The organism is Fluctibacter corallii, from assembly GCF_025751585.1.
Lineage (GTDB): Bacteria > Pseudomonadota > Gammaproteobacteria > Enterobacterales > Alteromonadaceae > Fluctibacter_A > Fluctibacter_A corallii.
The window spans coordinates 1-57,671 of the sequence record NZ_JAOWKX010000009.1; the positions used below are offsets into that span (position 1 = coordinate 1).

The window sequence follows — 57,671 nt, forward strand, 5'->3', positions numbered from 1 at the left end:
TTTAACGGTTCATTCAGACGAGAGTTCTTGGATGTATATCTGTTTGAGAGCATCACTCAAGTCAGAGAGATGTCTTGGTTCTGGCGGCTGGATTACAACGAAGAAAGAACGCATGAAAGCTTAGGTAAACTACCACCGGCAGCTTACCGAGCTAAACTGGAAAACTCTAATTTAGAACTGTGTCATTAATGGGGAAGTGGACAGTAGCTTTCTAGTAAAACTTACGTTTACAGAATGCACTGCGCTACTCTGGATGCTGCTCATTGTAATGTGAAGCAAAGTAGGGCCGATATTGGCAAATACTCATGGAGAGCAGTTGGTGAGTGAATGGTATGGAAGAGAACTATCTAGGAGGGGTATAATCCAGAGTAATACCAAATGTTATATCTCATTTTTAGGGGGCGTAAAAAGGCTAGAACACTTGTATTTTTTAGTTAAGGGACGTGGCAAGTTCAAAGGCTTTAGAATCACAAAATGTTTGGTAAGCCATGATGTAATGCGTTTTAGTAGAACGTTTTTCGCAGCTATGCTATCGCTAGTAACCTTATAGATACGCAAATTTGTTTCTCAATAAACTGATCTTACATCTTAGAAAACCTAGATTTAAGTACAGTTACAAAATGATCAATTCTTTATATTATCAATGGGCTCAATGACGAGCTAAAACTACAAGGAATTTAACAATGAAAACTTTATCTTTCGATGATATCGCGAATATAAATGGTGGTAATTTACCTATGAGTATCGCCTCCGGATTAACCACTGCGTATCTTTATGATGTAGTTGGCGGACAAGAAGGAATCAATAATTACTTCAGTAATTCGTAGTATTCAGCAAGAAGTTCGGTGAATTACCACTGGAGAAGGCTTTAAAGGGCTTTTTAAGTCTAATTTGACTGATAGCTTTTACACTACTTGGGTCTCTGAAATAGTATTAATCGTAAGGAAGCGTAATATGAATCGCTATGCATTCATCGCATTAATTATTTTTTGGCCATTGGCTATTCATTTGGACTCTATTGTTGATGAATTCCGTAGTGTAGGCGTGGATGATGGGCTTCCTTTAATTCTCCTAGGCTCTGCGCCCAGCTTTATTTGCTGTTTACTGGTACCCGTTCCGGGAAAATTTATATACGACAATTTTAATAATACCATCCTTACCTATCTTGCCAGTCAGATTTTGTATGAACTGGGTCAAATATGGTGGCAGGGTGTGTTTGACTATAAAGATATTGTCGCTGCGATATTCGGAGCACTAGTCTGTAGATTAGTTTTTAACAATGTTTATATCAATAAGTTATTAAAAGGTGTTACACCTAACTCTCAGGCATCGCACGCCTAGGATCGGGCAGTTCTCGGATATTAGATTTAACTACTCTATGAGAGACCTTTGCAGCCTAGGGCATTTCTGTAGGTATACTGCCTAAATGTTTTATCTGTTCCTCCTCTCTATGCTACGTATAATCGGTTTTGCAACTTTTTATTCAAAATTGCCCTAAAAGGTAGCGGGTAAAAAACATAGTGTAGTAATAAAAGCTGTCAATAAAATTTACATACGCTTTATAATTAAATATAAGCCATTGAAAAGAAATAGAAATATATTTGGTATGCGTTTTGCTAATATCGTCTCTTGTTAATTAAAGGAGTAAAACTATGTGGTTTAGAAAAGGGTTCTTGCTTGCATCATTGATATTGCTGGTTACCAAAGCGGATGCATCACTGATACATTCATCAGCATCATTGGGTGTAAGTGGTGATACAGGTATTTCAATAGGTGCTGATCAGTATATTGGCTCACGTTTCACATTAGATGATGATTATGCAATATCTTCAATCGGTGCGCATTTATCGACATCTGGTTCGTTTGGCGCTGTTTGGGTAGCTTTAGTAGAGCTTTCCTCACAGACAATCAATGCGTTGCCCTCGTTTTCTCCCCAGGATATTGAATCTCATGCTTTGGCATTTGGTTTACTTGATACCAATGGTGTGGCAGTAGACAGTAGAGCTAACGTAGATGTATCTCTCGGAGCAGGCCACTATGCAGTAATCGTAGGCGGGTCTAATCCAGGTTCACAAGGCGTGTTTGGCGCAACTAATTCAGGCAATTTGGTAGCAAGCGGTACTGATTTTATGGGCCGTTATCATGATAGTGGTCAGATTCTTTCGCCTGATGCTAGTTTTTTTACCGCACCTTCTGAATGGAATGGAACGCAATGGAGCGTATCTGATGTTTGGCGAGATGATGGAGGAAGCTTAGCGGCGTCTGCACCTCGTTTTGTCGTTGAAGGTGTTAAGATTGCTGCTGTTTCAGAGCCATCCATGTTGGTATTGATGTTGTTAACATTAGGTATGCTATTAAGAGCCAGAAAAGCACAGTCTTAATTCGATATCTAATGGAAGTGCCTTGGCTTTGTGTTGAGGTGCTTCATTAAATGCGTTAAATCAGTGAGTTTACCTGCGATGATGTGGGTTACTCCGCTGTCTCCTCTTTCTAGTATCCCACTGACTTTGATAATCTTTGATTTTAAGAAACTTTTCTTTTGTGCTCGTGCAGTGGCTTTCCAGACAACAACGTTAATATTTCCCGTCCCATCGTCTAATGTCATGAACGTGACACCTGCAGCTGTACCGGGTGCTTGACGTCCTATAACAACGCCAATTACTACTACAACCGATTTGTGCCTGATTGTGTGAAGCTGATCTGCACGGGTAAAATGGGGAAGTGTATTATTTCTCTCCAATAGAGTGATAGGGTGTGATGTAAGCGATAACCCTGTGCTTGCATAATCTTCAATTAAGTTATCTTCTTGGCTAGGAGACAATAAGAAAGTCGAAGGCTGAGGCATATTTTGGAATAGAGGGAGTTCAGTTTCATTTTCCATCAACTGCCAACGGCTTTGAAATCGATTTTTGGCAATGTGTTGAAATGCGTTGGCACTGGCTAAGGCTTCTAATTGGTCGTGCTTTATTTTTAATTGTTTAAGTTGAGTAAGGCTTGTAAAACCTGTTATAGGGCGAGCCTCAATAATTTGTTTGGCTGAATGTTCTGATAGCCCTTTAACAATACGCATACCAAGGCGGATGGCGGTCTTATTGTCGTCAAACTCTAATGTATGATCATAGGCCGAATGATTTATACATACCGGCTTAACGTTAATGTTATGTCTTTTCGCGTCGTCTATAAGTTGTGCAGGTGCATAAAATCCCATGGGCCAACTGTTGAGTAAGCCTACGTAAAATGCTTCTGGGTAATAATGCTTTAACCAAGACGATACGTAAGCGAGCACGGCAAAAGAAGCCGAATGAGACTCGGGAAAGCCATATTCACCAAAACCGCAAATTTGATGAAAGATACGTTCTGCATATTCTTTCTCGTACCCGCGCTCTAACATGCCGCTGATCAATTTATGCTGAAACTGCATAAGCTGGCCATCTTTTTTCCAGCTTGCCATTGCACGGCGAAGTTGGTCGGCCTCTCCTCCTGAGAAGCCAGCAGCGACCATCGCTAGCTGAATAACCTGTTCCTGAAAAATAGGTACACCCATAGTTCTACTTAGTACGCCCTTTACTTCGTTTGAAGGATAGGTAACAGGTTCTTTTTTATCACGCCTGCGTAGGAAAGGGTGCACCATATCACCTTGAATGGGCCCTGGTCTGACAATCGCAATTTGTATCACCAAGTCATAATAACATGCGGGCTTTAGCCTCGGCAGCATGCTCATCTGGGCGCGAGATTCTATTTGAAATACTCCTACAGTATCGGCACGTTGAATCATCCGATAGACGTTGGGATCATCTCCCATGCGCGTAATATCGGCGATGGTCAGTGTGCGTTGATAATGTTTCTCTAATAGCGCGAAGGTTTTACGGATTGCGGTTAGCATGCCCAGCGCGAGCACATCAACTTTAAGTAACCCCAGTGTTTCTAAATCATCTTTGTCCCACTGAATAACCGTACGCGCCTCCATTGCGGCATTTTCTATCGGTACCAGATGATAAAGCGGCCCCGCTGAGATGACAAAACCACCCACGTGTTGTGATAAATGTCTGGGGAATCCCATTAACATGTGTACTAAACTCACGAATTGCTCACCCATTTGAGAGCGGGGGTCGAGCCCTAGCTCGGCAATTTGGGCTTGCCAGTTGAGCCCTTTGTCACGGCGGTTCACATTTTTGATATAAAAATCTAGCTGGGTCTCATTGATTCCTAATGCTTTACCGACTTCTCTCACGGCACTCTTAAAGCGATAAGAAGAAACCGTGGCGGCCAGTGCGGTTCGCTCTCTACCATACTTTCGATAAATGTATTGAATCACTTCTTCGCGGCGTTCATGCTCAAAATCTACGTCAATATCGGGGGGCTCGTTACGTTCTTTAGAAATAAAACGCTCGAACAATACGTTGATCTGTGTGGGGTCGACTGAGGTAATGTATAAGCAGTAACAGACGACCGAGTTTGCTGCTGAACCGCGTCCCTGATAGAGAATCTTTTGGGCTTGTGCGAATTGAACAATGTCATGAATCGTTAGAAAAAAATATTCATACTTTTGTTCTGCAATAAGAGCGAGTTCTTTTTCAATGATTGCCTGAATCGACTCAGGCACACCATTTGGAAAGCGGTGCGCTGCCCCGGCTACTACCAGATTACGAAGGTGTTGCTGCGGTGTCAGATGGTTAGGAACCAGTTCAGCAGGGTATTCGTATTGTAGTTCGCTCAAGCTAAAGCGACATTGGCTAGCAATATGTATACTGTTCTCTAACCACTCAGCTTTGTATAAATGCACGAGCTTTGAGAGCGGACGCAAATATCGCTCATGATTGCTGAGCTTGTTGTTACCGAGTTTCGCCACAGTAGTACGTGCTTTAATGGCACTCACAACATGCTGCAAAGGCAGACGATCAGGCGTATGCATTACTACACCGCCACATGCGGTAATGGGGATATGGTGGTGGGCGCTCAGGTACTCTAAATGAGTGATATAAGCCGCTTCATCATTAATAAGGTGGCGCTGGCAGCCAATCCAAAGGCGTTGTTCTGCGTGTTTTTTGAGCCAAGTGGCCCAGATGTCATCTTGTTGCTTTTGCCCACTGGGTAACCACAATATGATGCAATGACGGCATGTTCTCAAATCCCACTCATCCAGTTGGTATTCGCCTTTTGACGCGCGCCTTCTGGCGTTGGTTATTATGCGACAAAGTTCGCCGTACCCTTCACGATTTGGGCAAAGCAAAACCACACGCAAAAGGTTATTGAGCGTAAAGACGCTGCCAACAATAAGCTGTATGGGAAGCTGTTGCTCTTTTATTGCTCTGTAAGCTCTCACCACGCCTGCTACTGAACACTCATCAGTTATTGCTATGGCAGAATACTGTAAAAATGCAGCTTGTTGCACCAGTTCTTGTGGATGAGAAGCACCTTCGAGAAAGGAAAAATTACTCTGGCAATAGAGCTCTGCATAACCTGTCATTATTTAACTAAATAAACCGTGAACGAACCAGTGTTGCTGTGTGGTGCGATAAAGCCATAGCCACTGTCCTTTATGATTGCGTCCAATGAAGTAGTCTCTACATATGGGATTTCCATCCCACCAACCACTGTGTATACGTTCTGGTCCGTATACCACTTCTACTTTTTCTGTTAAGGGGCGAGCTTGGGGAAGCAGCATCAAGGGACGCTGTCGGTTAAAAGTAGCATTAACGGAGGCTTCTGCGAGGGGAGCACCATACTGAGATGCGTATTCAGGGCGAGCATCATCCGCAATGCACGGACTGACCAATGCCTGCTCTCCTAGTTTCGCTTGTAATAAGCCAATTAGCTGTAATGGAGATAGGCTGCTTTGCGTCCCTTCAAACATGTCGGTTTTATCTGGCTGAGCTGATACGATTTTGCCTGTGTTAATGGTAAGTCCTGATATGGGGGCAGTGAGTTCGGTGTTTTCGAGTTTCAGTTGAACTAACGATGTCCATACATGTGCTTTGTACTCTGCTTGTGCGGAAGCAATACGTATGGTGAGTGGGAGGCTATCACGTTGATGTAATATGATTTCAATGTTGTCAGTCACACTGTCTCGAGCCTTCAGGAATTGGCTCATATCAGCCAGTATACGATTTATCGGAGGCATGAGTTTGTCTGTGCTTTCTATTTCGTAAAGTAACTCCAGATATTGGGAGAAATGCTCTGGAGGTCGGAAAAATTCGCTATGATGCAATAATTCCCCATTTACTCTGCCTAGATAGGTTACCAATTCAATATCGAATCGTTTGGCCAGATCTTTGAGAGAAACAGACAACAGTGCTCCCAATGTTTTGATACCGACTCGACCAAGCTTTTGTTTGATTTTCGGTTCTAGCTCGGTGCTATCAATATGGCAGTTATTTAGTGCTTGCTTGATCTGTGTGGTCTGGTCGGTAACACAATTCCACTGATTTCGAGCGAGCAGCCTCGCAGACAGAGGGGAGACGCCTGTGGCGTAACTATATTGATATAATGCAGGCTGTATTGCTTGACGTATTGTTTGCCAATAGGGTGCCAATCCGCCATAAAGCTCAAGCATATTATGAATGCGAAGTAGCAGGCCATTTGGCGGATATATGCAAATATCCGATGTGACTTTGTAGAGAATATTGGCAAGATAATACAACTGCTTTTCTTCAGTTTCAGCGTGATAAGGCACAACCATTAACTCACTAGATAAAGAAGATGCCGTTGCTAACCCCATACCTAATTGTATGCCTACGGTGCTAGCTTGTTTATTGATTTGTACAATTTGTGACTGTGCGGGATGATATATTGCAATCGGCTGTGAGCTAGTGTCGCCGCTGTAAATGCTGTCTAACTGTAATGCAGGAAAGTGCAAATATAACCACAAAGTGCGCATATATCACCCTGCTTGCCTGCGTGTAAATGGTACAACATTATGCTGAGTTTTTTGGGTTAGGTAAGACCAACGATGACGCATGTGAACCTGTATACCTTTTGTTGGGTATCCTCCTTTACGTTTAGTAATATCGACCTGTATTCCTTGTTCGTCCGGATGGAGTTGCAACGCAATCGGGACTGGCAGTGATAGTCGACTTGCACTGGGTGAGCGAAGTAAAATATGCAATGAACGACCTTGTTCGGCCGCTAGCAACAAGCGCTTAACGTGATGAATTTCTAAATTATCATGCCAAAGTAAAACGGTATGGCAACAGCCACTTTTTAGACATTGCTCAGCACTCCATAAGGCATCAATTGGCTCTTTGGGCTGGATGATTAATATCTGTGACAGGCAAAAACCGAACTCAAGCAGAGCCTCGCTGCCAATGTGCATAGGAGGGGCTATGAGTACAAAGAGTCGCCCTTGTTGTGTCTGACGCTCTTGCAGGGCTGGGAAAATAAGGCGCAGCTCGCCGATCCCTATTGGTGTAATCATATCGACTAAACCATGTTGTGGAAGCCCTTCATGTAAGTGCTGATCTAACTCTGGAAAGCCTGTTGTGTTCCCATTTTCTGATAGCAACCCTGTTAATGGCGGTGCGCTGGTCATAGTTTGTGCGCTTGCCTGCCAGACAAGGTGTTTATTTTTAAGATGCTCAATCACTGAATTCATAATTTTAACTGTATATCTATACAGTTATTTGATCAAGGTAAAATCTATCGTGTGTATGGATGTAACAGATAATTAAGACAATTTTATTTTTACTTACCTGCAATGTGTGTATCGACATATAATCAAATTAAACAAACCATGACGGGAACAATCATGCAGTATTGGTTATTTAAAACTGAGCCAGATGCTTTCAGTATTGAAGACTTAGCAAGCAAACCTAACCAAACCGAACATTGGGATGGAATTCGTAACTACCAAGCCCGTAATTTTTTACGAGATGAGGTAAAAGTGGGAGATAAAGTATTTATTTACCATTCAAGTTGCAAAGATGTGGGAATCGCAGGTGTTGCTGAAGTGGTAAAAGCTGGGTATGTGGATCACACACAGTTTGATCCTGACAGTAAATATTTCGACCCCAAGTCATCGCCAGACAAGCCGCGCTGGTACATGGTGGATGTAAAACATCAACATACGTTTAAACGCGTACTTAGTTTGAAAACCATTAAGCAGATGGGCGACATTCAAGATATTGGTTTAGTGAAAAAAGGGCACCGATTATCTATTATGCCTGTAACGGAAAAAGAGTGGCATAGCTTGTACGAAGCTGCAAAGTAGGAGCGTGAACTAGCTTGCTTCTGATGTTGAGGTGTTGGCGTCATTGGGGTGGCTAACCCGTTGAGAACACAACAAGTGGCATGCTGAAATGAAGCCACCGACGGTGTTCTTAGTCCAGCCCATTCTAACATCAGAAGGCTGTTTTGATATGAAGGTTTTAAATGCATCCATGTCATACTGGCTGTCTGAAATAGCCCGTTTAACCGCTTCTTCTACGGTATCTTGATTTTCTATACAACGTAGAACAATTTGTTCAACGCGACTTAGCAATACGTACAACAAATCATACTCTTCCTGATTAATTAGAGCATGCTTACGTTTAGCTTCTAGCTTTGCCAGATAATTATTTTGCAGCTGCCCAGATAGCATAGCCAGAGCATTCAGTGAATATTTGCTTTGTGAGTCAACTGTTCTTAAGGCATGTTTTAATTGATTGAGTTCACGTTGATAAGTCTGGCTGCGCAGCACAAAATAAATCAACGCCAATACTAAAAAACCTATAATACTAAAAGTAACCACTCAAACACTCCTAGTGAAAAAGATGAGGCAAAAATACCTGTTGCCTCATCCGAATTCAACTCGACTATTTAGATTGTTCCGTTGCAATAAATAACCTGATATTTTCCTTCAATGTAGAAAGTGGTACGGAACCGTGTGCTAAGACCGCATCATGAAAGCGCCTTACATCAAACTTTTCGCCTAACTGTGTTTCTGCCATTTTTCTAAGTTTACGAATCTCAAGCTCGCCAATTTTGTAGGAGAGTGCTTGAGCGGGCCAAGAAATGTAGCGATCAATCTCTGAAATGACATTTAGCTCCGACAACGCAGTATTTTCCAGCATGTAATCAATTGCTTGCTGTCGTGACCAGCCTTTAATATGCATGCCCGTGTCTACGACTAAACGGCAAGCACGCCACATATCATAGCTCAGACGACCAAACTCATCATAAGGATTTGCATAGATGCCGACTTCTTTGCCCAGATATTCCGAATACAGTCCCCAACCTTCACCAAATGCAGAAATATAAGTAAAGCGACGTACAGGAGGAAGATCTTCCATTTCTCGCGCTAATGCATTTTGTAAGTGATGGCCTGGAACCGCCTCATGCAACGTTAAAGCCGGAATGGCATATAACGGGCGTTTATCTAGCGCGTAGGTATTAACCCAATAGTATCCTGGTTCCCCTTCTCTGGATGGACCTAAATACCGCCCCGTTGTGTACTTAGGCGCAATACTATCAGGCACGGCTTCGACGCCGTAGGGTGTACGGGGAAGAACGTTAAACAGTTTTGGTAGCTTTGCATCCATTAATTTAGAAAAGTAGGATGCGTGCTTAATGAGCTCTAAAGGGGTTTTTGCATAAAATTGGGGATCAGTACGTAAGAAGGCAATAAACTCATTAATGGAACCATCAAATTGCACTTCATCTAGCACTGCTTGCATTTCGCTGCGTATACGTGCGACTTCTTTAAGACCAATGTGATGTATTTCCTCTGCACTTAGAGTGGTAGTAGTAAAGTAGCGCGCGCGATTTTCGTAGTATGCCAACCCATTTTCCCAGCTAGTGGTTGATATTTCTTTTTTAGCGTTAGGGATATAGGTTTGCTGTAAGAACTGATGAAAACGTCTATATGCAGTAAATATGTCGTTTTCAATGACTTCCAGGGCTTGCTTCTTTAGCGCATCTGCTTGTGCCTGACCGACCACCTTCTCTATATCTGTAAAGGGCGTATAAAATACACTTTCTGATGGTTTACCTGAAAAAAAAGATGCTACGCTGTCATCTAACCCGGTAAGCGTAACCTTGGGTTGTACCATGCCGACTTTCATTCCTTCGGTAAGCCAGTGAATTTGCTGATCCATAAACTCTGGGAAAGCCGATAAGCGTGTTAGGTAGTTTTGGTAATCTTGAACATTGTTAAATGGCGCTTTTGACGGCAAACGTGCAAATTTACTGTGAAACCCCGACTCTGACGTAAACGGCAGATAGTGCTTTTTAAATTGGTATTTATCGACATGGTTTTGCAGCCTCAACGTTTGCACACTCAAGGTGATTTGCTCATTGCGGCTGAGCTTCTTTGTCTCTACCTTTGCCAAAGCATCCAAATATCGTTGGTACTGCTGGTGGGTTTTGGCTAAGCCTTCTGGTGATAAATCTTTAAGTTTATCGTTATGAACATGAACCCCTTTCGATGTTGCTAAAATCGGGTCTGCCTGCATTTCAAACTGCCATATCTCATCAATGAGTTTAGCAAACTCAGAAGAGGGTGTTGCATTGATTGGTATGGCAACCAGTGACAAAAAAATCATGAGCAGGCGCTTCATAAACGAACCTTATTATAGTTGTTGTTAGAGTGATATCAGGTTACGCATTATTGTTTGTAATGCCAACTGATGACAGCGTTTATCATTTACTTCTTTGGGGTATAAATGGGGCTAGGGAATGCAGTGACTTTGTCTGATAGTTCAGAAATTTTTGCCGTTCCCTGCTTCTTAACTTCGTCTATGCGAAGCACATTATGCATAGGAATATATGTTCTTGTAACATCTGCAAACTCAGATTTCAGTTTTTCATGGCTAGGATCAACGACAAGATTGGTGTGGGTATCCCATACAAAATCACCAATTTCGACAAACCCAAACATGGCTCCTTGGCTTACCTCTCGCACATAGAGCTCATAGCGCTCACCATTACTGACGAACTGAATGCGAAAAAGGGGATTATTGTTTGTCATCTCTGCTACCTGTTAAACCCAAGGGATGGCGATTTTAGCGACAAATTTCATTCTAGCCAAGTTTCCGTATGTGTTAGGTCGGTGAAGGCTCGAGTAGACGTGTCGGGTAAGTGTATTTATTTAAGCGGACCTAATAGCGCTTGAGTGGCTAAATGCAATTCGTCGGTATTCCCTGCAAGAATGCCATTAACTGCGAAGCCTTGTACATAGCTGGTTAGCTGGAGCGCTGTGGCTTCGATATTAACATTTGTGCGAATTTGTCCCAAGCTTTGAGCTTTTTCAAGACAGCCAATGAAAGCTATTTGTAATCGGTCTATATAATGGCGTCCGATGTCGCGAATTTTTTCATCGTCAAAGCCCAATTCAGTAATGCAATTAATGAGTAAGCAGCCTTCTCCCTGAACTAAAGCGACATAGTCATTAAAGAATGTTTCAATGGCGTCTAGCCCGCCATGGGATTCTAGATGCGCAACGATGCCATTAAGAACATGTGTTTGGTAATGCTCTAGGACTAAATATAAAAAGTTCTGTTTGCTGCCAAATTCAAGATAGAATCCTCGTCTATTGAAGTCGGTTCTGGCAATAATCTCATCCATGATAGCGCCATGGTAACCGTGTTCTAAAAAAACACTGATGGCCTGACTGAGAACTTCTTCAATATCATAAAGGGCTTTGCGAGGCATAATAATTCCAAGAACATCTGTTCTTAACAGAGTAGACGAACGGATTTTTCTGTCAAGCACATATCGTCTTTGAACATATAACAATAAACTGGGACTAAAAATGAAAGTAAAGCACGCCTTTTCTGCTGCCATGGCAGTGATGCTAATGGCAGGGTGTCAGAACACCAGTACGACAGAAAAACAACACTCAACAGCCGCCTCTACAGCAAAGGTTGATGCAAAGCGTATCAAAGCGCATCTACGCTTTTTGTCGGATGATTTGCTAGAAGGGCGCGATACGGGGTCAAAAGGACACCAAATTGCGTCTCTCTATATAGCAACTGAATTTGAAAAATATGGATTAGAGCCTGCCGGTGACAATGGCACCTATTTTCAAGATGTTACTTTTAGAAAGGCAACGCTTGATCAAGAATCGCCTCATTTTACATTAAAAGATGCAAAGGGCGAGCGCACCTTTTCTTATCCAAGTGAATTTTTGATGTCTGCCTCTTTGGTCAGAGAAACCTCTGCCGTGAATGGCGAATTGGTTTTTGTGGGGTATGGCATTGTTGCGCCAGAGTTGAATCATGATGATTACACTGATATTGATGTTGAAGGTAAAATTGTGGTTCTTCTGTCAGGGAAGCCGAAATCGTTTCCAAGTGAAGAAGGTGCGCATTTTGCGTCTACCTCTTTAAAGCATGCCTACGCTGCCCAACGGGGTGCCATTGGCGTGATAGCTATATCTACGCCTATTGCGGAAAAAGTTGCGCCGTATCAAAACTTACTAAACTACATTCACACGCCAGCGTTGAGTTGGGTAGATAAGCAAGGACAGCCAGCCAATACTCAGCCGTCTCTTCAAGCGCGTGCCTATTTAAGTGTTCCTGCCGCTCAACGTCTATTCGCGACGGCTGACGTATCTTTAGATGATATTTATGCACAACTTGAAGAAGACAAAGTGCCAGCGTCTTTCCCTATGAATGTATCTGTTAGCCTGAGCCAGTCGAGCAAACATGAAAATATTCAAAGCCCGAATGTGGCCGCCGTATTACTCGGGAGCGATGCGACATTGAAAAATGAATATGTACTTTATTCTGCACATTCTGATCATATAGGAATCGCGAAAACAGTAAAAAAAGACCGAATTAATAATGGTGCGATGGACAATGCGTCTGGCACAGCAATTATGCTAGAAACTGCGAGAATGTTTGCAAATCAACGCCAACGTCCAAAGCGCTCAGTTCTTTTTGTTGCGGTAACAGGAGAAGAAAAGGGCTTATTGGGATCAGATTACTATGCCCAAAACGCAACGGTGCCTATTGAAAATATTGTCGCTAATGTCAATCTGGATATGCCCATTTTAACCTATGAATTTGCTGATGTTATTGCATTTGGTGCTAATCATAGCGATATGCAAGCATCTGTTGCCAAGGCGGCGAAAAATGTAGGTATTTCACTGAGCCCGGATCCGTGGCCAGAACAAGCATTGTTCACACGCTCTGATCATTACAGCTTTGTAAAACAGGGGGTGCCTGCGGTGTTCTTGGTTCCTGGACTTCAGTCGGCGGACCCTGATATTGATGGAAGCAAACAGTTTGGTAAGTTTCTATCTACCCATTACCACAAGCCGTCAGATGACTTTAATCAGCCATTTAATTGGGAAGCCGCAATTAAATTTACGGAAGTCAATTTTCAAATTGGACAAACACTGGCTGATCAAGCCGCGCGTCCAGCTTGGAATGAAGGTGACTTCTTTGGCATTACATTTGGTAAGTAACCCATTATAAAACGCAACGTATCGAGTGAATTACTTATCAAACTCAAATAGGTAATGATGCCAGCAACCTGAAAAATAGATAAATTCTCTGGTTGCTGGCGTACTTTAGCCCGAGCAGCAAGAAATATTAGTCAAAAAAGCGATGTTTGATTAGATGCCACTGATCGGTGAAATTTTCTGTAGGGCGTTTAGTAAATTCACTGCGAATAAACTGATTGATGCGGCCGTCTGCATAACAAATTAACAGATTGGCAATCTGACCCTCATCAGCCGGTAGCGTTTTGCCTTCTCGCAACTTGCGTTCGCGTAGAATCTGCTTAAGCTGGGTTTCTAAACGTTCAAAGAGCTGGGCTATGCGACTACGTAATCTATCTTGCTCTCCCATTAATGCATCACCATTTAGTATGCGAGTGATACCTGGATTTTTTTCAGCAAAGCCAAGGATTAGGTGCAAAATAAGCTGGCAACGGGTAGCCGTGTCTTTTTCCTCATTAATAATTTTATTAATGCGGGAAAACAGTGTTTCTTCAATAAACTCAATCAACCCTTCAAACATACGGGCTTTGCTTGGAAAGTGACGATAAAGAGCCGCTTCTGATACACCCACTTGGGCTGCAAGCTTTGCTGTTGTAATCCGTTGGCCCGGATTGGTTTCTAGCATGCTGGCGAGAGATTGAAGAATCTGCGCTCTACGATTTGTTCTTTTAGCTGCGGGCATCTTAGCGGTTTTCTCCTTGTTGCAGGCGTGGCACAGGACAACATGCCCTGATGCAAAAATGAACCTACTGATTAATTACTTTTATACTTCTTAGTAATCAGTTCGATAAGACTGAATGCAAGTTGTTCTTTATCGGCGATTGCTAAATGTTCTTCACCGTTATTCCAAAAAACGGATAACGCATTTTTATCGCTATCGAATCCAATATCCTTATTCGACACATCGTTGGCTGCAATCATATTCAATCTTTTCGCTTTGAGCTTTTTGAGCGCATAATCACGAACGTTCTGTGTCTCAGCAGCAAAACCAACAGTGAATGGAGCATGATCGAGTTTAGCAACATCTGCCAAAATATCAGGGTTTTTTGTAAAAGTAAGCGTTAACTCATTATTGTCTTTCTTAATTTTTTGCTCACCAACGTTTACAGGTCTGTAATCCGCAACGGCCGCACAACCAATAAAAATATCACAGTCGGATACATGTGACATAACGGCTTTATGCATGTCGCTGGCACTTGATACATCTACTCGATTTACATCAGTTGGTGTTTGAAGTGACACCGGACCACTGACCAACGTAACGTTCGCACCAGCCTGAGAAGCCGCCTTTGCAATGGCATAACCCATTTTACCTGAACTATGGTTGCTTAAAAACCGTACAGGGTCGATCGCTTCTCTCGTTGGTCCTGCAGTAATTAACACATTAACACCTGCAAGCCCATCTTCAATTTTATTGTTAGGTATCAAAGAAGATACGATTTCTTCGGGTTCAAGCATGCGGCCTAAGCCTACATCGCCACAGGCTTGCTCGCCTGATCCCGGCCCAATTAGTTTAACACCTCGTTGAGACAAAATATGAAGGTTGTCTTGCGTTGCTTGCGCTGCCCACATTTGCTGATTCATTGCTGGCGCAACAAATATAGATGAGGGGGTGGCTAAGCACAAAGTAGTCAGTAAGTCGTCAGCAAGGCCGTGAGCTAACTTAGCCATGACATTCGCAGTAGCAGGAGCAATGAGCACGGTATCGCACCATTTTGCTAGCTCAATATGGCCCATAGCAGCTTCAGCAGCAGGATCGAGTAGGCTAGTGGATACAGGGTTGCCAGAAACCGCTTGTAATGATAGTTCACTGACAAAGGCTTTTGCTGAATCGGTGAGAACGACGCGAACCGTTGCACCTTGTGCCTTGAGCTTTCTGACTAAATCCGGGGTTTTGTAGGCTGCTATGCCTCCCGTGACGCCTAAAAGAATGTTTCGATTCTGTAAGTGCATAAATCTGTACCGACAAACCAAAAACTGGCCTACCGCTTCTCGCTTAAGATACGTAATATTAGCGTAGTTTACACGGGGTTAGATTGGCAGGGAAGCATGAAACTAACAGAGTGGCCTTCTTCTACTCGTCCACGAGAGAGATTGTTAGCCTTAGGACAAGAAAAGTTATCTGATACTGAACTGTTGGCGATTGTGCTTAGCAGCGGGAATACAAACGCCAATGTGTTTGAAGTAGCGCAGGGTGTGCTATCTGAATTTGGCTCTTTGTATAACTTTGTAAGTGCTTGCCAACATGATTTTTTACGAGCATCAGGGGTCGGCATTGCAACCTATACGAAAGTGCAGGCATTCAAAGAGATTATCAAGCGCAGCTATCAAGAAAAATTAGCAACACAATCTGCGTTTGAAAGTGCATCAGATACACGCTTATTTTTAATGTCTCAATTACGGGAAGAAACCAATGAAGTTTTTGCAGTCTTATATTTGAGTAGCCAACATCATTTAATTACCTTCAAAAAATTGTTTTACGGTACGATAACTAGTGCGAGTGTACATCCTCGTGTGATTGTTCAGGAAGGTTTAGCGTGTAATGCCGCTGCCGTAATTTTAGCCCACAATCACCCCTCGGGAGTGCCAGAACCGAGTCAGGCTGACCGGCGCATAACCCATCAAATTAAACAGGCACTTTCACTTGTTGATATTAATTTGTTAGATCATTTTGTGATCGGAGCTGGATGCAGTGTATCATTCGCTGAACGCGGTATTTTATAGTGTTTCAGCGGGATTTTAGAAAAATAAGAGATCCTTACAGATCAATCAATTGCTAATTCTTTGTGCAATATTTCTTGAATACACATTAAATATACTGTATAAAGTGCGCCCTCTTATTAATGGCGAATTCTAATCTGATCATTGCTTGATCGATTAGAGCTGAATTTTATAGTTGTTTTGGAGACAAATACGATGTCCAGAGTATGTCAAGTAACTGGCAAGCGTCCTGCGGTAGGTAACAACCGTTCACACGCGAAGAATGCGACTCGCCGTCGCTTTTTGCCAAACCTTCACTCTCACCGTTTCTGGGTAGAGAGCGAAAACCGTTTCGTTAAGCTACGTCTATCTGCAAAAGGTATGCGTATTATCGATAAAAAAGGTATCGATGCAGTCTTGTCTGACATGCGTGCCCGTGGCGAGAAAATCTAAGGAATTTTACAATGCGTGATAAAATCAAATTAGTTTCGACTGCTGGTACTGGTTACTACTACACCACTGACAAAAATAAGCGTAATATGCCTGGCAAAATGGAGATCAAAAAGTTTGATCCTAAAGTGCGCAAGCATGTTATGTTCAAGGAAGCCAAAATCAAGTAAAAGCTGCTTGTTTTTGTCTCCAGAAAAACCCGGTTTTATCGCCGGGTTTTTTGCGTTGTTTAAAATCATTATTTGAGTATGATGACGTCCGGTTTTACTGTCATCCTTACGTTTAAATTTCTTATCTTGAGTTAACATTAGAGTCATTTTAACCTATGTCATCGCTTTAAGTTTACAGACAAAGGCTTTGACGTTGGTATATGTTTCGATCACGAATCAAGGAGTGACTAAAAGATGTTAAGGCTGTCGCAAAAAGCATGGAATAATGTGCTTATTATTTCAATGCTACTAATGATTGTGCTGTTTAGCTCAACACATAATATTTTGTTGAACAACGCAGACAAACGGCCCGATGTCATGCAGTTACTTCCCGAAGATGCCGTTATTATGTCGCTGCAAATTGGCGCTCACAAGATAGAGCGAATTGGGCAGGGATGGCGCATGTTTCCCTCTGTCGGCTATTCAGAGTCTACCTTGGCACAGTACATTTCTCACTGGCAAACCCTAATGGTGAGATCATCATCGGACGAGCGTGTTTCCTCTCCCTATGTGGTGGTTATATGGTTAGCTGGAGAAGCCAAAGGCCGTGTGTTCAAGCTCTTTAAAAAAGGAGAGCAAACCTACTTATCTAGCCAAGGTCATTACTACGTCGCAAACAATAAACTCTTTTCGCAACTAATTCCTGAGGAACTTCAATAATATGCCAGAGCTTCCAGAGGTTGAGGTGAGCCGTTTAGGCATCAGCCCACATATTATCGGTCAAACCATTGATAAAGTTGTTGTGCGTCAGCCAAAGCTACGCTGGATGGTGCCTAGTGAAATCCAACAGGCCGCAAAACAAGTCATAGTGGATGTACGCAGACGAGCCAAATACCTTATTTTAACCACGGCGAAAGGCGATATTATTCTTCACTTAGGTATGTCGGGAAAGCTGCGAGTAGTACCTATTAACTCGGAAGTACAAAAGCACGATCATGTTGAAATTCAATTGACCAATGGGCAGTGTCTTCGTATGAATGATGCTCGTCGTTTTGGTGCGTGTTTGTGGCGTGGTGAGGGCGAACCCGAGCATACGTTGTTGCAAAATTTGGGGCCAGAGCCGTTGACAGAGCACTTCGATGGAGAGCGTTTATACACTCTGTCTCGGGGTAAATCGCAAGCAGTGAAAACCTTTATCATGGACAACCATGTGGTTGTTGGCGTTGGAAATATTTATGCGAATGAATCGTTATTTATGGCTGGTATCGATCCTCGTCGTGGGGCAGGTAAAGTGAGTCAGCAACGTTATGTGCAGTTGGCTGAGCATATTAAGCAGGTATTGGCAAAGGCCATAGAACAGGGCGGAACGACCCTTAAGGATTTTGTGCAGGTAGACGGTAGCCCAGGTTATTTTGCACAACAACTTCTTGTGTATGGGCGAGCAGGTAAAGCGTGTTCGCATTGTGGGACGACGATAAAATCAGTGGTGATAGGGCAGCGAAATACTTTTTACTGCCCAAGCTGTCAGAAATAAACTACGGGTGAAGCTTCTCGAACAGTGCCTTATGCACTTTTGGGTGACAAAACTCTTTTACATTACCGCGGTGAAGAGCTACTTCTTTTACCAAGGTTGATGAAATGAACGAGTTTTCTTCTGCGGGTGTAAGAAAAACACTCTCCAACTTAGGGTTTAGGCGACGATTCATATTCGCTAATTGAAATTCGTATTCAAAGTCGGATACAGCGCGTAAGCCTCGAATAAGAATGGATGCTTGCTGAGCATCGGCAAAATCTGCTAGTAATCCAGTAAAGCCAACTACGCTGACGTTTTCCAGATCTTTCGTCACCTCGGTAATTAAATCCACACGTTCATCTAAGCTGAAAAGTGGCTTTTTACTTGGGTTAGAGGCAACCGCTACTACCACATCCGTGAACATATTGGCTGCACGCTCAATCAGGTCTGCATGACCATTGGTGATGGGGTCAAAGGTTCCCGGATAAATTGCTTTTGTATACATAACTACTTTTACTCGACAAATTCTCTCTAGCTTATCCTAACTAACGGTATTTTTTAACCGTTCTCATCTACAGTTTGCTTAATAGTGGCGTGCACGCCATCACGACATCTCTAGCTGAAATTTCATCTACGCGACGCTCGGCTCGCAAGATACATTGTGCCCGAAGCGGCGTCCATGCCGCAGCCGATTCTCGCATTAATACTACTTGCTGTTTGTCCATAGATGCAGCAATGTGCATGATGGCGGTTTCAACCGTAATCACTAGGTCACATGCTTCGAGCATAGCAGGCAATTCGAAAAAATCATTCACGGCAGAAAAGGCTATTGCCTTGATTGATGAATTTGCTAATGCGCGTTGTAGCTGACTATGTGTGTTGTCTAAGGCATTGGGCGGAACATTTAAAACAAATACTGTGTTAGGCTGCTTGGCCTCAATGCCCTTCATTACTTCTACGACTTGATCCCAAGTATAATCACGCTTTTCAGTCGTTGAGAGATGGTTGATAAATACTTTTTTAAGAGCAGTATATCGCTCTGGCCCAATATGCGTGAACCTATTAGCAATAGAGGTTTCTATTGCCTCTTTTTTGCTCTCTGGTACGCTTAACCTTAAACCGTATAAGTCTTCTTTTTCCAGCATTAATGTGCCGAATATAGACTCAAACCGACTTCGGTAAATAGCCGAAATATGTTTATTGTGGTCGTCATTAAGATCCAGTATGGCGTTAATCTTCTTAAATTGATGCCAGTGCAGTAATTGCGAAACCCATGATGATGGGCGAGTAGCAACGGTAAATGCATCTTGACCAATGTTTTGCACAATTTCTGCGTATTTATTTGTGCGTGTTGTTGCGATACAGACAACAATGTCATAATCGCACTGTTTTGCTTGTTGGATTAATTGTTCCCGCTCTTCACTACTCGCTACAATAGGGTATATCTCTTCTACAAAAGGGACAGATTCAAGCCATTGTGTTAGCGCAGAATTTCGACCTCCAGCCCAAGCTTTGGGGCGATCTCGGCAATCATCTATCCACACGTCTATATGTAATGACGGATACTTCTTTTTTAGAGCACGTAAATACATGCCTTGAAATACGAAGTCGCCTAACGCCAAATGCGTCATGTATAGCATGCGTTTGGCATTCAACAGTGTGGTATTCGGTATGAGCATACTAAGTCGATGTTATCTGAGTGCTTACCAGCGGTAAAACCCTGTTAAACGTGTATAAGATTCACCAAATGTGTCTTTTCCTGACGTCAGAGTTGCCCCCCAGAATCCATATCGGTTGGCGAAGCTATATCTGATATCGGCTTCTACACTACGTTCGTATTCAGCACGATTACTACCGTCATTGTTGACCGTGCGTAAAGTGACATCGACGAGTTGATCTTGCGTAAATTGCCACATGACGTTCATGCTATGGGCTGTGGCAGGTATTGCATCTGAGGATAATCGACGAGAGCCCCCCCAATGCCCCATAATGGTGCCGTCATTCGTGTACCCAGCAGGATACAAATGATGAACATACCAGCGATCTGCCCAATGAGTGACTTCGTATCGCATTGAAATATTGTCAGAGAGAATAGGTAGATAGATGCCCAACGCTTTAGAATCGTTGCCAAGCTTAAAGTTGCTTTCGTCTACCGTATCTTCGCCAGCATATTCGGCGTAGATGGAGACTGGCATGCCAAGGTCAAAATTAAATTGTGTTGTGACAGAGGCTTGCTGATTCCCAAATTCGAAATTTGGATCATCGTTGTTTGCATCACCCACGTTATCTTTCCCTGCCGGATCAAATAGCGCTTCAAATACATCGCCTACGTCTACACTGCGTTTTCCGCCTCCAAACTGCAATGTACGATTAAGCCCGATTGTCCAGAAGTCAAAAGGAGAAAAACTCAAGTGAAGACCTGCATGACGTGGACGTCCAGGAAAGGTTTCATCCCCTAATACAATTTGTTCTACTTCTTCCAATTGAGAGTAAAACATCTCAAAACGGATATCCCAAGCGGTATACGGCGTTGCGTTACTGATTGTAATCGACTCTGACGGCGCAGCATGGGTGCTGACTAACATTGCGCTGTCTTTGAATGGTGAAAACCAGTGCTCTCGGTATCCTAGCTCCATTTGAATGTATTGGTTTCCCACTGCGACATGCGTATTGTGATGAGTGAGGTTGTTAACGTCATCATAAATAAAGCCTCCTGATGCATACATGTAAGGCCCAAGATAGGTAATAGCGCCTAGCTCAATTTGATAGTTTGAGTGTAAAGGGATGCCTCGGCCATTGACCGAAGTGGCTACTTCGCCGTCACCAGAGCTGCCAGATAGCTTTATTGCACCATGAGTCAAGCCGGTTTGTTTATAGCGATCAAGATACTTACTCAACGTTGTATAAAGAACAGGATGACTTTGTTTTATCAGATCTAATCGTTCTAATAAGTCTACGGTTTTGTACGGTTTTGTTAATGGCGTAGCTGGAGTAAGTGCCATTACTCTATCAATCTGAAGCTCAACTTCTGGTGATAATGCGATGGGGAGATATGGCGAAATACCCTTACTGAATACTGGAGAGCTAATTGCGACTAAAAATAATCCGATCACGCTTTTCACAGTGAATAATGTCCTTTCTATTATGTATTGAAAAAAACAGTCTACACCTACAAAGTAGGAGGGGAAAAACGCTATTGTCACACAAAACCTTGTGCTATTTCTCTATTATTGCTCACCTCTTGCAAAAAATATGGCAAACTATTGTGCGTTACATTTCTCAGCCCAAGTTAGTTAAAGCAATCGGTTTAACTCAACTCACGCTGTTAAATCTAGCATAACGTAAAGCTATTATTTGACGTTCGGAATGTAGATTCTGATTACATAAGAAAGGTTATGTCGAGAAGAAAAATATCGTGTTTTGTTATCACACATAATGAAGCTGACAGAATTGAAGCCTGTTTGAAGTCGGTCGCTGGCTGGGTTGATGAGCTTATCGTTTTAGATTCGGGATCAACCGATGGCACAAGAGAGCTGGCGTTAAAATATACTCCAAATGTGGTTGAAACGGATTGGCCAGGCTTTGGCCCTCAGCGTAACCGTGCATTGTCTATGTGCACTCATGATTGGGTGTTGTCATTGGATGCAGATGAAGTGGTTACACCGGCACTTAGAGACGAAGTCGATCAGGTACTAGCTGAGCCTGATCTCAACGCGACGTTTATTAAGTTTCCGTGGCATACCTATTTATTTGGAAAGCCATTGAAGCATGGCCGATATTCAACGCCACAGGGAAAGCTGTTTTTCAAACAGGGTGCGCAATTTAAAGACCGAAGCGTGCACGAAACCCTTCTATTACCTGAGTATCACATTCGTGTGCTTAAAGCCCCTTTATTACATTATAGCTGGCGCGATTATCAACACGTGATGGAAAAACACCTCAAGTATGGTGTACTCGGAGCGGGTGAAAAAGCCAAAAAAGGCAAACGTACCTCTATTCCCTACGCGGTTTTAAGAGCGTTCACTGACTTTATTCAGCAATATTTCATTCGATTAGGATTTTTAGACGGTCAGCGAGGTTTGTTGATGGCGATGATATTGAGTCAATATGCATTTCATAAATATGCCGCGTTGTGGACGTTGAATGTAGAAAACCAAGAAAATAAAACAAAATAGAGAGTTATGCATGGCTGAACAAAATGCCGCTATTTTTTCATCACTTAATGACTATTTTGATCATGTATACGTGTTAACGCTAACACATGCGACAGATCGCCAAGAGAACGTAAAAAAGGAATTAGCGGGTTTAAATTGGTCATTTTTTTACGGAACGGATAAAAAGACACTAGATATGCAGACGCTAGAACGCGACGGCATATACGACGACGCTGAGCACAAATCCACAAAACGTACTCATCGTTCGATGAATTTGGGCGAAGTTGCGTGTTCTTTGTCCCATAAGCGTATGTATCAAGATATGCTAGACAACGGCTACAAGCGGGTACTGATTATGGAAGACGATGTATTACCCGTTCCAGAACAGCTTGCTCGCTTTAATGAGATCGTGAAACAGCTTCCCAATGACTGGGAACTGCTGATGTTAGGTTACTATGGTCATAAGTTGGCCAAGCCTTTCTATAAGGCTCAGGTAAGTTTGTATACATTATTCCATCATTTAAGTTTGTTTAATTGGGGAAATGTCAGCAAAAACTGGATAGATAACATTATCATGGACGACTATTCAGAAGATTTGTTCGAGATAGGTAAAGTGCTCGGAACGCATGCTTACGCTATCACTGATGAGGCTGCGAAGAAGTTTATTGATTATCAAACACCTGTAAAACTTCAGGCTGACCGAATCTTTAATTATTATAAATCTGAAAGGCCGTTAAAGGGGTTCGCAGTTAAGCGCCCTGTTTTTACATTGTCAGAATTAAGTAAAGTGTCTTACATTCAATGATTGAGCGCCCTCTCATTTAAGGGGGTGTGAATTGTAACCATTGATAAGGTTGTTCCAATCCTCTTCCTCAAAGAAGTAGTGTTCGCAGCGTTGCGACTCTTTTCTCAAAGAGCGCAATAAGCGGGAGAGGTTGGCTTGCTTCCATTTTTCACCGTGTTTAAAGCCGCATTTATCAAAGTCGATAAGGAAGATGCGCCCTTGGTCATTCATCATAATATTGTGAATGTTTAAGTCGTGATGGTATACCTGACAATCGTGAAACTGGCGTATAGTTCGACCAATTTTTTCCCACTCAGAGGGTGTCAGTGCCGACTGCAAAAGTAGATTATGTACATCTTTTGCGCTGGCTAACCGCTCGGTAATGATATCACTTTGATAATAAAAGCCATGTTTAACCACACGTGCCGCGACTGGTACTGGCGCGGGCAAATTCAACTCATTTAATTGCAGTAATAAGCTTAATTCACGCCAAGCGCGTGTTCTAGACAGTCCCAAATACCAGAATTGGTCGTTGAGCAGTTTGCCGGGCAATCCGCCTCGTTTATAACGACGCAAAACGAGATCGGTGTCATTCACGTGAAAAAAGTATGTAGTGCCTCTACCGCCAGCAGAGCCAGTAAGTAACGCGTTTTGCGCTAAATACGCCGAGTCAAACCATTCAATAGGAAAGTATGGGAAGCGAGCGGCATCAAACCAAATCACTTCATTTTTATTTTCGGTTGAAATTCGTTTTTGCATAGTCAGTCTTGACGCTTAAAATCCGATTGCCGTGAGAGTGCGTTGAATCGCCCCCGTGTTTTCCTGAATCACGCGAGCGCTCGCTTGTCCTGCGGTTTGTCTTGCTCTGGTATCGTGTAACCAATTGTCACATTGAGCAATCAAAGATGGAAGATCTTTGCATATGATTAATCCGCCATTGTCTTCCAACGTTTGGCAAATTTCGGGGTTATTGTATGTGTGGGGGCCCATTATCGCAGGAACACCATAAATCGATGCCTCAAGCGCATTGTGACCACCTCGATTAGCAATGCTTCCACCAATGAAAGCGATATCAGCGATACCATAAAGCTGCGCTAACACACCCATTTCATCTACTAGGACAATATCAGATTGATGGATATTTGCCTCACTGCTTCGACAACAGGTTAATCCGCTACGTTGACAAAGCGCCCACACTTTATCGAATCGCTGCGGATGACGAGGCACCAAGATAAGCCGAATAGCATGCTCTTTTTTCAATGCTAAGAGTGTATCAAGAAGATATTGCTCTTCTGGGGCGTGAGTACTGCCACCGATGATGATAAGTCGGTTGTCAGAATTAAAGCGGGCTTTTACTTTCTCTATGTCGCTGGTGGATAGCGGTGCGTGCAAATCAAATTTAATATTGTTAGTTAAGGTTAACTTATCTTTGGGCAAACCAAGTGCTAGATAATTGTCAAAGTCTCTTCTACCTTGTGCGCACACGCAACTGATCTTATGTAACATGGGCGTAAATAATGCGCTGATTTTTGCATAGTTTCGGCGAGATTTGTCTGTCATTCTTGCGTTAACAACGGTAACTGGAATGGCGCGTTTCCAGCATGCATGAGTGAGGTTTGGCCACAACTCCACTTCTGTGATTAACACCTGTTCAGGCTGCACTTTATTCAATAAGTTCTGCATTAAAAACGGCAAGTCAAAAGGCAAATACACGTGCTGAACTTTATCGCCAAAAATTTGTGCGACGCGGTCTGCGCCTGTTGGCGTTGTGGTAGAAATCGTGATGGGTTTGTCTGGCATTGTAGACCAAATTGATTTTACGATTTTACTGGCTGCAACCACTTCGCCGACTGAAACGCAATGAAGATAAATCCCCCCAGTGTGTGTTAACTGAGGCAAAAAACCAAATCGTTCTTTCTTGCGGTAATCAAAATTGGTGGGCTTAACGAGGGACTTGATCAGCCATATGCAAAGTGCAACTGGCAGAATGAACATCCACAAGCTGGAATAAGCAAATCTGGCAAGTTCTTCATTTATGCTTGGGCGATACGGGCTCGACATAGGGTTTATAGCTATTTTTCGTTGGACGAGAAGACTTTTGAATGCGTGCAATAGTCTTCTAATATGACATTTACCGTATTGTACATGTAAATCTATTATAGAAAGTCTTAAATATTGTCATTGTGTATGTTTTACGGGTAGTTATGTCGGAAAATCAAGCAATTAATTAGGCTTGGCTTGTAATCTGTGAGCATTTATATTGAAATTGCCAACCTGTCTTCTCTATAGGCTGAATGCTTGTGGTTCCTTCATCTCTTTGTATATTGCGCCTTTCTGCCATTGGGGACGTGTGCCATGCCGTTTCGATGGTGAGCCGCATTCGAGCGCAATCTCCCAATACCACCATTACCTGGATTATCGGTAAAATTGAATATCAACTGGTTCAACATATACCAGACATTGAATTCATTGTGTTTGATAAATCCAAAGGCAAAGCCGCCTATAAAGCACTTGAAGAAGAACTTAAAGGCAGGCAATTTGATGTTTTGCTAGCAATGCAGGTCGCCTTTCGCGCTAACTTAGTGGCAGCGAGGATTTCCGCGAAAAAGAAAATTGGTTACGACTGGGCTCGTAGTAAAGAGTTGCATTGGTTGTTCACCAATGCGCGCATAAAAGCACAAACCCACGCGCATGTGCTGGATAGTTTTATGGCATTTGCTGATGCCGCGAATATTCCCGCGCAAACTCACCTTGAATGGCAGATACCGATTAGTCAGGAAGTGGAACAGTGGGTAGCAGAAAAAACTGAAGGATTTGGCAGGTATGCCGTTATAAACCCTGCAGCGAGTAAGCAAGAAAGAAATTGGCTACCAGAGCGTTATGCGAAGATTGCTGAATACTTGAGTTCTAAGGGGCTTACTCCCATATTGTGTGGCGGGCCCTCTGCGGTAGATAAACAATTAGGCGAAAAAATCATTAGCCAAACCACCTGCATTTCAGGTAATTTTATTGGTCAAACCACGTTGTTACATATGCTTGCAATGTTGAGAAAAGCTGAATTGGTTATTGCACCAGATACTGGTCCAGCGCATATGGCAACGATGGTAGGAACGCCGGTTATTGGCTTGTATGCCCATAGTAACCCTCGTCGAACCGGTCCTTACTTAAGTCAAAATTATGTCGTGAATGCATATGATGACTTGGTGGTAGAAAAGTATGGAAAGCAATGGTCAGAATTGCCTTGGGGTACCAGAGTGAAAGGGGAAAACTTGATGCAGCGCATAACCATAGAACAAGTACGAGCTAGAATTGATCAAGTGGTAAACGAATGCGATATCGCATCTGAGTGCAAGTAGTTGATTACTAGCTATAATTTGGTCAGAGATGTGCCCCTTTTCATGCATAGATGTAAGCTGGAGAAAGCGATTGGATAGTTTTGGGTATTTAAGGTGTTTGTTCATTGCCTTGGTACTGTTTGCCGTTCCTGCCGTAGAGGCAAGAAATGACAACTTACAGGTGGTGGTCATTACCAATGCATCAGTCAGTTCTCACGCGTTGAGTACAAGTCAACTTAGGCGAGTTTTTTCAATGCGCCAGCTTACGTGGCCAGATGGTCAGTCGATGCGGGTGTTTGTCCTCAACAATAAGCATGAAGCCCATGAAGCGTTCTGTGTCGGAACCCTAAATATGTTTCCATATCAACTGGAAAGAATGTGGAATAAGCTAATTTACTCTGGATTAGGAGAAGCGCCCACTGAGGTGGCTTCACTCGATGAAATGCTAGAAAAAGTGATGACAACGCCAGGAGCAATTGGATACGTGCCTTCATCCATTGTACCTTCGGAAAATATTCAAATTATTCGATTGGAGGAAGGGTAGCCATGTTAGAGAATCGATTACCTTATTTCTTCATTGTAGCAAGTTCCCTGTTGCACGCGTATGTTCAAGCTGAAGAGGTAGAAGTACACGGATTTATTGCCCAAGGATTAATTCAAGCACCCCACAGCAATTATGTTGATGACGAAGGGGATTTGTCGTTTGATTTGACCGAAGCTGGCGTGAATGCTTCGTATCGTTTGACGCCATCTTTGCGTGTTGCGGGGCAGGCTGTTTATTTGAACGCAGGCAATCGATATGCAGAAGGCGCAAGAATTGATTATCTCTTTGCCGATTGGACGGCAATCAACACATTAGATACCCAGCTAAACGTACATGTTGGCCGATATAAAAACTATCATTGGTATTACTCATCCATTCAAGATGTGCCTCATGCTCGTCCTTCAATCATTCTTGCACAATCAGCATATATTGATGCATTCAGGGATGTTGCCCTTGGAAGTGATGGTGTCGGTTTGATATGGCAAAAAGCCACGGATAATGGCGAATGGGAAGTGGACTGGAGCTATGGCACAGCAAATATAAGCCGCGAGCAAATGCAAAATCTGCTCAGTGATATCGCGCAAGGGGAACTCAATCAGGATTTCGTGCACCAGTTTTCTGTGAAGTACCGAGATGTTATGAGTAACTGGCAAGTGGGTTTTAGCTTGCTTGATTCAGATTTTACCTATGACGCCACACCTGATGAGATCCTTTATTCAGGCGATGCAGTGTCTCAGCGTATTATGGTATATGGCGTGTACAACTGGAAAAACCTAGAAATTGTGTCTGAGCTGATGCGCGAACGCGCGATATACAATGGCATCTTGTCACCTGACTTTTTTAACCAGTCGGTGGCAGAAGGCGGTTACGTTCAGGCCAAATATCATTTTTCAGCAGATCTGTCGATTACGGCACGATTAGACTTATACGACCGCGACAAAGAAGATCGTGATGGCACGCGATTGTCTCAAATGTCTGGTGGTACGATTCCGAGTTACTTTGGGTATATGGATCAGGCGATGCTAGGCGTAAGCTACGACTTCGCCGAGAATTGGCGTGTACAAGCGGAAGTGCATCGAGTGAAGGGAGCGGGGCGTTTAGCGCCATTATTAGCCCCAGATCCGATTGCGAACGATCGAAAGTATTGGAACATCTTTGCATTGCATGTCATGCATTGGTTTTAAAGAGAGCAGTAATCGCTCTCTTAACGCCATATAGGACAAGTAAAGGGTTAAAAACCGTATAATTTTATCATTCCCCCTCACTTTGTTAAAAATCAACTAAAGTTAAAGCAATAAGCAGACGTCACGTTTAATGCGGCCTGCTTGATAAACTCTATAACGTAATTCTGGCTTTATCTTTTTTGTTGAACACCTAAAACATTGAGAAACGTTATGTGCAGTTGACTTTACACCGATGGGGTCCTGTATTGATTATACATTCTATTAAAAAAAGGGTGTTACAAGCACTATCGATTTGGCTTGTACTGTGCTGCTTTTCGTTACCGGTATTTGCGGAAGAGGTCTTGGTTTACACCCACCCAAAAGTTGATGGAAGCAAACTGACTAAAGGTCAATTGAGAAATATCTTCACAATGCGTCAAAGCGTGTGGCCCAACGGCGAGCAAATTCGTGTATTTGTGCTTAAAAGTGACAACACACTACACCAACAGTTTTGCAAAGAAATATTGGGAATGTTCCCGTATCAACTAGAGAGAATCTGGAACAGGTTAACCTATTCTGGTGTGGGAGAGTTGCCCAATATTGTTGAAACAGAAGAAGAAATGCTAATCAAAGTGACGACATCTCCAGGCGCGATTGGGTATATCTCTAAGTCACGTTCTGAAGCACCTTCATCCGAATCTGAGGTGGCTAGGTTATGAAATACCACGCTTTAGTTGTAATTTTTATACTAAGTTATTGTTGTAAAACCGCTTTTGCTGCCGATAATTGGAATATACATGGTTTTGTGGCGCAAGGAATTATTCAGGCGGAAGGGAGTAACTTTGTCAACGATGAAGGTGATACTTCGTTAGAACTGACTGAAGTTGGCTTGAACGCAACATACAGGATAAACAATAAATTGCGTATTGCAGGGCAAGCAGTTTACTTGAATGGTGGTAACCGATTTGCCAATGGCCCTCGGATTGATCATTTGTTTTTAGATTGGCAGATGTATAACACCTTAGATTCCCATGTGAACCTGTATTTAGGGAAAATAAAAAACTATCACCGTTTGCACTCGGCCACCCGTGATGTGCCCCATACGCGACCGTCAATCATTCTGGCGCAATCGTTGTATATAGACGTATTTAGAGATGTAAATATAGGATCTGATGGCGCACTATTTAAAGGCTTAACCACGAACCGCTTTGGTGAATGGGAGTTTAACTGGAATTATGGTGTGGCTTCGATTAGCAGCGATCAGACGAAGTTATTTTTTGCTGACGGCGCATCGGGAGAACTTGATTTAGCCAGAGAGCACCAAGGCAGTATTTATTGGCGGCCTTCAGAGTCTAATTGGCAGTTTGGATCAAGTTTTGTGAATGCAACCTTTGAGTATGAACAAGGTGAAAACGATCCGTTTGCAGACGGACAGGCGCAAACTAAAGGACATTATTTTAATGCCCGTTATTTTGGTGAGTATTATACGATAACTGCCGAGTACATTAGGCTTCGCTCCATTGTTAATGGATTAATCGCGCCGAATGTCTATTCAGATACCACGGGCGAAGGTGCGTATTTGGAAGGGCAATTTTACTTTACACCGACATTGTCGGGACTCATCCGAGTTGATATTTATGATCGAAACGTTGAAGATCGTTCGGGCGAGCGCTTAGCTGCGCAGGGAATACCCGCATATTTTGGTTATATGGATCAGCTCACACTGGGGTTGAGTTGGAATATCGCGCCCAAATGGCGTTTACAAGGGGAAGTACACAGAGTGAAAGGGACTGGAAGATTGGCACCCATTATTGTGCCTGATATAGCCAACAACAACCAAGAGTATTGGAACATTTGGGCATTACAGCTCATGTATTGGTTTTAACCTATGCTGCGATTTATTAGCCTACCAAATAAAATACTTATTCTACTGCTGTTGATGTCGGTAGCGCTTACATCGGCTGTGTCGTGGTTGTGGATCAGTAAAACCAATCAAGACTATATTCTTAAACAGAATGAAATCAGGCAGCAAAGCCAGCAACAGTATCAGCAACTTAACAATCTGTTTAGAGCGAGACTAGAATCTTGGATTGAGTTATTGGTGCAAATGCATCCTGACGGCGAGGATAAGATTGCGTTAATGAGTCAGACTTTGTCTGAAAAGCTCGAATTTTTGCGTCTTAATTGGCAAATCGAAAATGTCTGGTTAACAGATACAGACGGAAATAATGCGTTTTCTACCACAGAGTCTCCAGCCGATTATATTCTTGCACTGCAACAGCGTGCCATAGAAGAGCAGCGCTCCATTGAAAGCGTTGTGTGCGATAGCAAGTGTAAGCAAGTGTTATCTGTGCCCATTTTGGGTGCCAACGGGGAATTAGCCACCGTGTCGCTAAGCATAAGCCTGTTGGAAACCATGGCGTTCTTAAATCAGTCTACTGGTGCGTTGGTCGCGCAAGTAATCGCGCAGGATACTGATAGTCAACAATATATCCGAGATCTCACATTACGCGGTCAGGTGGCAAGAAAAACAGAAGATACGGTCGAAGCGTTAATTGCACAGTTTCCTATACACAGCAAAGTGAATGATGTGGTCGAAAATGGCATTCAAGTTCGAGCGAATGAGCGTGATTATCTGGTGAATTTAATTGATATGACGCCAACTGATGACAGCAGCTTTATTTTGTTAGCACATGACATCACGCCCATGACTATGGCGCATCAGGAGTACCAGAAAACCGTTATGTACACCATGGTAGGAATTATCCTGATCATGGCGAGTGTTTTTTATCTGTTGCTGAATAACATTCGTAAGCGTTTACTGAATTTATCTGATCAGCTTCCGCTACTTGCCCAGCGTGACTACGAAACATTCAGACAAATAGATGCCTATCGCGCTCGTTGGGTTAAAGATGAATTGGATACACTTCAAGGTACAGTCATTGAGGTGGCTAATCAGCTGGAAAGACTGGATACCAAAGTACAAGAAAAAACCCATGAACTAGAAAAAATCGCCATGTACGACACGCTAACGTCGCTACCCAATCGGAATATGCTGACATTCCAGCTTGCTAAAGCGATTGAATCATTAGGGCGTGATGATGGCTTCGTTGTGATTTTGTTCTTTGATTTAGATGATTTCAAAAAAGTTAACGATAGTTACGGCCACGGGGTGGGTGACGCGCTCTTAATTGAAGCATCAAATCGATTAAAAGACGTCGTTAGAACCACAGATATTGCCTGTCGTTTTGGTGGCGATGAATTTGTTGTGTTACTCAATCATGTAAAGAAGCTAGATGGTGCACTTATGGTGGCTGACAAGTTGTTGGAAACCATCAGGGAACCAATAAATATTGATAATCTGCGCTTTTATGTGTCTACCAGTATCGGTATTGCCGTTACAGATTCGAACGAAATGAAAACGGAAGATTTAATTCGCCATGCTGATATTGCCATGTATCAGGCAAAAACAGCGGGCGGAAACTGCTTCCGGTTGTACGATTCAGAAATGTCACAACGTGCGTTAGACAAAGTAGAGTTAGAATCTGAAGCGCGAGATGCATTATTGGACAATCAATTTTTCTATGCACTTCAGCCGCAAATAGACATTCAAACTAACAAGCTCATCGGTTTTGAAGCATTAATTCGCTGGAATCATCCTGAACGTGGTTTTGTCTCTCCTGGGCAATTTATTCCTGTGCTGGAAAATACGGCATTTATGCTTTCGCTTGGCTATTGGTGTATCGATCATGCCTTTGAGTTATTGCAAGAATTTCATCGTCGAGGTTATAAAGACCTGAAAATAGCCGTTAATCTTTCAGGCGCGCAATTCCTTGATCCTGAGTTAGTACCGCTGCTTGAGTCCAGACTCAAAACCACGGGCATTCCGGCGCATCTTATTGAGTTGGAATTGACTGAACGAACGCTGGTTTCCGACATTGAAAATGCCACCCTGATCATGCAGCGATTGATTGATTTAGGGTACATTATTTCAATTGATGATTTTGGTACTGGCTACTCATCACTAAGTTACTTGAAACGCATGCCGGCGCATATCATCAAAATCGACCGAGTCTTTATTGACGGTATGATGAAAAGTAATGCCGATAAACAAATTGTTGCGTCAACGATATCTATGGTGCGTAACTTAGGTATGAAAGTAGTGGCTGAGGGGATTGAAGAACCTGAACAACTTGACGTGTTACATAGCCTTCAGTGTGATTGGGGGCAAGGATATTACATCGCTAGACCCATTTCAGAATACCAATTGTTTGCTGCAATGAGTGAACATTATAAAGACGGAAAGTGGCATATAGAGCCGCTAAACTCAATCAACCAACCTCATGCAATGTAAAGACTGTAACTTCGATGTTACAGTCTTTAAGTGCCCCAACCAGTTAAGAAAATCTTTTCTGTGCTTACCTTCTGCGTCGAAACCTTTTAAAATGCCTAACATCAAAATGATGCCCTATCGAGGAAACCATGACGCAAGCGTTTATTCAGCATTTACAGCAAGAGATTGAGCAGGTAAAAAAAGACGGTTTGTATAAATCAGAACGTGTCATCACGTCACAGCAACAAGCCGACATTGAAGTCGCGGGTGGCGAACACGTACTAAACTTCTGTGCCAATAATTACCTTGGTCTTGCCAACCATCCCGACTTAATTGATGCTGCAAAAAAGGGGTTAGACAGTCACGGTTTCGGCATGGCGTCGGTGCGTTTTATTTGTGGCACGCAAGACATTCACAAGGCGCTTGAAGCAAAAATCAGTGATTATCTGGGGACGGAAGATACTATTTTGTATCCGTCATGCTTTGATGCTAATGGTGGACTGTTCGAAACGTTGCTAACCAGCGAAGATGCAGTGATCTCTGATGCGCTCAACCATGCCAGTATTATTGACGGCGTTAGGCTGTGTAAAGCGAAGCGCTATCGCTATGCGAACAATGATATGCAGGCATTAGAAGAACAACTTAAACAGGCCGATGCTGATGGTGCTAGATTCAAGCTTATCGCCACAGACGGTGTATTTTCTATGGATGGCATCATTGCAGACATTAAGGCGATTTGTGATCTAGCTGACAAATACAACGCGATGGTGATGGTAGACGATTGTCATGCTACTGGGTTCGTAGGCGATAGCGGCAGAGGAAGCCATGAATATAACGATGCCATGGGCCGTGTTGATATTATCACCGGTACGCTGGGCAAGGCTCTAGGCGGTGCGTCTGGTGGGTATACGTCAGGGAAAAAAGAAGTGGTGGAATGGCTGCGTCAGCGTTCTCGCCCGTATTTGTTTTCTAATTCTGTTGCGCCGGCAATCGTTTCTGCCTCATTAAAAGTATTCGAGATGCTAAAAGATGGCGACGAGCTCAGAGAAAAGCTTCGCCGCAACAGCGAACATTTCCGCTCTCGCATGGCCTCCGCTGGGTTTACCCTTGCAGGTAAAGATCATGCCATTATTCCTGTGATGCTGGGTGATGCGAAGCTTGCCAGTGATATGGCAGACAAATTATTAGCTAAAGGGATTTACGTGATCGGCTTTTCATATCCTGTAGTACCTAAAGGGCAAGCGCGTATCCGCACGCAAATGTCGGCTGCTCATAGCCTCGAACAGGTTGACCGTGCAATCGATGCCTTCATTGAGGTAGGTAAAGAGTTAGGGGTAATTTAATGAAAGCCTTATCGAAATTACATCCAGAAAAAGGTATCTGGATGACCGAGGTAGATAAACCGGAAGTCGGTCACAATGATTTGTTGATTCAGATTCGTAAAACCGCGATCTGTGGTACCGATATGCATATTTACAACTGGGATGACTGGTCGCAGGCAACCATTCCTGTTCCTATGGTAGTCGGGCATGAGTATGTGGGTACTGTGGTTGATATGGGACAGGAAGTCCGTGGTTTTGCTGTAGGCGATAGGGTGTCTGGTGAAGGGCATATTACCTGCGGTCATTGCCGAAATTGCCGAGCTGGACGCCGACACTTATGTCGAAATACATCGGGCGTAGGCGTTAACCGTGAAGGGGCGTTCGCGGAGTATCTGGTGATTCCTGCATTTAATGCATTTAAAATTCCCGATAACATTCCTGATGAACTGGCATCTATATTTGATCCATTTGGAAACGCAGTTCATACGGCACTTTCCTTCGACTTAGTTGGCGAAGACGTGTTGATCACTGGCGCTGGCCCGATTGGAATAATGGCGGCAGCGGTCGCGCGCCATGTGGGTGCTCGACACGTCGTGATTACCGATATCAATGAATACCGTCTTGATTTGGCGAAAAAAATGGGGGCCACCCGTGCAGTTAACGTGAGTAAAGAAAACCTTCGCGATGTGATGACCGAGTTAGGTATGACAGAGGGTTTTGACGTGGGTTTGGAAATGTCAGGTGTGCCCTCGGCGCTGCACGATATGCTGGCGCGTATGAACCACGGCGGCAAGATTGCTATGCTGGGTATTCCACCCAAAGATGTGGCGATAGATTGGAATCAGGTGATTTTTAAAGGGTTGGTCATTAAAGGAATTTATGGCCGTGAAATGTTCGAAACTTGGTATAAAATGGCGAGCCTGATTCAAGGTGGGTTAGATTTGTCGCCAATTATTACCCATCAATTTGGTATCGATGACTTCCAAAAAGGGTTCGATGCAATGGCATCGGGAAGTTCGGGCAAAGTTATTTTAAATTGGGACTAATATGGAGCAGTTTCAGCATATTTCTCCAGAAAACGCGTTTAGTATGTTGTCTGAAGGCAACGCAGCCATTGTTGATATTCGTGATGAACAATCATTTCAGCAAGGTCGGATAAAAGATGCGTTTCATTTAACGAATGGCTCTTTGCAGCAATTTACTGATGCTAATGAGTTCGACACGCCTGTTATTGTTTGTTGCTATCATGGGATCAGCAGCCAACAGGCGGCGCAATTTCTTATTCATCAGGGTTTTGAAGCGGTCTACAGTTTAGACGGCGGCTTTGAGCAATGGCGCAAGCTGTACCCGTTTATCTCAGGTGAAGATAACACTTAAATGGCAGAGCCGACCACCGTTGTTGCATTTGATCAAGAGCAGCCAGCCAGGCTGCTGGTTGATTATCTCAATAGTAAACGTATTCACGCGGTCTACGTGGCGTCTTCAGAGCCACATCGTCATGGCGTGGCGCTTTTTGATTCGGCGCAAATAGATGAGGCTAAACCCCTTATAGAGGGATTTATCACCAACCCTTATCATCAGAAATATCAATCTGCAGCGTGGAAACATGGCACGCAATTCACCGGAAATGGTGAAACGGCATTCAATATTAATGGAATGAAAGCGCCCTTCAGAGGCGCGCCCGTCGTGACGGCAATATTTGCATTATGCTCACTCATATTTGCGCTATATTCGATAGGCTTTGCTATGCCTGTCAGGTATTACCTGTTTATTCAACCTTTTCCAATTTTGCTCGACACGCAACAGTGGTGGCGGACGATTACGCCAGCCTTAGTGCATCTTTCAGCATTACATTTTGTCTTTAATATGGGCTGGTGGGTTTACTTAGGCAGTCAGGTTGAACGCAAGCTGGGCAGTGTGTTTTTGTTTGCATTGTTCGGTGTTAGTGCTATTTCCTCTAATATCTCGCAGTTAATGGTATCAGGTCCTTATTTTGGCGGATTGTCAGGCGTGGTATATGCGTTGATGGGGTTTGTTTGGTGGATTGGGTGGCTAAAGCCTAACTGGAACATGCAGCTGTCAAAACCCCTTGTGGGCTTTATGTTGCTATGGTTGATTTTAGGCTATGCAGATGTGCTTTGGGTAAATATGGCAAACACCGCACATTTAATCGGATTAATTTCAGGATGTGCACTTGCTTGGTTGGTGAGTAAAATCAGCGACCTGAATGCTCCCAATAACACATAATGAGCGCTCAATATTCACAAGGAGGCAATGAATACCTCCTTACAGTTGATTAGCCTTGATACAAATACTTGGTAAAAATAACGTCTTTAATCAGCTCCGAACCCGTTTCTTTTTTCATTAATTCGCGCAAACGTTCAAGAATAGTGCGCCTAATGTCTTCTCGTCCTGTCAGAGATTTGATTCTTTCTTCTGGTTGTCGACCAAAAATTTCTATGGTGGTAGAGCGAAGCAGGGGAGCATGGTGTTCTGCAACCTCTATGTATTCAACATCTTCGAGCATTAACTCAACGGTGACCCTTACGTACCCTAAACTACGCGCACTTGGCCCCAAGTAATTCGTCACGATGTCTGGCTCAAGCCCAAAGTAGGCGAAATTATTTTGTGCTTGTGCGGTTGTGCTGGTAAATGTGCTAGCTAACGTTAACAAAACACAAAATAAATATGGTCGCATCGTTTTTCTCTTCTATACAATCTGGCTATGTGAAAAAGTTTAGCAATAAACCTTGCTCAGCCTAAACATTTTATTGGGCGATGTGTTACTCACATGAGCGATAAATTGCTGTCTGCGCTTTAGTCTCTGAATGTGACTTGATATTATAATGCGATTGAAAAATAAAAGATAATTATCATTGAACACCCACATTGCATTTCCGGTTAACTTACCTGCATCTTGGCATCAGCCTAGCGCATTAAACGTGCCGGATCCCTGTTTGAAAGACTGGTTGTTAAATTCTGGATCGTTGACAGAGCGACTGCAAGCACACAGTAGACGCTTTGCATTGCGGGTAATCGGTCAACAAGCGTCACCACTTTCTGAAGAAGAGGTTGCGCACATGGCGTTGGCTAAGGCATCGGTACCGTCGCTGAATACGTTAGAGTCAAAGGCATGGCAGGTACGCGAAGTGGTGCTTTATGGTGATGATTCCCCTTGGGTTTTTGCTCGTTCAATTTTGCCAGAAGGATTATGTGAAACGGCATTATCTGGTTTAGGGGAGAAACCACTTGGCCAGTTAATTTTTAATAATAATGCTTACCAGCGTTCATCGTTTGAGATTTCACAATTGCCCGCGTCGCACCCGCTACTTACATCATTGGGATTATCATCTTCTTATCCGCTTTGGGCGCGGCGTTCACGCTTTTTCCTGAATTCATTTTCGATGTCGGTTGCTGAGGTGTTTCTTCCTGGTGCACCAGCATATAAGTATATGGAGCCGGTAACATAAGATGACAAAAACCAAATTAACGGGGTATGTTCAACTTGCCAGATTAGATAAACCCATTGGCATCTACCTGCTCCTGTGGCCCACCTATTGGGCACTATTTATTGCAGCACAAGGATGGCCAAGCGCTCATATCTTTATTGTATTCACTTTGGGTGTTGTGCTGACGCGCTCGGCAGGGTGCGTTATCAATGATTATGCAGATAGAAAGGTAGACGGCAGCGTTGAACGCACTGCGCAACGCCCACTTGTGACTGGCGTCGTGTCGGAAAAAGAAGCGATTGGTTTCTTTTGTTTGCTGATGCTAATTGCGTTTGGACTTGTGTTAACACTAGATGTAAAAACGGTTTTACTTTCGTTTGTAGCCCTTGCGTTAGCGTTTACTTATCCTTTTATGAAGCGCTTCACGTATTTGCCTCAATTTGTGTTAGGCGCTGCATTTAGCTGGGGGATACCAATGGCATTTATGGCGACTCAAGGTCATATACCATGGTATGCATGGCTTTTATACGTAGCTAATTTGCTTTGGACGGTGGCTTACGACACACAATATGCAATGGTTGATCGAAATGATGATGTTAAGATTGGTGTTAAATCTACCGCGATTTTGTTTGGCAAATATGACCTGATTATTATCGCCTTTTTGCAAGTGAGCACGCTATGTTGCTTGGCGCTTGTTGGCCAACAGCTGGCTTTGTCATGGCCATATCAGCTTGCAATTATTTCCGCCTCCATCATGTTTGCTTATCATCAGATGTTAATTAAAAATAGAGAGCGGCAGGCGTGTTTTAAAGCCTTTTTACATAACCATTACGTTGGGTTGGTTATCGCAGTGGGCTTGCTGGCCCACTACATGCTTTAGGCCTTCCGCTAGCTTTTTTTCGTTACTTCGCTTTCTAAGGCCGACACGCGAGCTTCCAAGGCTTCTAGCTTCTCGCGTGTACGAATCAGTACCTGACTCTGGACATCAAACTCCTCTCGGCTGACAAAATCGAGTTTACTTAATTGATGTTGAAGGATTTGCTTAATTTTACCTTCTGCTTCTTCTGCCATTGAGCGCACGCCTGGCGGCACAGCTTGTGAAATCTGTTTGGCGATATCTTCCAGTTTCTTAGGGTCCAACATGGTACTTTCCCGTTATCCAGCTTAATTGGGTTTATCTTTCATCTTTGAATATTGTGGCGTTTGTGCACGTGTTAGGCAAGGCATCAAGGCACCTTTTCGTGTAACCTGAAGATGTGATGATAAACGCGTGTTTAAAATTAACGTACATTTATTAATGTATGTACCACTTATGAGGCTTTCAAGGTAAAGCCTTAAAATGGTTAGCGATAGCTTTCAATCGTGATTTTTTTTACAATCCGCCCCCCAATTGAAGAGGTGGTGTTCAATGAAACTCAATCCCGGACAAAGTGAAGCCGTGAGCTACATATCTGGACCTTGTCTGGTATTGGCTGGTGCGGGCAGCGGAAAAACACGCGTAATCACGAACAAAATTGCTTACCTTGTTAGGGAGTGCGACATTCCCGCTCGTTATATTGCAGCGGTTACCTTCACCAATAAAGCTGCCAGAGAAATGAAAGAGCGGGTGGGGCAAACACTAGGCAGAAAAGAAGCAAGAGGGTTGAAAGTCTCTACCTTTCATACCTTGGGGCTAACCATTATCAAGTCTGAGGTCAAAAACCTCGGAATAAAAGCCGGCTTTTCACTATTTGATGATAAAGATTCACTGGCGCTACTAAAAGATTTGACGCAAGACGAGCTCGACGGTGACAAAGAGCAACTGGCACTGCTGCAAACTTGTATCTCCAATTGGAAAAACGATCTAATTCTACCCGAGCAGTTGCAGAAAATTGCGCTTTCTCCGGGAGAAGTCGACTTTGCCCGCTTCTATCAACGTTATCAGGAACATATGCGTGCTTACAACGCGCTTGATTTTGATGACTTGATTTTGATGCCCACGCTCTTACTAAAAAACAATCAGGAAGTACGCACTAAGTGGCAGAATAAGATCCGGTATTTGTTAGTCGATGAGTACCAAGATACAAACACTAGCCAATATGAATTGGTTCGATTGCTAGTTGGTGAACGTGCAAGGTTTACCGTAGTAGGTGACGATGATCAGTCTATTTACTCGTGGCGGGGCGCAAAACCCCAAAACTTGGTGTTGCTGAAAGAGCACTTTCCCCGACTGCGGGTTATTAAGCTCGAACAGAACTACCGCTCATCGGGGCGGATTCTGCATTGCGCCAATATTCTCATTCAAAATAACCCACACGTATTCGAAAAAAAGCTTTTTTCTGAACTTGCTTATGGTGAGCCTCTACGCATCATTTTTGCAAAAAATGAAGAACACGAAGCTGAACGCGTGGTGGCAGAGTTGATTGCCCATAAGTTTATGAACGGCACGCAGTTTAAAGACTATGCCATCTTATACCGAGGTAACCACCAATCTCGCGTGTTTGAAAAGGTGCTCATGAACAACCGCATTCCATACAAAATTAGTGGCGGAATGTCGTTCTTTGGCCGTGCAGAGGTAAAAGATGTCATGGCCTACTTGCGCTTACTTGTAAACCAAGATGATGACAACGCACTTCTTCGTATTATTAATACCCCCAGCCGAGGTATCGGCCGTGCCACACTTGAGAAGCTCGGCAACTTTGCCAATGTGTTGAACAGTTCAATGTTCGAAGCCGCTTGCCATCCACGCTTGCAAGACGTACTAAGCGGCAAAGCCTTGGTGGCAGTAGAGCAGTTTAGTCGCTGGGTTGTAGAATTGTCTGATCGAGCAGTGCGTGGCGATGGCGTTGCAACGTTGCGTGAGATGATCAAAGCCATGGGCTACGAGGAGTGGTTGTACGAAACAAGCACCAGCCCTAAAGCCGCAGAGATGGCGATGGCAAATATCAGTACGCTATTTGGTTGGGTAACGGGCATGCTGGAAGGCAATGACCTCGAACCACCGATGACATTACAGGAAGTGGTAAACCGTTTAATTTTGCGAGACATGATGGAGCGAGGTGAAGATGAAGACGATAGTGATCAAGTGCAACTAATGACGCTGCATGCATCAAAAGGACTCGAGTTCCCTTACGTATTTATGGTAGGCATGGAAGAGGGGTTGCTACCACATCAAAGCAGTATTGATGAAGACAATATCGAAGAAGAGCGGCGTCTAGGTTATGTGGGAATTACCCGTGCTCAACGAGAACTGTTTTTTACGTTGGCCAAAGAGCGTCGTCAATTCGGTGAGTTAATCCATCCTGAACCAAGCCGATTTTTATATGAACTGCCACAAGACGATGTGATGTGGGAGCACAAAAAGGCTAAACAAAGTGCAGAAGAGCGCCAGCAAAAAGGCCAAACCAGTATTGCTAATCTTCGAAATATGTTATCAGGCGGTAAGTGATTGTAGACCGGGAGATTCTTCGAGTTTTTGTGAGCGCTGTAAGTAATTTCCTTGGCCTAACTCGCAGCCAATCGCCGTTAATGCTTGATATTGCTCTTCTGTTTCAATACCTTCAGCAATCAGCTTGAAGTTTAGGTGCTCAGAAATCACTAACACGGATTGAATCAGCTTTAAATTGCGTTGAGAGCGCGGGATAGACTTCACAAAACGGTGGTCGACTTTTACGTAATCAAACGGGTAAGAGTATAAATAGCTGAGCGAGGCTAAACCACTACCAAAATTATCGAGCACTAAGGTCACGCCAGCACGTTTTAGTTTGCGTATTGCAGGCAGCATAAACTGAGAACGGCGATTAAGATCGGTCTCGTCAAATTCAAACACCAACTTACTAGGATCGATATTCGCCCCACTGATGTATTCAATGAGCTGTGACACCAACTTGCTCTGCATTAAGTGATTAATCGACAGGTTAATGGCTACGCGATAATCTTTCTCAGGCCCGTCCATTGTTTGCCAATTGGCTAAAATATTACAGGCTTGTTCAAGCATGTAATTGTCAATTTCGATGGTTAAGCCACTGTGTTCAGCCACTTGCCAGAATTGTTCTCGCTTGATCTTGCCAAGCTTGGGATGTTCCCAGCGAATAAAGCACTCTTGATATAGCACATCGCGCGAATCCATACCTAGAGCAGGTTGTAGGTAACACTCAAATTTAGAGGATTTGAGGGTGCGTCTGAATTCGTTTTCTAACTCCAATTCCTCTAACAGTTTTTCTCGCATACTCTTATCGAATGTGACATAGCGACCACGTCCCAGGGCTTTGGCTTGGTACATAGCTGCATCGGCATCACGAATTAATTCGTCTGCTGACTGGTAACCTGTTTCGATATTGGCAATACCTATGCTGGCACCCGAATACATCTCTTTACCATCTAATATAAATGGTGCGGCGATTGAGTTAATTACGCGACTTGCGACTTCTTCTACGTCTCCAAATGCGTCAAAGCTGTCGAGTAAAATGACAAATTCATCGCCCCCTAACCGAGCGAGCAAATCGTGAGCCCGTATGCATTTGGCGATGCGGTTAGCCACCTCGATAAGAAACTGGTCGCCAGCGTGATGCCCAAGTGTGTCGTTAATGAGTTTGAACCGGTCTAAATCAATAAAAAGTACTGAGTAATTGTGGTCGACATAACGCTTTTTGCTGGCTATGGCTAACTCAAGGCGGCTATTAAACATGACGCGATTTGGTAAGCCTGTTAGCGAGTCGTGGTGGGCGTCGTGAATGAGCTTAAGCTCCATTTCTTTGCGCTCTTCAATCTGCTTTTTAAGATACAGATTGGTTTTGTGGAGTTCATCAGTACGCTCTCTGACTTTTTCAGATAGCTGAATATTGTAGCGCTGAATGGCTTCAGACGAACGCTTACGTTCCATCGCGGTAGCGATATGGTGGCTCACGAACCGAAGAAGTTCTAAGTCTTTTAAGGTATAAGTGGCGTTCTCGCCATAAGTTTGAACTGCGATAACCCCTGAAATCTCACCATCAACAATCAGCGGCGAGCCCAACCAAGAATTCGCCTGTCGTAACATGTTATCGGCAGTGTGCTGATCTAACTCGCCTTCTAGGCATAATTGATTGACTTTACTGGTATCAATCAGTTCTGCCCGACCTGTGCGTAATACATACTCAGTTAAGCCTTGCCCCATTGGGCGAGATTGAATGTTGGTATTGATTTCATCGCTGTAATATGGAAATTCCAGCATGCTGTTTTTTTCATCGAGCGTGGCGATGTAACAGTTCGGCGCACTCAATAATCTGGCCAAGATATCGTGCAAGTATTTGTAAAACTGACACATATCTCCTTCAACAGACGCAGCCAGTTCTGAAATATCGAATAGCGCTTGTTGCAACGACTCAATCTTCTGTCTTTCTAAGATCTCATCTTGAAGCTCTTCATTAATGGTACGCAATTGTTTAGTGCGTTCACGTATAGTTTGTTCGGTTAATTCACGGCTCTTCACCCGGTCTACGGTGTTGACAATGTGCTGTGATACAAACAGTAAAATTTCAAGATCATCTTGGCTGTAACGCACGGCATCGTCATAACTTTGCACAACCATTGCGCCGATTACATTGTTACCGCGTTTAAGCGGTACACCAATCAAATCAACGGGTAGCTGCCCTAATAGCGAAATGCCTTTGTCTTGCAATATTTGTTGTGTGTTTTCTTTGGTGAGGAAAAGGTGTTCACCTGAATTAAGAATGTAGGCCGTGATACCTTTTGAGATTTCTTCGCTACTTAATTCTTTGACGATAGGTTCATCGTACTGATCGATAAGATAAACGAAATCGACGGTGTGTTCATCATGGTTTAAATATGCCACGTAGAAATTTTCTGCATTCATAAACTCACCCACAATGTGGTGAATGGCAGGATATAGGCGTGACAACTCACTCACTGAGCCAGCGAGTTCCGAGATCTCAAAAAGCGCTTTCTGGGTTAACTCAGAGCGCTTGTTCTTTTCCTTAAGCTCTTCCAGTTGACTGAAAAGGTCGTGAATCTCGTCAATTGAAAGTTGCTCAGCTTCTTTACGTGTTGGCATTATTATTAGATAAACAAACTGTCGTGGATACGAAAACTAACCGAACAAAAATACACCATCCAGATCAGAAAGGCCACCGAATTGGTGGCCTTTCTATGCATTTTTAAACGAAGTTTTGAATTTTCGTCGAATTAAATGCCTTCAATCATGTATTCGATTGCTGCTTTGATGTCATCATCAGAACAGTCTCCACATGTGCCGCGTGGTGGCATTGCGTTGAAACCATTAATCGCATTACTCAGCACGGTCTCGAAGCCTTTTTCTAGTCGCGGTGCCCAATCACCTGCATTTTGCAGTTTGGGTGCGCCCAAAACGCCTACGCCGTGGCAAGCAACACACGATGCGTTATAGATATCCTGTCCAGAACGTGGACCCGCAGCCGCAGCAGAAGCGGCTTCAGCACCTGCCACATGAACAGATCCTACAGCTTGGATTCTCTTTTTGATCGCATCTTCTGACATATCTTGTGCCTGAACTGCACTGGCAAAGAATAAGCCTACCAATAAACCAATCAACACTTTCATTTTCACAATATTCTCCAGACGAGTACGACGTGTTTGTTTAATCTGTTATCTGCTGAATTATAACGACTTCTCTAGCCCTAACAACTGTTTAATGCGGATAACACAATAAAACTCCGTCTTTAGTACGGTTTGGTGACTTGATTAGATCGCCTGCTATGGTAGCGAGGTAAGCGAAACATAAGATGCGAAAGATAAGCTGTTGCGGTAAACAGAGTACAAATGTAAATGGACGAACAATATTAAAAAATGGCCCGCCCTAGAGGATTCGAACCTCTGGCCTCGTCCTCCGGAGGGACGCGCTCTATCCAGCTGAGCTAAGGGCGGATTTCGGTTGGCAATTCTAAAGCAATTTCGTCACTTTTCCAGTGTTATTTATGTGTGTCTGTCACCAACTAGGTGAATGGAAAAGGCTTGCTGGTACTCAGTGTTTGATTTAGTGTGTGAGTGGTTGCTTATTTTTTGATGCCTTAAAATATATGGTATATATTGAAAGTAAACGCATACATTATGAAAAACTGTCGCAGAAAAACTCGACACTGGTGATAATTTCATCGTATGATAGGCCTCGTTGCACTTGAGTGGACACACCTGCGAGCATAGTCAGTAATAAATTGGCGAGTTCTGTCTCGTTTTGATATGTGTAGTGTTTTATATGTTTCGAAAAGAAAATTGCTAACTCTGTATATTTAGCTAACTTAACGTCATTAATGCTTTGTTCAGAAAGCATTTTTTCAGAAGTAAGTAGCAAGCAACCATGGCTGTTGTTCTCATTGATATAGAATTCAATAGAGCTTTCTAGACAGTATCTTAGGTAATCGCTTAGTAAGGCTGCTTTGTTGCAATTAACTGAAATATATTGTGTGTACTTTTTGAAGTAATTTTCCAAGCAAAGTGCATATAGATTCGATTTGTTTTTGTAGCTAGCGTAAATGCTTGTAGGCGGAACATTTAAAGCATCACATAGCATTGATATGGTGACGTTTTTGTAGCCGAGTTCTACGAATAACGAAGTGGCGACATCCAGTCCGTAGTCGAGTGTAAATGACCTAGGTCTACCACGTTTATTGATTTTTATATCAGACATTACATTAATGAGTGCAAACGAATTAATGTAATATTAGTTACAAAATAAATCATTGTAAAATAAAGAAAAATAATTTTAGGATTTTTAAATAGTAATAAGTAGAAAAAGGCCTGCTTTTACTTATTATTTTTTGTAGCGTTAGTTATATTAATTATACTTCTGTCTACTTCTTGCAGAAGAGAAGCCGATTTAAATTTGTCACGCACTGTAATAGTGTCTGCCTTTTCTTTGATCTAATTCTTTAGGGCAACCACCTGTTTTTCACTGTATTTTGGGGACAAAAGTTCGACGCTTTTTAGCGCACTTTTAAACCAACTATTCTCTTTACTTCGACGTCCGATTTGCCGTTTAGGAAACTCGCTTTTCATCAAGTTATCTTGCTTTTCTAGCCTTGCTAAAACGGATGCATATTTAGCCTGTTTAATTACGACTATTGCCTTCTTTTACACGCTTTTGGTGAGGTCGGATCGGCGTGGGGAGGGGAAAGGTATGATAAGAACATTCCCTTGGTTACGGTTGTGTATCAGCTGGAGGGGGCTTGTAAAAACCAGTAAAACATTCCGGCGCGATGGCCGGAATCATAGGTTTTGTATCGGCTGCGACCTTAATTAGCTCGCTGGCGTACTTCGTTTATACAACGCCAATGCGGCATCGTTTTGATGTGATTGCTCTTTTATTTGAGCAAGTAGCGCGATATCCTCGCGGTCTTCGCTTAATGCAATGGCTTTTGCTAACGCTTTTTCGGCTAAAATGAAATCATGGCTATGAAAGGCGAGATGCCCGAGTGCAGAATATAATTGAGGATTGTTACCCTCTACTTTTATCCACTTCTCTAATTGTTTAATGCTCGCCGTAGGTGAAGCTAGTTGTAGCTGCTTAAAGAGGGGTAAAAACTGAGATACGTCATCTTGCTTAGCAGTAAAAGCAAGCAGTTTCGCCTCTGCATCATGATGCATACCTTGCTCTATTAGCTGTTGCACGTATGCAACTTGCTGTGCGGGATCTTTTCGAGTTTTACGCGGCAGTGCTTCCCATGTCTGGTTAAGTTGAATTGCGCCTTCTTTACTGGCCACCTCGCTGAGTCTACCCTTAAGTGCCGCCTGTTTGTAATATGCGTAGTGCTCTGCCAGTGGTTTCTTCCATTTGTTTAAGGCGTCTTCCAACGTGTCCCACTTGCCTAAATTAAGGAGTGCGTTGGCATGCAACTGGATAATTGCGGGCTGCGATGTTGTCTGCTTATTCCGATTTGGGATATCTAGAAGAATGCGATTAGGCGTGCCTATTTGTAAATAAAGGGTATAAAGGCTTTCAAGTGCGCGAAGGCTTGTATAACTATGTGTGGTTGCTTCCTCAAATGCAGTTTCTGCCTCCTGATTTTGCCCGTTGAGTTGATATGCGTGACCCAATGCAAGTAGTTGTAAACCATTGAGATCTGCACCACGAACCTTCTCTAACAACGCAATTGCCTCTTTAGGATGGGCGTTCATCAGAGCGCCAACGCCCTGTGCTAAGGCTTTTTGGCGGTTAACGTGGCCGAGATTAGCAAGCCATTTCTGTGTATTAAATAGTACATTCCAAATCACCTTAACGAGACGATACGTCACCCACACAGCCAGTACTAGACCCAATAAAGTCAAAAAGGCACCAAATATCGACAATTGCAGCGTACCGTTTTCCATTACAATCAGAATATAACCATCGTAAGTATCTAGACGAGGGCCATATACCAGACCCATAGAGATGGTCGCAAACAGTATGGCTAGGACAAACAGTCGTTTCATAGAGCCTGCCCCTTATTGCTAAACGCATTTGAAACACGCGTTTCGAGAAGATCTTGCAACGGTTGAGAAGATGCAAAGGCATCCGGATAAGACTTTTCAACGTTAGTATCAAGGAGGTTTTGCAAGCTATTTGTAAACTGAACAACCAGAGTATGTTCAGTATCATAATGATTGATGATCAATGCCAATCCACGCTGTAAAGACTGGTAATAAAGCGCATTTTCCTGTTGCTGTACGGCCAGTTGTGCTTGCTGGAGCGCAAGTTTTAGCTGTTGGCGAATAAACCACTGCTGGTCTTCTGATAACAATGGTTTGATAGGTGCGGTTCTGGGCTGATAATTAATTAAATTTTTAACGAAAAAGTTCCACTGGCGCAATAAATTCGCCCGCCAATCACCGGCGTCTTCAGAAATCGTTGCGCCCGCTTCAGTACTCGGTAAATTTGGCAGAGCGATAGGTAACGCGTCCACTAGTTTCGTCAGGCCTGATACGGCAAGTGCGACTGACGTAACAGACACAGGATTAACTTGATTGAGGCGTTGAATATCCTCCGCAATCAAACGACGAATAGGGATCAGGCTGGGATCTGCAGTATCTTGCAAACGACTGTCGGCAGATTGAAGCATTAACAATGCGGTGCGAATATCGCCTTCGAGCCATACTTTTCGCCCTGCCATTCTGACCAGATAATCTGCTTCTGCAATCAGCCAGTCTGACGGACGTCGGCCTGAAACTTCGTTCAACTTTGCGGCCTGAATATTCACAAGGTGTTCTAAATCGGCAATTTGTGCTTGGGCGGCTGATAATGCATCCTTCATATTGCTTGTCTGTTCAGCCAACGTGGCGTCTACGCGACGCTCTAACTCGCCTTGGCGTAGGTTAACTTGTGTTTGCGCATCAAGAAGCTGAGTACGTTGTGTTTGTTGATTTTGCCATTGTAGCCAAAAATAATACCCAGCACCTATTGCGGCAAAAGTAAGGGTAAGGCTCAGCAAAGACACAAACCACAACATCAGTGGTGTGCGTGGCTTTTCAGCCTGTCGTACGGGACGAGTAGGTGGCCGAGATGTAGAAGAAGGTTTGTTCTTATTTTTTGCCGCTGGTTTGCTTGTCTTTAATTCTTCTTCCAGTGTGGCAAGTTTATCCTGACTCGAATCAGGATTATTTTTCTCATCTGCCATTTATCGCTCCATTAATGTTCTAACTTTGGCAATTAACGCATCGTCATTTGCGGCTGTGCTCACCGAAATCTGTTGAATACCTTTATCTTCCAATAGGTGCGCAATACGGTTACTGACGACAATCCAATGCTTTGACCTTGTCCAGCTAAACTGGTTGAGAGAGGCGAGTAATTCCGCTTGCTCTGCACTTGTGACAACGATCCACACAATTTCGTCGGGCCTGATCTCATCAGGCTGATAACATGATTGTAGACGTTGTCGTTCGTATACGGAAAACGGCGTTACAATTGCACCTCGTTGTATCAACGTGTCAGCAATGAGTGTCCGACCGCCCATACCTTTAAGAATAATTATTTTTCTATCACTGACAGAATGCAAGTCTTCGAGTGCAAGTACACCTTCGCTGGTTTCGTTTTCTGGGCTAATACTCTCAAGCCCCCTCGCTTTGAAGCACAATGCTGTAGAGCTACCTACCGCAATAATTCGCTTTGCCTTACGGATTTGCCTTGTGATAAGCGGGTTGCCTAATGCGGTGCGGGCCGCAAACGGGCTGACGCACACTACGATATCACTGTCACTAATTGGGTGGTGTGCAAGCCGATCCAAATCATCAGGCCTGATTACGTTGTCTATTAATGCGATGCCAGTGGCGTTTAGCCCCGCATGAGAAAAGGCTGCGAGGCTCTTCGTCAATTTGTATTTAGGCCTGACAAGCAGCACGCTCATTCGTTATACAAAGCCGCCAACAGTGGTTTAGCCCCTTGCTTAAGCAAGACGTCAGCAACGTCTTCGCCAAGTTGCTGGGCATGCGATGTCGGCGCGCTGGCTTCGTGCTTAATGATGGTTTTACCATCAGGCGAACCTACCAAGGCGGTCAATGTGATGTTATTACCGTCTAGTGTGGCGTAGCCCGCGATAGGGACTTGGCATCCACCTTCTAACTTGGCGTTCATTGCACGTTCTGCTATCACGCGAGTGTAGGTGTCTTGGTGAATGAGTGGTTTTAATAAGTTGATTAATTCCTCATCATCGTTGCGACATTCGATGCCGACAGCACCTTGGCCTACCGCGGGTAAGCTGACATGAGCAGGTATTTCTTGCGCAATTCGAGATTCAAATCCTAAGCGTATTAAACCTGCTGCAGCCAATATGATGGCGTCGTATTCACCTGCATCTAGTTTAGCGAGCCGCGTGTTCACATTACCGCGCAAGTCTTTTATCACAAGATCGGGCCTAAGGTGCCTAAGCTGGCATTGGCGACGCAGGCTAGAGGTACCGACAACCGCACCATCGGGCAAGCTGTCTAGTGATGTGTATTGATTTGACACAAATGCATCAAATGGATTTTCACGTTCACATATGGCGTGCAAACCGAAGCCTTCAGGAAACGCCATTGGCACATCTTTCATCGAGTGCACAGCGATATCAGCACGCCCTTCTTGCATGGCAATTTCCAATTCTTTGATAAATAGCCCCTTTCCACCGACCTTTGCCAGAGGTGTATCAAGAATTTTATCGCCAGTCGTACTCATTGGAACAAGTTCGACACGAATGCCTGGGTGTGCAGCTTCAAGCTCGGATTTGACGTATTCTGCTTGCCATAACGCTAGGGCGCTTTTTCGAGTAGCAATACGTAGGGTGCGATCAGTCATGTTACTTCCATTCATTGGAAAGAGGGGGCAAGCTCTTTCTCGTTCGGCCCGAGGTTTTTATTTGGCCGTTACCGTAAAATCATGGCTTAGCAACATCAGGTCGTCATGCCAAACCTGTATTTGCCATTCTCCTGCCCAAGAGGCCATTATATTCTTTGAAGAGTAGGTGCGATAGTTATTGCTTCTCACGTTTAGCGTAACAGCGGCCATCTGTTGGTCTTTATATAGCCAACGATGAACGATGTTTTTTCCCGCCATTGAACCGACATGAGTGAAAAACATAACCTGTACTATATCACCCTCGGACACGTCTACGTTATGACCCAGATCATCAACGGGTTCCCGCGATTCAATCGCTGTCGTTAGCTGGCTATTCATTATTTCGGCACTCGCTACGAAAGAAACGAAGCTTGTTACTAAAATAAACCATAAACGTGCTGCCATTATTCTCTCCTTACCGTCTAGTCTGCTTGCCAAGCACAGTATTGCTCGGCAATGGCTAACCTTAAAGACTAGTCTATTTTTGACGACCAGATGAAAGATGCCGTCGTGTCATCAGCCAGTGACTATAGGAGCCTGGTGCGTAGCCAAGCAGAAATATCTTTCAGCTCCTGCTCACACACATTATGCTGCATACCGTATTCATGCCAGGTGATGTTATATCCTAAATCTTCCATCACCTGATAGGCGGCTTTACCCATGTAGATAGGAACTACTTCATCAAACTGACCATGACAAGCCATGAATGGTGTGCCTTTATTCGCTTTGTGGGCGAGCTTACCCACATTTTCAGGCTCACACATATAGGTAGATAGCGTGAGTACGCCTGCGAGCGTTTTGTCATATTGTGTCGCTAAATGATAAGCAATTACGCCACCTTGAGAGAAGCCCGCTAATATAATGCGATCGGATGGAATGCCTTTTTCTATTTCAGCATCAATCAGCTGCTTCACCTGTGCTGCTGAGGCATTCACACCATCAATATCAGCGCGTGAACCAAAGTCGAGGCTTTTAATGTCGTACCAAGCTCGCATTTGCATGCCGTTATTGATAGTAACGGGCCTTACTGGCGCATGCGGAAATACAAAGCGAATACGGTGATCGTCTGGTAAATCTAATACGGGTACGATAGGGGCGAATCCATTGCCGGAGTCACCCAGCCCATGCAACCACACAACGACGGCATCGTGTGCTTGGTTGGGGTTCACTTCAACATAAGGGAGTTGCTCTGTCATAGTATCCTTTCCTAGCAGTAATTAGCGAAAATGTACGTCGGTTTCGGCTTGTTTGCTAGCCGCATCGTCCATAAAACTCCAGAACTCTGCACCAGTGCGCTCATCAATCCATTTACCATCTTGGTGATTGAAGTGATGACCATTAAATTTTGTCGCTACCCATATTTGATGAAGCGGCGGCTGCTTGTTGATGATGATTTTCGTTTTATTTTGAAAAATCAGTGTCAAAATGCCACCCGCAGATTCACAATCTATATCTGCCTCACATACGTCAAGCGCGTCTTCTAGCTCAATGAAAATTTCGTCTACCAACTCATGGTATTGACTGTCATTCATGAATTCATCACCTATATCAAATTTTTAAGGATGGGTAATCTCTGTGATTATGCTACCATTGCTTACTTTAACCGACACATTATTTTCGAAATTTATTGTATGGCACAGGCGCTAGGCAACCTATTTATTCTTGCGGCTCCCTCTGGAGCGGGCAAGTCGAGCTTAATCAAAGCTCTTCTTGAAAACCATCAAGACACCAACATGCATAATACCAAAATGCAGGTTTCTGTGTCTCACACCACGCGTGATCCACGTCCGGGTGAAGTCGATGGCGTTCACTATCATTTCGTATCTAAAGACGAGTTTAAAGCGTTAATCGATCAAAATGCCTTTTTTGAATGGGCAGAAGTGTTCGGAAATTATTACGGCACGTCGAGAATAACGATAGAAGAGACGCTTTCTCAGGGCATCGACGTCTTTCTAGACATTGACTGGCAAGGCGCGCGTCAGGTAAAAGCGCAAATCCCTGATACGGCAACGATTTTTGTCGCGCCCCCTTCTCAGGCTGAGTTAGAGCGCCGTCTTCGCGCGCGCAATCAGGATTCAGATGAGGTGATCAAATCACGTATGGAAAAAGCCGTGGCGGAAATTTCCCATTATCATGAATTTGATTACATCATTGTAAACGATGATTTTGACGCCGCGCTAAATGAACTTGAAGCCATAGTGGCTGCGCGTAGATTACGAAAAGTGAAACAAGTTGTCAGACACCAAACCCTATTCGACGATTTGTTAAAAGACTAAAATACACGAAGGATCATTAAAGATCTTTTCAACAAGGTGAGAAAAACGTACACTATGTGGCCTTTTTTTCATCTATAAGACCTTGACGGAGAACATCATGGCTCGCGTAACAGTTGAAGATGCCGTAGATAAAGTTGGTAATCGTTTTGATTTAGTGCTGGTAGCAGCGCGCCGTGCGCGTCAAATCGCCACTGAAGGTAAAGAACCGATGGTACCAACGGCAAATGATAAGCCAACGGTAATCGCTCTTCGTGAAATCGAAGAAGGTCACGTTACTTCAGACACGATCGAGCAAGAAGACTTGCGCGATCAGCAGCAACAAGAGCAAGCTGAGTTTGCTTCTGTTGCAAACATTTTGTCTGATCAGTAGTGCTTATGGCCCGAATTTATTGCAATTCGGGCCTGACTTTCCTCTTATCTTTTGATTTTCTTCACCTTATTCTTAGGATGAAGATTGGCAACCGCGCTAATTAACCGTATTCTTACCCTAAGAGCATCTTAAGCAGTTTAGTTAAGTGGTATCTATCGCGTGTATCTATTCGAAGGCCTGAAAAATAAAGTAAGTGAGTATCTTCCTCCCGATTTGGTGGAAGAAGTGCAGCGTGCCTATGTGTTGGCACGAGACGCCCACGATGGCCAAATGCGGTCAAGTGGCGATCCTTACATTACTCACCCTGTTGCCGTAACCGGCATTTTGGCTGAGATGCGCCTTGATCATGAAACTCTCATGGCCGCACTTCTGCACGATGTGATTGAAGATACCCATTATGATAAAGACGACTTAGTTAACGAGTTTGGTGAAACCGTTGGTGAGTTAGTTGAGGGTGTCTCTAAGCTAGATAAAATCCAATTCAGCAGTAAGCAGGAAGCGCAAGCCGAAAACTTTCGCAAAATGATGATGGCAATGGTGCAAGACATTCGCGTCATTCTCATTAAATTAGCTGACCGAACTCATAACATGCGTACACTGGGTTCCTTGCGACCAGACAAGCGTCGCCGTATTGCCCGCGAAACCCTCGAAATTTACGCACCCATTGCTCATCGTCTTGGTATTCACGACATTAAAAATGAACTCGAAGATTTAGGTTTTCGAGCTATGTACCCAATGCGATACCGTGCGCTTAAAGCGGCAGTAAAGCAAGCGCGCGGCAACCGTAAAGAAATCATCGAAAACACACGATTAGAAGTCGAGACCCGCATTGGCGCTAAAGGGATTGATGCGCAAGTTGTGGGGCGTGAAAAGCACCTGTATTCCATATATCGCAAAATGAAAAACAAAGAGCTGTTGTTCAATGAGGTAATGGATATTTACGCGTTTCGTGTCATAGTCGGTTCTGTAGATGATTGTTATCGCGTGCTAGGCGCAATGCACGGTTTATACAAACCTATCGAAGGGCGTTTTAAAGATTATATTGCAATACCCAGAACCAACGGTTATCAGTCGTTGCACACGTCACTTATTGGCCCTCATGGTATTCCTGTAGAAATTCAGATCCGTACACAAGAGATGGATCACATGGCGGATAAAGGCGTTGCAGCGCATTGGCTATATAAAGAGCCAGGCGATCAAAAAGGGACTACTGCCCAAGTTCGCGCACGCAAGTGGATGCAGTCGTTGCTGGAGCTTCAGCAAAGTGCCAGTTCGTCGTTTGAATTTATCGAGAACGTAAAAACCGATTTATTCCCAGAAGAAATTTACGTATTTACGCCTGATGGGCGCATTATTGAACTGCCTATGGGCGCAACGCCGGTTGATTTTGCGTATGCTGTGCATTCCGATGTTGGTAATTCCTGTGTAGGCGTTAGGGTCGAGCGCCGTAATTATTCATTGAGTAAACCGCTCGAAAACGGTCAGACGGTAGAAATTATTACATCGCCACGCGCTAAGCCGAATGCTAACTGGTTGAATTTTGTTGTGAGTGCAAAAGCGCGCTCATACATACGTCAATACTTAAAACGCCAGCGTGCAGAAGAAGCCGTCAATATGGGAAATCGTCTTCTTCGTCATGCGCTCGGCGCTAAGAAGCTCGACGATATTGAACAAGTCGATATTGATCGTGTGGTAGCTGAAACGAAACATGACGATTTTGATTCGTTGCTCGCAGACATTGGTTTGGGTAACGAGTTAAGTGCTATCGTTGCGCGCCGTTTGTTGGGTGAAAGCGACGACATTCCTGATAAAGGCCGAAATGTTGCCATAAAGGGAACCGAAGGGCTATTAGTGACCTATTCTCGCTGTTGCCATCCTATTCCCGATGATGAAATTGTTGCTATTTTAAGTCCAGGGCGAGGCATGGTGATTCACCAAACTGGTTGCAGCAATATTCGTAAATTGAGCCGAGAGGAGCCTCAGCGCGTACTACCCATGAAGTGGGATGAAGATCCTCATGGCGAATTCAAGGCTTCGCTGCGTATCGAACTGATTAATCATCAGGGTACACTCGCGAAACTCACCAATGCTGTGTCTGGTAGCGACTCAAACATTATTGGGCTGCAAACCGAGGAAAAAGAGAGCAATATCTACTACGTTGATATTGAGCTGACGACAAAAAATCGTGTGCACTTAGCAAATGTCATGAAGCGAATTCGCTCTATGTCAGAAGTGCAGCGTGTATCAAGACACAGTCAATCTAAACAACTCTAGGGTTTATTACGTATGTCAAAGTCAATTATTCAGACAGATTTGGCGCCTTCGGCCATTGGTACTTATAGTCAGGCGGTGAAGTCGGGCACCACCGTGTATTTGTCAGGGCAAATTCCGCTTGTGCCAGAAACAATGGAAATGGTGTCTGAGGATTTTGCTACGCAAGCCACGCGTGTCTTCGATAATGTTAAGGCTGTGTGTGAAGCGGCAGGTGGCACCATTAACGATATGGTAAAAGTGAATATATTCCTGACAGATTTAAGCAACTTTGCTACCGTGAATGACATTATGAGTCAGTATTTTGCTCAGCCTTATCCTGCTCGCGCTGCCATCGGTGTGAAGGCATTGCCAAAAGGCGCACAGATTGAAATTGACGGCATCATGGAATTGCCAGAGTAATCTATATTCTGGGAGGCCGAGTGCCTCCCATTGTTAATGTTATCACCATTTCGATATCTCAATGAATTACCCCAAGTAGAACACTATGTCTCCAGAACGCTATAACCGTATTCGCGAAATGCTTCGTATGCGCCAAACCGATCTTACTGTACTGATGGAAGAAGTGCATAAACCCCATAACGTATCTGCCGTTGTGAGAAGCTGCGATGCCGTTGGTATTCATGAAATTCATGCCGTTTGGGATAAAAAAACACGCTTACGTCGTGGTACGGCAATGGGAAGTCAAAACTGGGTAAAAACCCACTCACATGACACAATCTCGGATGCTATTGGTCACCTAAAAGGACAGGGCATGCAAGTGTTAGTGACGCACTTGTCTGACACAGCAGTAGATTTTAGAGATATTGACTATACCAAGCCGACCGCGATTATTCTGGGACAAGAAAAGTATGGCGCAACCGACGTTGCCATTGAACAGGCTGATCAGGATATCGTTATTCCTATGGTAGGTATGGTGCAGTCATTGAATGTGTCGGTAGCGGCAGCACTCATTTTGTACGAAGCGCAACGCCAGCGTCAGCAAGCGAACATGTATGACAAGCAAAATGTATCAGAAGCAGAATGTCAGCGTATTTTGTTTGAAGGCGGATTTCCTAAGCTGCGTAAAATGTGTGACATAAAAGGCATTCCTTACCCCTACATTGATGAAACTGGACAAATCGCCGAAGGCGATGACTGGTGGAAACAACTACAACTTACCCCCGAAAAGCTCGCATCAATTGAACAGGGTAACGACGAATCGTAATATTTTTCATTAACTTGAAAGTAATTTACTCGCGCTCAGGTCTAGGTAGCGGACAAACACACACGTTTATTAATAGGATGCTACCTATGAAATCAATCTCATCAAAACTGGCTTTTGCGTTGCTAGGCCTTTGTCTCTTTTCTGTTAGCACACACGCGGCATCATCATCGCGCCCTGCAATTGCTGAATCTGCTGAGCTGGTCACGCCCTTGTTGAATGGGCAGACCGTGAGTAAAGCAACAGTAAAAACAGCCGACGGTGCTGTGGTTAGCTTGAAAGCCATGTTCATGCAAAAGCCGACAATAGTGTTATTTTATCGCGGTGGTTGGTGTCCGTATTGTAGCCGTCAGCTAGCGGGGCTTAAAGATATTGAAGCGCAACTGGTTGATTTGGGCTATCAGGTGTTGGCCATTTCGCCGGAGTCGCCAGAACGCTTACAAGCACAGAAGTTGGAAACTGAATTTGCAGTCACTCTGTTAAGTGATGAACAGCTTAATGCAATCAAAGCATTTGGTGTCGGGTTTTACATGGATGATGCAACCGCGAAAGATTATCAGCAAAGTATGCAAATTTCGCTAACAAAGGATGCCGATACGGGTAAGCCAGTGCTGCCCGCACCAGCGGTATTTGTGGTGGATAAAAACGGTCAGGTGGTGTTTAACTACGTTAATCCGAATTTCCGCGTACGTATTTCTCCTGAGTTGCTGTATCAAGCAGCGAAGCTGTCTCGCTAACACACGTTTTATTGTCTCACTCTGCTATTGGGCGGGTCACCAGATAACGGTGAGCGCCCAGCTTCTAACCACTTCATTCCTCTGACTTTTTCAAATCTTGCTAACTAAGGTATGATACAGGTATCTCGTTTTTGCCAACTATTTCTTACTCAAGGACACAATGCAATCACTGGCTAATGTTCCGGTTACCTCGTTAAAGGGGGTCGGCAGTAAAGTGGCAGAAAAGCTTACGAAACTTGGGCTTTTTACTGTTCAGGACGTGTTGTTCCACCTTCCACTTCGTTATGAAGATCGCACGCGTATTTATGCGATTTCTGATGCACTACCTTTCACGCATGTCAGCATTGAAGGGGAAGTCATGTCGGCAGACGTGCAGTTTGGCAAAAAGCGCATGTTAACCGTGCGTGTCAGTGATGGTACGGGCACGATTACCCTAAGGTTTTTTCATTTTTCTGCGGCGCAAAAAAACAATTTTGAAAAAGGGGTGGTAGTAAAATGTTTCGGTGAGGTGCGCGCTGGTAAATATGGCTTAGAAATGATGCATCCGGAATATCGTATACATTCGCCAGATACACTAAGCCAGGTAGAAGAATCACTGACGCCAGTTTACCCTGCAACTGAGGGAATTAAGCAAATCACGTTGCGAAATCTATCTGAGCAAGCGCTCACTTTAGTGCAAAAGGGCGGGTTAGCTGAATTGCTACCTGAAGGATTATACGCGCAGCAAGTGAGTTTAACGGATGCGCTGAATACCGTACATCGACCTCCACCCGACGTGGCATTGTCGCTATTAGAAGAAGGCAAGCATCCCGCCCAGCGCCGACTTATTTTAGAGGAGTTACTGGCGCATAATCTTAGTGTATTAAAGGTTCGACAGCAGAGTCAGGCCCATAAAACCTTTCATATTGCGCCAGATATTTCACTGATTCATCGTTTATTAGATAACCTGCCGTTTTCGCCTACCGGCGCGCAGCAACGTGTGGTTGAGGAAATTCAAACTGACATGCAGCGCGATGTACCCATGATGCGGCTTGTGCAAGGTGATGTAGGCTCGGGTAAAACCCTTGTGGCCGCGTTGGCCGCGCTTTCCGCTATTGGTGCAGGGTATCAAGTGGCATTAATGGCGCCCACTGAATTACTGGCCGAACAACATGCTAACAATTTTCAAGCGTGGTTAGCTCCTCTTGCGCTATCTGTGGGGTGGT

Annotated in this window: 59 protein-coding genes and 1 tRNA gene (1 of these 60 running past the window's edge); 33 read left to right on the forward strand and 27 right to left on the reverse strand. The window is 43.8% G+C overall.

Going from position 1 to position 57,671, the window contains the following annotated elements; translation table 11 throughout:
* The 4 genes from OE749_RS15690 to OE749_RS15705 form a co-directional block, all read left to right on the forward strand.
* A partial coding sequence (locus OE749_RS15690; protein WP_263713427.1) for a transposase occupies positions 1-189 on the forward strand: 189 nt, incomplete at its 5' end.
* A gap of 494 nt (positions 190-683) precedes the next feature.
* Positions 684-827 carry a hypothetical protein gene (locus OE749_RS15695; protein WP_263713428.1) on the forward strand — a complete coding sequence of 48 codons (144 nt, stop codon included), beginning with the start codon at positions 684-686 and terminating at the stop codon, positions 825-827.
* A 127-nt stretch (positions 828-954) separates the two neighbouring features.
* Complete coding sequence (locus OE749_RS15700; RefSeq protein ID WP_263713429.1) at positions 955-1,341, forward strand: hypothetical protein; 387 nt, start codon at positions 955-957, stop codon at positions 1,339-1,341.
* A gap of 311 nt (positions 1,342-1,652) precedes the next feature.
* Entirely contained in the window at positions 1,653-2,381 is a 729-nt protein-coding gene (locus OE749_RS15705; protein WP_263713430.1) for a hypothetical protein, read from the forward strand.
* Between the two features lie 8 nt (positions 2,382-2,389).
* Here OE749_RS15705 and OE749_RS15710 read toward each other — a convergent pair whose 3' ends face one another.
* From OE749_RS15710 to imuA, 3 genes are read right to left on the reverse strand one after another with little or no spacing between them, the layout of a single operon-like run.
* Positions 2,390-5,467, reverse strand: coding sequence for an error-prone DNA polymerase (locus tag OE749_RS15710; protein WP_263713431.1), 3,078 nt, complete (start codon positions 5,465-5,467; stop codon positions 2,390-2,392).
* Positions 5,468-5,470: 3 nt separating this feature from the next.
* Positions 5,471-6,877: a Y-family DNA polymerase gene (locus tag OE749_RS15715; protein WP_263713432.1), complete on the reverse strand. Its 1,407-nt coding sequence runs from the start codon at positions 6,875-6,877 to the stop codon at positions 5,471-5,473.
* A gap of 3 nt (positions 6,878-6,880) precedes the next feature.
* Positions 6,881-7,591, reverse strand: a complete 711-nt coding sequence (gene imuA / locus OE749_RS15720) for a translesion DNA synthesis-associated protein ImuA (RefSeq protein ID WP_263713433.1) — start codon at positions 7,589-7,591, stop codon at positions 6,881-6,883.
* Between the two features lie 153 nt (positions 7,592-7,744).
* Here imuA and OE749_RS15725 point away from each other — a divergent pair, with 153 nt between their 5' ends.
* Entirely contained in the window at positions 7,745-8,206 is a 462-nt protein-coding gene (locus OE749_RS15725; RefSeq protein ID WP_263713434.1) for an EVE domain-containing protein, read from the forward strand.
* A 9-nt stretch (positions 8,207-8,215) separates the two neighbouring features.
* Here the strand turns inward: OE749_RS15725 and OE749_RS15730 are convergent, their stop codons facing one another.
* The 4 genes from OE749_RS15730 to OE749_RS15745 all read right to left on the reverse strand — a co-directional run bounded on the left by OE749_RS15730 (position 8,216) and on the right by OE749_RS15745 (position 11,685).
* Positions 8,216-8,725, reverse strand: coding sequence for a hypothetical protein (locus OE749_RS15730; protein ID WP_263713435.1), 510 nt, complete (start codon positions 8,723-8,725; stop codon positions 8,216-8,218).
* 64 nt (positions 8,726-8,789) lie between these two features.
* Entirely contained in the window at positions 8,790-10,532 is a 1,743-nt protein-coding gene (locus tag OE749_RS15735; protein ID WP_263713436.1) for a DUF885 domain-containing protein, read from the reverse strand.
* Between the two features lie 86 nt (positions 10,533-10,618).
* Positions 10,619-10,942, reverse strand: a complete 324-nt coding sequence (locus OE749_RS15740) for a DUF1820 family protein (protein ID WP_263713437.1) — start codon at positions 10,940-10,942, stop codon at positions 10,619-10,621.
* A gap of 116 nt (positions 10,943-11,058) precedes the next feature.
* Positions 11,059-11,685, reverse strand: coding sequence for a TetR/AcrR family transcriptional regulator (locus OE749_RS15745; protein ID WP_263713438.1), 627 nt, complete (start codon positions 11,683-11,685; stop codon positions 11,059-11,061).
* Between the two features lie 40 nt (positions 11,686-11,725).
* Between OE749_RS15745 and OE749_RS15750 the strand changes: the two genes are divergently transcribed.
* The gene (locus OE749_RS15750) at positions 11,726-13,384 is read left to right on the forward strand and encodes a M28 family metallopeptidase (RefSeq protein WP_263713439.1); all 1,659 of its coding nucleotides are present in this window, start codon (positions 11,726-11,728) and stop codon (positions 13,382-13,384) included.
* 127 nt (positions 13,385-13,511) lie between these two features.
* Here OE749_RS15750 and slmA read toward each other — a convergent pair whose 3' ends face one another.
* Both slmA and coaBC read right to left on the reverse strand, forming a co-directional pair.
* Complete coding sequence (slmA, locus tag OE749_RS15755) at positions 13,512-14,102, reverse strand: nucleoid occlusion factor SlmA (protein ID WP_263713440.1); 591 nt, start codon at positions 14,100-14,102, stop codon at positions 13,512-13,514.
* A 71-nt stretch (positions 14,103-14,173) separates the two neighbouring features.
* A complete protein-coding gene (gene coaBC / locus OE749_RS15760; protein WP_263713441.1) occupies positions 14,174-15,373 on the reverse strand; it encodes a bifunctional phosphopantothenoylcysteine decarboxylase/phosphopantothenate--cysteine ligase CoaBC in 1,200 nt (399 codons plus the stop codon).
* A 96-nt stretch (positions 15,374-15,469) separates the two neighbouring features.
* Here coaBC and radC point away from each other — a divergent pair, with 96 nt between their 5' ends.
* The 5 genes from radC to mutM all read left to right on the forward strand — a co-directional run bounded on the left by radC (position 15,470) and on the right by mutM (position 18,253).
* Complete coding sequence (gene radC, locus OE749_RS15765; protein WP_263713578.1) at positions 15,470-16,144, forward strand: RadC family protein; 675 nt, start codon at positions 15,470-15,472, stop codon at positions 16,142-16,144.
* 192 nt (positions 16,145-16,336) lie between these two features.
* Positions 16,337-16,573 (forward strand): 50S ribosomal protein L28, encoded by a 237-nt coding sequence (gene rpmB, locus OE749_RS15770; RefSeq protein WP_263713442.1) that lies wholly within the window; start codon positions 16,337-16,339, stop codon positions 16,571-16,573.
* Between the two features lie 11 nt (positions 16,574-16,584).
* Positions 16,585-16,740 carry a 50S ribosomal protein L33 gene (gene rpmG / locus OE749_RS15775; RefSeq protein WP_263713443.1) on the forward strand — a complete coding sequence of 52 codons (156 nt, stop codon included), beginning with the start codon at positions 16,585-16,587 and terminating at the stop codon, positions 16,738-16,740.
* Between the two features lie 234 nt (positions 16,741-16,974).
* Positions 16,975-17,439 (forward strand): hypothetical protein, encoded by a 465-nt coding sequence (locus tag OE749_RS15780; RefSeq protein WP_263713444.1) that lies wholly within the window; start codon positions 16,975-16,977, stop codon positions 17,437-17,439.
* Position 17,440: 1 nt separating this feature from the next.
* The gene (mutM, locus tag OE749_RS15785; protein ID WP_263713445.1) at positions 17,441-18,253 is read left to right on the forward strand and encodes a bifunctional DNA-formamidopyrimidine glycosylase/DNA-(apurinic or apyrimidinic site) lyase; all 813 of its coding nucleotides are present in this window, start codon (positions 17,441-17,443) and stop codon (positions 18,251-18,253) included.
* Position 18,254: 1 nt separating this feature from the next.
* Here the strand turns inward: mutM and coaD are convergent, their stop codons facing one another.
* The 3 genes from coaD to OE749_RS15800 all read right to left on the reverse strand — a co-directional run bounded on the left by coaD (position 18,255) and on the right by OE749_RS15800 (position 21,354).
* Entirely contained in the window at positions 18,255-18,737 is a 483-nt protein-coding gene (gene coaD / locus OE749_RS15790; protein WP_263713446.1) for a pantetheine-phosphate adenylyltransferase, read from the reverse strand.
* A 67-nt stretch (positions 18,738-18,804) separates the two neighbouring features.
* A complete protein-coding gene (locus tag OE749_RS15795) occupies positions 18,805-19,911 on the reverse strand; it encodes a glycosyltransferase family 9 protein (RefSeq protein WP_263713447.1) in 1,107 nt (368 codons plus the stop codon).
* 24 nt (positions 19,912-19,935) lie between these two features.
* Entirely contained in the window at positions 19,936-21,354 is a 1,419-nt protein-coding gene (locus OE749_RS15800; RefSeq protein ID WP_263713448.1) for a capsule assembly Wzi family protein, read from the reverse strand.
* A 273-nt stretch (positions 21,355-21,627) separates the two neighbouring features.
* On the opposite strand from OE749_RS15800, the gene OE749_RS15805 reads away from it, so the two are divergent.
* Positions 21,628-22,407, forward strand: a complete 780-nt coding sequence (locus OE749_RS15805; protein WP_263713449.1) for a glycosyltransferase family 2 protein — start codon at positions 21,628-21,630, stop codon at positions 22,405-22,407.
* A gap of 10 nt (positions 22,408-22,417) precedes the next feature.
* Complete coding sequence (locus tag OE749_RS15810) at positions 22,418-23,191, forward strand: glycosyltransferase family 25 protein (RefSeq protein ID WP_263713450.1); 774 nt, start codon at positions 22,418-22,420, stop codon at positions 23,189-23,191.
* A 12-nt stretch (positions 23,192-23,203) separates the two neighbouring features.
* Here OE749_RS15810 and OE749_RS15815 read toward each other — a convergent pair whose 3' ends face one another.
* Both OE749_RS15815 and OE749_RS15820 read right to left on the reverse strand, forming a co-directional pair.
* Positions 23,204-23,929: a 3-deoxy-D-manno-octulosonic acid kinase gene (locus tag OE749_RS15815; RefSeq protein ID WP_263713451.1), complete on the reverse strand. Its 726-nt coding sequence runs from the start codon at positions 23,927-23,929 to the stop codon at positions 23,204-23,206.
* Positions 23,930-23,944: 15 nt separating this feature from the next.
* Positions 23,945-25,231: a 3-deoxy-D-manno-octulosonic acid transferase gene (locus OE749_RS15820; RefSeq protein ID WP_263713452.1), complete on the reverse strand. Its 1,287-nt coding sequence runs from the start codon at positions 25,229-25,231 to the stop codon at positions 23,945-23,947.
* A gap of 233 nt (positions 25,232-25,464) precedes the next feature.
* Between OE749_RS15820 and OE749_RS15825 the strand changes: the two genes are divergently transcribed.
* From OE749_RS15825 to glpG, 10 genes are all read left to right on the forward strand, one after another.
* A complete protein-coding gene (locus tag OE749_RS15825) occupies positions 25,465-26,526 on the forward strand; it encodes a glycosyltransferase family 9 protein (RefSeq protein WP_263713453.1) in 1,062 nt (353 codons plus the stop codon).
* A gap of 70 nt (positions 26,527-26,596) precedes the next feature.
* A complete protein-coding gene (locus tag OE749_RS15830; protein WP_263713454.1) occupies positions 26,597-27,049 on the forward strand; it encodes a type 2 periplasmic-binding domain-containing protein in 453 nt (150 codons plus the stop codon).
* A 2-nt stretch (positions 27,050-27,051) separates the two neighbouring features.
* Positions 27,052-28,233, forward strand: a complete 1,182-nt coding sequence (locus OE749_RS15835; protein ID WP_263713455.1) for a TonB-dependent receptor — start codon at positions 27,052-27,054, stop codon at positions 28,231-28,233.
* A gap of 245 nt (positions 28,234-28,478) precedes the next feature.
* Positions 28,479-28,931 (forward strand): hypothetical protein, encoded by a 453-nt coding sequence (locus OE749_RS15840; RefSeq protein ID WP_263713456.1) that lies wholly within the window; start codon positions 28,479-28,481, stop codon positions 28,929-28,931.
* Positions 28,928-30,097, forward strand: a complete 1,170-nt coding sequence (locus OE749_RS15845; protein WP_263713457.1) for a TonB-dependent receptor — start codon at positions 28,928-28,930, stop codon at positions 30,095-30,097. Before OE749_RS15840 ends, OE749_RS15845 begins: the two co-directional genes overlap by 4 nt.
* A gap of 3 nt (positions 30,098-30,100) precedes the next feature.
* Positions 30,101-32,566, forward strand: a complete 2,466-nt coding sequence (locus OE749_RS15850; protein WP_263713458.1) for a putative bifunctional diguanylate cyclase/phosphodiesterase — start codon at positions 30,101-30,103, stop codon at positions 32,564-32,566.
* Between the two features lie 128 nt (positions 32,567-32,694).
* On the forward strand, positions 32,695-33,888 hold the full coding sequence (kbl, locus tag OE749_RS15855; RefSeq protein ID WP_263713459.1) for a glycine C-acetyltransferase: 1,194 nt from the start codon (positions 32,695-32,697) through the stop codon (positions 33,886-33,888).
* Complete coding sequence (gene tdh, locus OE749_RS15860; RefSeq protein ID WP_263713460.1) at positions 33,888-34,913, forward strand: L-threonine 3-dehydrogenase; 1,026 nt, start codon at positions 33,888-33,890, stop codon at positions 34,911-34,913. Before kbl ends, tdh begins: the two co-directional genes overlap by 1 nt.
* Before the next feature lies 1 nt (position 34,914).
* Positions 34,915-35,244, forward strand: coding sequence for a thiosulfate sulfurtransferase GlpE (gene glpE, locus OE749_RS15865; RefSeq protein ID WP_263713461.1), 330 nt, complete (start codon positions 34,915-34,917; stop codon positions 35,242-35,244).
* Positions 35,245-36,114, forward strand: coding sequence for a rhomboid family intramembrane serine protease GlpG (gene glpG / locus OE749_RS15870; protein ID WP_263713462.1), 870 nt, complete (start codon positions 35,245-35,247; stop codon positions 36,112-36,114).
* A gap of 49 nt (positions 36,115-36,163) precedes the next feature.
* On the opposite strand, the gene OE749_RS15875 is transcribed toward glpG, so the two are convergent.
* A complete protein-coding gene (locus OE749_RS15875; RefSeq protein ID WP_263713463.1) occupies positions 36,164-36,565 on the reverse strand; it encodes a flagellar basal body-associated protein FliL in 402 nt (133 codons plus the stop codon).
* Between the two features lie 178 nt (positions 36,566-36,743).
* On the opposite strand from OE749_RS15875, the gene OE749_RS15880 reads away from it, so the two are divergent.
* Together OE749_RS15880 and ubiA are read left to right on the forward strand one after the other, a co-directional pair.
* Entirely contained in the window at positions 36,744-37,337 is a 594-nt protein-coding gene (locus tag OE749_RS15880) for a chorismate--pyruvate lyase family protein (RefSeq protein ID WP_263713464.1), read from the forward strand.
* A gap of 1 nt (position 37,338) precedes the next feature.
* Positions 37,339-38,196, forward strand: a complete 858-nt coding sequence (gene ubiA / locus OE749_RS15885; RefSeq protein WP_263713465.1) for a 4-hydroxybenzoate octaprenyltransferase — start codon at positions 37,339-37,341, stop codon at positions 38,194-38,196.
* A gap of 8 nt (positions 38,197-38,204) precedes the next feature.
* Here ubiA and ubiK read toward each other — a convergent pair whose 3' ends face one another.
* A complete protein-coding gene (gene ubiK, locus OE749_RS15890) occupies positions 38,205-38,459 on the reverse strand; it encodes a ubiquinone biosynthesis accessory factor UbiK (protein WP_263713466.1) in 255 nt (84 codons plus the stop codon).
* A 265-nt stretch (positions 38,460-38,724) separates the two neighbouring features.
* Between ubiK and rep the strand changes: the two genes are divergently transcribed.
* Positions 38,725-40,743, forward strand: a complete 2,019-nt coding sequence (rep, locus tag OE749_RS15895; protein ID WP_263713467.1) for a DNA helicase Rep — start codon at positions 38,725-38,727, stop codon at positions 40,741-40,743.
* Here rep and OE749_RS15900 read toward each other — a convergent pair.
* From OE749_RS15900 to cyaY, 11 genes are all read right to left on the reverse strand, one after another.
* A complete protein-coding gene (locus tag OE749_RS15900; RefSeq protein WP_263713468.1) occupies positions 40,729-43,347 on the reverse strand; it encodes a bifunctional diguanylate cyclase/phosphodiesterase in 2,619 nt (872 codons plus the stop codon). The two genes, rep and OE749_RS15900, sit on opposite strands and share 15 nt — an antisense overlap.
* Positions 43,348-43,478: 131 nt before the next feature.
* Entirely contained in the window at positions 43,479-43,877 is a 399-nt protein-coding gene (locus OE749_RS15905) for a c-type cytochrome (protein WP_404828192.1), read from the reverse strand.
* A gap of 241 nt (positions 43,878-44,118) precedes the next feature.
* Positions 44,119-44,195: transfer RNA gene (locus tag OE749_RS15910), tRNA-Arg, on the reverse strand.
* A 181-nt stretch (positions 44,196-44,376) separates the two neighbouring features.
* Complete coding sequence (locus tag OE749_RS18620) at positions 44,377-44,955, reverse strand: TetR/AcrR family transcriptional regulator (RefSeq protein WP_404828193.1); 579 nt, start codon at positions 44,953-44,955, stop codon at positions 44,377-44,379.
* A 608-nt stretch (positions 44,956-45,563) separates the two neighbouring features.
* Positions 45,564-46,736, reverse strand: a complete 1,173-nt coding sequence (locus OE749_RS15915) for a heme biosynthesis HemY N-terminal domain-containing protein (RefSeq protein WP_263713469.1) — start codon at positions 46,734-46,736, stop codon at positions 45,564-45,566.
* Positions 46,733-47,917: a uroporphyrinogen-III C-methyltransferase gene (locus tag OE749_RS15920; protein ID WP_263713470.1), complete on the reverse strand. Its 1,185-nt coding sequence runs from the start codon at positions 47,915-47,917 to the stop codon at positions 46,733-46,735. The genes OE749_RS15915 and OE749_RS15920 overlap by 4 nt, the downstream gene beginning before the upstream one ends.
* The gene (locus OE749_RS15925; RefSeq protein WP_263713471.1) at positions 47,918-48,643 is read right to left on the reverse strand and encodes a uroporphyrinogen-III synthase; all 726 of its coding nucleotides are present in this window, start codon (positions 48,641-48,643) and stop codon (positions 47,918-47,920) included.
* A complete protein-coding gene (gene hemC, locus OE749_RS15930) occupies positions 48,640-49,569 on the reverse strand; it encodes a hydroxymethylbilane synthase (RefSeq protein ID WP_263713472.1) in 930 nt (309 codons plus the stop codon). The genes OE749_RS15925 and hemC overlap by 4 nt, the downstream gene beginning before the upstream one ends.
* A gap of 57 nt (positions 49,570-49,626) precedes the next feature.
* Positions 49,627-50,013, reverse strand: a complete 387-nt coding sequence (locus OE749_RS15935; protein ID WP_263713473.1) for a DUF2914 domain-containing protein — start codon at positions 50,011-50,013, stop codon at positions 49,627-49,629.
* 122 nt (positions 50,014-50,135) lie between these two features.
* Complete coding sequence (locus OE749_RS15940; protein ID WP_263713474.1) at positions 50,136-50,804, reverse strand: alpha/beta hydrolase; 669 nt, start codon at positions 50,802-50,804, stop codon at positions 50,136-50,138.
* A 21-nt stretch (positions 50,805-50,825) separates the two neighbouring features.
* Positions 50,826-51,140 carry an iron donor protein CyaY gene (gene cyaY / locus OE749_RS15945; protein ID WP_263713475.1) on the reverse strand — a complete coding sequence of 105 codons (315 nt, stop codon included), beginning with the start codon at positions 51,138-51,140 and terminating at the stop codon, positions 50,826-50,828.
* A 99-nt stretch (positions 51,141-51,239) separates the two neighbouring features.
* Here cyaY and gmk point away from each other — a divergent pair, with 99 nt between their 5' ends.
* From gmk to recG, 7 genes are all read left to right on the forward strand, one after another.
* On the forward strand, positions 51,240-51,884 hold the full coding sequence (gene gmk, locus OE749_RS15950) for a guanylate kinase (RefSeq protein WP_263713580.1): 645 nt from the start codon (positions 51,240-51,242) through the stop codon (positions 51,882-51,884).
* Positions 51,885-51,981: 97 nt separating this feature from the next.
* Entirely contained in the window at positions 51,982-52,254 is a 273-nt protein-coding gene (rpoZ, locus tag OE749_RS15955) for a DNA-directed RNA polymerase subunit omega (RefSeq protein WP_263713476.1), read from the forward strand.
* Between the two features lie 159 nt (positions 52,255-52,413).
* On the forward strand, positions 52,414-54,528 hold the full coding sequence (gene spoT, locus OE749_RS15960) for a bifunctional GTP diphosphokinase/guanosine-3',5'-bis pyrophosphate 3'-pyrophosphohydrolase (protein WP_263713477.1): 2,115 nt from the start codon (positions 52,414-52,416) through the stop codon (positions 54,526-54,528).
* A 12-nt stretch (positions 54,529-54,540) separates the two neighbouring features.
* Positions 54,541-54,927, forward strand: coding sequence for a RidA family protein (locus OE749_RS15965; protein WP_263713478.1), 387 nt, complete (start codon positions 54,541-54,543; stop codon positions 54,925-54,927).
* Between the two features lie 85 nt (positions 54,928-55,012).
* Positions 55,013-55,732: a tRNA (guanosine(18)-2'-O)-methyltransferase TrmH gene (gene trmH / locus OE749_RS15970; protein WP_263713479.1), complete on the forward strand. Its 720-nt coding sequence runs from the start codon at positions 55,013-55,015 to the stop codon at positions 55,730-55,732.
* An 86-nt stretch (positions 55,733-55,818) separates the two neighbouring features.
* Positions 55,819-56,466: a peroxiredoxin-like family protein gene (locus OE749_RS15975; RefSeq protein WP_263713480.1), complete on the forward strand. Its 648-nt coding sequence runs from the start codon at positions 55,819-55,821 to the stop codon at positions 56,464-56,466.
* Between the two features lie 160 nt (positions 56,467-56,626).
* A protein-coding gene (recG, locus tag OE749_RS15980; RefSeq protein WP_263713481.1) for an ATP-dependent DNA helicase RecG crosses the window boundary here: on the forward strand, positions 56,627-57,671 show its 5' portion. It continues 1,031 nt past the right edge of the window; only the first 1,045 of its 2,076 coding nucleotides appear in the window; it begins with the start codon at positions 56,627-56,629; its stop codon lies off the right edge, out of view.

Excerpts from the sequence above, each read along its gene's own strand:
- OE749_RS15750 (WP_263713439.1), top strand. The coding sequence starts at position 11,726 with ATGAAAGTAAAGCACGCCTTTTCTGCTGCCATGGCAGTGATGCTAATG.
- kbl (WP_263713459.1), top strand. The coding sequence starts at position 32,695 with ATGACGCAAGCGTTTATTCAGCATTTACAGCAAGAGATTGAGCAGGTA.
- OE749_RS15715 (WP_263713432.1), bottom strand. The coding sequence starts at position 6,877 with ATGCGCACTTTGTGGTTATATTTGCACTTTCCTGCATTACAGTTAGAC.
- OE749_RS15915 (WP_263713469.1), bottom strand. The coding sequence starts at position 46,736 with ATGAAACGACTGTTTGTCCTAGCCATACTGTTTGCGACCATCTCTATG.
- OE749_RS15795 (WP_263713447.1), bottom strand. The coding sequence starts at position 19,911 with ATGCTCATACCGAATACCACACTGTTGAATGCCAAACGCATGCTATAC.
- gmk (WP_263713580.1), top strand. The coding sequence starts at position 51,240 with ATGGCACAGGCGCTAGGCAACCTATTTATTCTTGCGGCTCCCTCTGGA.
- trmH (WP_263713479.1), top strand. The coding sequence starts at position 55,013 with ATGTCTCCAGAACGCTATAACCGTATTCGCGAAATGCTTCGTATGCGC.
- rpmB (WP_263713442.1), top strand. The coding sequence starts at position 16,337 with ATGTCCAGAGTATGTCAAGTAACTGGCAAGCGTCCTGCGGTAGGTAAC.
- OE749_RS15805 (WP_263713449.1), top strand. The coding sequence starts at position 21,628 with ATGTCGAGAAGAAAAATATCGTGTTTTGTTATCACACATAATGAAGCT.
- OE749_RS15900 (WP_263713468.1), bottom strand. The coding sequence starts at position 43,347 with ATGCCAACACGTAAAGAAGCTGAGCAACTTTCAATTGACGAGATTCAC.
- OE749_RS15920 (WP_263713470.1), bottom strand. The coding sequence starts at position 47,917 with ATGGCAGATGAGAAAAATAATCCTGATTCGAGTCAGGATAAACTTGCC.
- rep (WP_263713467.1), top strand. The coding sequence starts at position 38,725 with ATGAAACTCAATCCCGGACAAAGTGAAGCCGTGAGCTACATATCTGGA.
- OE749_RS15935 (WP_263713473.1), bottom strand. The coding sequence starts at position 50,013 with ATGGCAGCACGTTTATGGTTTATTTTAGTAACAAGCTTCGTTTCTTTC.
- OE749_RS15740 (WP_263713437.1), bottom strand. The coding sequence starts at position 10,942 with ATGACAAACAATAATCCCCTTTTTCGCATTCAGTTCGTCAGTAATGGT.
- OE749_RS15780 (WP_263713444.1), top strand. The coding sequence starts at position 16,975 with ATGTTAAGGCTGTCGCAAAAAGCATGGAATAATGTGCTTATTATTTCA.
- cyaY (WP_263713475.1), bottom strand. The coding sequence starts at position 51,140 with ATGAATGACAGTCAATACCATGAGTTGGTAGACGAAATTTTCATTGAG.
- glpG (WP_263713462.1), top strand. The coding sequence starts at position 35,245 with ATGGCAGAGCCGACCACCGTTGTTGCATTTGATCAAGAGCAGCCAGCC.
- OE749_RS15850 (WP_263713458.1), top strand. The coding sequence starts at position 30,101 with ATGCTGCGATTTATTAGCCTACCAAATAAAATACTTATTCTACTGCTG.
- OE749_RS15835 (WP_263713455.1), top strand. The coding sequence starts at position 27,052 with ATGTTAGAGAATCGATTACCTTATTTCTTCATTGTAGCAAGTTCCCTG.
- OE749_RS15700 (WP_263713429.1), top strand. The coding sequence starts at position 955 with ATGAATCGCTATGCATTCATCGCATTAATTATTTTTTGGCCATTGGCT.
- OE749_RS15725 (WP_263713434.1), top strand. The coding sequence starts at position 7,745 with ATGCAGTATTGGTTATTTAAAACTGAGCCAGATGCTTTCAGTATTGAA.
- slmA (WP_263713440.1), bottom strand. The coding sequence starts at position 14,102 with ATGCCCGCAGCTAAAAGAACAAATCGTAGAGCGCAGATTCTTCAATCT.
- OE749_RS15875 (WP_263713463.1), bottom strand. The coding sequence starts at position 36,565 with ATGCGACCATATTTATTTTGTGTTTTGTTAACGTTAGCTAGCACATTT.
- glpE (WP_263713461.1), top strand. The coding sequence starts at position 34,915 with ATGGAGCAGTTTCAGCATATTTCTCCAGAAAACGCGTTTAGTATGTTG.
- mutM (WP_263713445.1), top strand. The coding sequence starts at position 17,441 with ATGCCAGAGCTTCCAGAGGTTGAGGTGAGCCGTTTAGGCATCAGCCCA.
- rpmG (WP_263713443.1), top strand. The coding sequence starts at position 16,585 with ATGCGTGATAAAATCAAATTAGTTTCGACTGCTGGTACTGGTTACTAC.
- OE749_RS15965 (WP_263713478.1), top strand. The coding sequence starts at position 54,541 with ATGTCAAAGTCAATTATTCAGACAGATTTGGCGCCTTCGGCCATTGGT.
- OE749_RS15845 (WP_263713457.1), top strand. The coding sequence starts at position 28,928 with ATGAAATACCACGCTTTAGTTGTAATTTTTATACTAAGTTATTGTTGT.
- tdh (WP_263713460.1), top strand. The coding sequence starts at position 33,888 with ATGAAAGCCTTATCGAAATTACATCCAGAAAAAGGTATCTGGATGACC.
- OE749_RS15735 (WP_263713436.1), bottom strand. The coding sequence starts at position 10,532 with ATGAAGCGCCTGCTCATGATTTTTTTGTCACTGGTTGCCATACCAATC.
- OE749_RS15820 (WP_263713452.1), bottom strand. The coding sequence starts at position 25,231 with ATGTCGAGCCCGTATCGCCCAAGCATAAATGAAGAACTTGCCAGATTT.
- OE749_RS15975 (WP_263713480.1), top strand. The coding sequence starts at position 55,819 with ATGAAATCAATCTCATCAAAACTGGCTTTTGCGTTGCTAGGCCTTTGT.
- OE749_RS15940 (WP_263713474.1), bottom strand. The coding sequence starts at position 50,804 with ATGACAGAGCAACTCCCTTATGTTGAAGTGAACCCCAACCAAGCACAC.
- OE749_RS15825 (WP_263713453.1), top strand. The coding sequence starts at position 25,465 with ATGCTTGTGGTTCCTTCATCTCTTTGTATATTGCGCCTTTCTGCCATT.
- OE749_RS18620 (WP_404828193.1), bottom strand. The coding sequence starts at position 44,955 with ATGTCTGATATAAAAATCAATAAACGTGGTAGACCTAGGTCATTTACA.
- rpoZ (WP_263713476.1), top strand. The coding sequence starts at position 51,982 with ATGGCTCGCGTAACAGTTGAAGATGCCGTAGATAAAGTTGGTAATCGT.
- OE749_RS15710 (WP_263713431.1), bottom strand. The coding sequence starts at position 5,467 with ATGACAGGTTATGCAGAGCTCTATTGCCAGAGTAATTTTTCCTTTCTC.
- coaBC (WP_263713441.1), bottom strand. The coding sequence starts at position 15,373 with ATGCACTTACAGAATCGAAACATTCTTTTAGGCGTCACGGGAGGCATA.
- ubiA (WP_263713465.1), top strand. The coding sequence starts at position 37,339 with ATGACAAAAACCAAATTAACGGGGTATGTTCAACTTGCCAGATTAGAT.
- coaD (WP_263713446.1), bottom strand. The coding sequence starts at position 18,737 with ATGTATACAAAAGCAATTTATCCGGGAACCTTTGACCCCATCACCAAT.
- imuA (WP_263713433.1), bottom strand. The coding sequence starts at position 7,591 with ATGAATTCAGTGATTGAGCATCTTAAAAATAAACACCTTGTCTGGCAG.
- OE749_RS15815 (WP_263713451.1), bottom strand. The coding sequence starts at position 23,929 with ATGCAAAAACGAATTTCAACCGAAAATAAAAATGAAGTGATTTGGTTT.
- OE749_RS15705 (WP_263713430.1), top strand. The coding sequence starts at position 1,653 with ATGTGGTTTAGAAAAGGGTTCTTGCTTGCATCATTGATATTGCTGGTT.
- OE749_RS15810 (WP_263713450.1), top strand. The coding sequence starts at position 22,418 with ATGGCTGAACAAAATGCCGCTATTTTTTCATCACTTAATGACTATTTT.
- OE749_RS15695 (WP_263713428.1), top strand. The coding sequence starts at position 684 with ATGAAAACTTTATCTTTCGATGATATCGCGAATATAAATGGTGGTAAT.
- ubiK (WP_263713466.1), bottom strand. The coding sequence starts at position 38,459 with ATGTTGGACCCTAAGAAACTGGAAGATATCGCCAAACAGATTTCACAA.
- hemC (WP_263713472.1), bottom strand. The coding sequence starts at position 49,569 with ATGACTGATCGCACCCTACGTATTGCTACTCGAAAAAGCGCCCTAGCG.
- radC (WP_263713578.1), top strand. The coding sequence starts at position 15,470 with ATGAAACTAACAGAGTGGCCTTCTTCTACTCGTCCACGAGAGAGATTG.
- OE749_RS15925 (WP_263713471.1), bottom strand. The coding sequence starts at position 48,643 with ATGAGCGTGCTGCTTGTCAGGCCTAAATACAAATTGACGAAGAGCCTC.